General features: G+C 45.6%; 50 protein-coding genes, 1 tRNA gene and 3 pseudogenes (2 of these 54 cut by a window edge). 11 read left to right on the top strand and 43 right to left on the bottom strand.

The window, feature by feature from the left end:
- From FU659_RS08865 to FU659_RS08855, 3 genes are all read right to left on the bottom strand, one after another.
- A protein-coding gene (locus FU659_RS08865; protein ID WP_147947232.1) for an MGDG synthase family glycosyltransferase crosses the window boundary here: on the bottom strand, positions 1-845 show its 5' portion. The gene continues 337 nt to the left of window position 1, outside the view; 845 of the gene's 1,182 nt are visible here — the first part of the coding sequence; the start codon lies at positions 843-845; the stop codon falls past the left edge of the window.
- Positions 846-1,093: 248 nt separating this feature from the next.
- Positions 1,094-3,769 carry a YhgE/Pip domain-containing protein gene (locus FU659_RS08860; protein ID WP_147947231.1) on the bottom strand — a complete coding sequence of 892 codons (2,676 nt, stop codon included), beginning with the start codon at positions 3,767-3,769 and terminating at the stop codon, positions 1,094-1,096.
- A 322-nt stretch (positions 3,770-4,091) separates the two neighbouring features.
- A tRNA-Lys gene (locus FU659_RS08855) sits at positions 4,092-4,163 on the bottom strand.
- A 154-nt stretch (positions 4,164-4,317) separates the two neighbouring features.
- Between FU659_RS08855 and FU659_RS08850 the strand changes: the two genes are divergently transcribed.
- Positions 4,318-4,503, top strand: a complete 186-nt coding sequence (locus tag FU659_RS08850; RefSeq protein ID WP_147947230.1) for a hypothetical protein — start codon at positions 4,318-4,320, stop codon at positions 4,501-4,503.
- An 87-nt stretch (positions 4,504-4,590) separates the two neighbouring features.
- Here FU659_RS08850 and FU659_RS08845 read toward each other — a convergent pair whose 3' ends face one another.
- On the bottom strand, positions 4,591-5,574 hold the full coding sequence (locus FU659_RS08845; RefSeq protein WP_147947229.1) for a Gfo/Idh/MocA family protein: 984 nt from the start codon (positions 5,572-5,574) through the stop codon (positions 4,591-4,593).
- 325 nt (positions 5,575-5,899) lie between these two features.
- On the opposite strand from FU659_RS08845, the gene FU659_RS08840 reads away from it, so the two are divergent.
- Positions 5,900-6,325 (top strand): SRPBCC family protein, encoded by a 426-nt coding sequence (locus FU659_RS08840; RefSeq protein WP_147947228.1) that lies wholly within the window; start codon positions 5,900-5,902, stop codon positions 6,323-6,325.
- Position 6,326: 1 nt separating this feature from the next.
- On the top strand, positions 6,327-6,710 hold the full coding sequence (locus FU659_RS08835) for an ArsR/SmtB family transcription factor (RefSeq protein ID WP_147947227.1): 384 nt from the start codon (positions 6,327-6,329) through the stop codon (positions 6,708-6,710).
- A gap of 69 nt (positions 6,711-6,779) precedes the next feature.
- Here FU659_RS08835 and catR read toward each other — a convergent pair whose 3' ends face one another.
- Positions 6,780-7,103 carry a catDE operon transcriptional regulator CatR gene (catR, locus tag FU659_RS08830; protein WP_147947226.1) on the bottom strand — a complete coding sequence of 108 codons (324 nt, stop codon included), beginning with the start codon at positions 7,101-7,103 and terminating at the stop codon, positions 6,780-6,782.
- Positions 7,104-7,269: 166 nt separating this feature from the next.
- Between catR and FU659_RS08825 the strand changes: the two genes are divergently transcribed.
- Both FU659_RS08825 and FU659_RS08820 read left to right on the top strand, forming a co-directional pair.
- A complete protein-coding gene (locus FU659_RS08825) occupies positions 7,270-8,037 on the top strand; it encodes a DODA-type extradiol aromatic ring-opening family dioxygenase (RefSeq protein WP_147947225.1) in 768 nt (255 codons plus the stop codon).
- Between the two features lie 41 nt (positions 8,038-8,078).
- Entirely contained in the window at positions 8,079-8,435 is a 357-nt protein-coding gene (locus FU659_RS08820; protein ID WP_147947224.1) for a DoxX family protein, read from the top strand.
- 165 nt (positions 8,436-8,600) lie between these two features.
- Here FU659_RS08820 and FU659_RS08815 read toward each other — a convergent pair whose 3' ends face one another.
- The 8 genes from FU659_RS08815 to FU659_RS08780 form a co-directional block, all read right to left on the bottom strand.
- On the bottom strand, positions 8,601-9,506 hold the full coding sequence (locus FU659_RS08815; RefSeq protein ID WP_147947223.1) for an AraC family transcriptional regulator: 906 nt from the start codon (positions 9,504-9,506) through the stop codon (positions 8,601-8,603).
- 104 nt (positions 9,507-9,610) lie between these two features.
- Positions 9,611-10,333, bottom strand: coding sequence for a metallophosphoesterase family protein (locus FU659_RS08810; RefSeq protein ID WP_147947222.1), 723 nt, complete (start codon positions 10,331-10,333; stop codon positions 9,611-9,613).
- Between the two features lie 277 nt (positions 10,334-10,610).
- Positions 10,611-11,714 (bottom strand): glycoside hydrolase family 88/105 protein, encoded by a 1,104-nt coding sequence (locus FU659_RS08805; protein ID WP_147947221.1) that lies wholly within the window; start codon positions 11,712-11,714, stop codon positions 10,611-10,613.
- 49 nt (positions 11,715-11,763) lie between these two features.
- Positions 11,764-12,885: a hypothetical protein gene (locus tag FU659_RS08800; protein ID WP_147947220.1), complete on the bottom strand. Its 1,122-nt coding sequence runs from the start codon at positions 12,883-12,885 to the stop codon at positions 11,764-11,766.
- A gap of 17 nt (positions 12,886-12,902) precedes the next feature.
- Positions 12,903-13,778 carry a carbohydrate ABC transporter permease gene (locus FU659_RS08795; protein WP_147947219.1) on the bottom strand — a complete coding sequence of 292 codons (876 nt, stop codon included), beginning with the start codon at positions 13,776-13,778 and terminating at the stop codon, positions 12,903-12,905.
- Positions 13,779-13,820: 42 nt separating this feature from the next.
- Positions 13,821-14,771: an ABC transporter permease gene (locus FU659_RS08790; protein WP_147947218.1), complete on the bottom strand. Its 951-nt coding sequence runs from the start codon at positions 14,769-14,771 to the stop codon at positions 13,821-13,823.
- 93 nt (positions 14,772-14,864) lie between these two features.
- Positions 14,865-16,334 (bottom strand): extracellular solute-binding protein, encoded by a 1,470-nt coding sequence (locus tag FU659_RS08785; RefSeq protein ID WP_261807700.1) that lies wholly within the window; start codon positions 16,332-16,334, stop codon positions 14,865-14,867.
- Positions 16,335-16,580: 246 nt separating this feature from the next.
- Positions 16,581-18,101 carry an extracellular solute-binding protein gene (locus FU659_RS08780; protein WP_147947217.1) on the bottom strand — a complete coding sequence of 507 codons (1,521 nt, stop codon included), beginning with the start codon at positions 18,099-18,101 and terminating at the stop codon, positions 16,581-16,583.
- Positions 18,102-18,181: 80 nt separating this feature from the next.
- Between FU659_RS08780 and FU659_RS08775 the strand changes: the two genes are divergently transcribed.
- The gene (locus tag FU659_RS08775; protein ID WP_315971288.1) at positions 18,182-20,575 is read left to right on the top strand and encodes an AraC family transcriptional regulator; all 2,394 of its coding nucleotides are present in this window, start codon (positions 18,182-18,184) and stop codon (positions 20,573-20,575) included.
- 73 nt (positions 20,576-20,648) lie between these two features.
- Here FU659_RS08775 and FU659_RS08770 read toward each other — a convergent pair whose 3' ends face one another.
- Positions 20,649-21,485: a sugar phosphate isomerase/epimerase family protein gene (locus tag FU659_RS08770; protein ID WP_147947216.1), complete on the bottom strand. Its 837-nt coding sequence runs from the start codon at positions 21,483-21,485 to the stop codon at positions 20,649-20,651.
- A 15-nt stretch (positions 21,486-21,500) separates the two neighbouring features.
- Complete coding sequence (locus FU659_RS08765) at positions 21,501-22,577, bottom strand: Gfo/Idh/MocA family protein (protein WP_147947215.1); 1,077 nt, start codon at positions 22,575-22,577, stop codon at positions 21,501-21,503.
- 122 nt (positions 22,578-22,699) lie between these two features.
- On the opposite strand from FU659_RS08765, the gene FU659_RS08760 reads away from it, so the two are divergent.
- Positions 22,700-23,584: an AraC family transcriptional regulator gene (locus tag FU659_RS08760; protein ID WP_187274009.1), complete on the top strand. Its 885-nt coding sequence runs from the start codon at positions 22,700-22,702 to the stop codon at positions 23,582-23,584.
- 573 nt (positions 23,585-24,157) lie between these two features.
- Here FU659_RS08760 and FU659_RS08755 read toward each other — a convergent pair.
- The 5 genes from FU659_RS08755 to FU659_RS08740 all read right to left on the bottom strand — a co-directional run bounded on the left by FU659_RS08755 (position 24,158) and on the right by FU659_RS08740 (position 28,188).
- Entirely contained in the window at positions 24,158-25,147 is a 990-nt protein-coding gene (locus FU659_RS08755; protein ID WP_147947213.1) for an aldo/keto reductase, read from the bottom strand.
- 20 nt (positions 25,148-25,167) lie between these two features.
- On the bottom strand, positions 25,168-25,659 hold the full coding sequence (locus FU659_RS08750; protein ID WP_147947212.1) for a MarR family winged helix-turn-helix transcriptional regulator: 492 nt from the start codon (positions 25,657-25,659) through the stop codon (positions 25,168-25,170).
- Positions 25,660-25,760: 101 nt separating this feature from the next.
- Positions 25,761-26,114 (bottom strand): oxidoreductase, encoded by a 354-nt coding sequence (locus tag FU659_RS08745; protein WP_147947211.1) that lies wholly within the window; start codon positions 26,112-26,114, stop codon positions 25,761-25,763.
- Between the two features lie 44 nt (positions 26,115-26,158).
- Positions 26,159-26,524 carry a hypothetical protein gene (locus FU659_RS36930; RefSeq protein WP_261807699.1) on the bottom strand — a complete coding sequence of 122 codons (366 nt, stop codon included), beginning with the start codon at positions 26,522-26,524 and terminating at the stop codon, positions 26,159-26,161.
- 92 nt (positions 26,525-26,616) lie between these two features.
- Positions 26,617-28,188: a Na+/H+ antiporter gene (locus tag FU659_RS08740; RefSeq protein WP_261807704.1), complete on the bottom strand. Its 1,572-nt coding sequence runs from the start codon at positions 28,186-28,188 to the stop codon at positions 26,617-26,619.
- 267 nt (positions 28,189-28,455) lie between these two features.
- Between FU659_RS08740 and FU659_RS08735 the strand changes: the two genes are divergently transcribed.
- Positions 28,456-28,791, top strand: a complete 336-nt coding sequence (locus FU659_RS08735; RefSeq protein ID WP_147947210.1) for a DUF5658 family protein — start codon at positions 28,456-28,458, stop codon at positions 28,789-28,791.
- Here the strand turns inward: FU659_RS08735 and FU659_RS08730 are convergent.
- The 4 genes from FU659_RS08730 to FU659_RS08715 all read right to left on the bottom strand — a co-directional run bounded on the left by FU659_RS08730 (position 28,770) and on the right by FU659_RS08715 (position 33,697).
- Positions 28,770-28,973, bottom strand: a complete 204-nt coding sequence (locus FU659_RS08730; protein WP_147947209.1) for a hypothetical protein — start codon at positions 28,971-28,973, stop codon at positions 28,770-28,772. The genes FU659_RS08735 and FU659_RS08730 overlap by 22 nt on opposite strands.
- A 108-nt stretch (positions 28,974-29,081) precedes the next feature.
- Positions 29,082-32,033 carry a hybrid sensor histidine kinase/response regulator gene (locus FU659_RS08725; protein ID WP_147947208.1) on the bottom strand — a complete coding sequence of 984 codons (2,952 nt, stop codon included), beginning with the start codon at positions 32,031-32,033 and terminating at the stop codon, positions 29,082-29,084.
- A 387-nt stretch (positions 32,034-32,420) separates the two neighbouring features.
- The gene (locus FU659_RS08720) at positions 32,421-32,948 is read right to left on the bottom strand and encodes an EAL domain-containing protein (protein WP_187274008.1); all 528 of its coding nucleotides are present in this window, start codon (positions 32,946-32,948) and stop codon (positions 32,421-32,423) included.
- Positions 32,915-33,697, bottom strand: coding sequence for an EAL domain-containing protein (locus tag FU659_RS08715; RefSeq protein ID WP_147947206.1), 783 nt, complete (start codon positions 33,695-33,697; stop codon positions 32,915-32,917). The genes FU659_RS08720 and FU659_RS08715 overlap by 34 nt, the downstream gene beginning before the upstream one ends.
- A gap of 379 nt (positions 33,698-34,076) precedes the next feature.
- Between FU659_RS08715 and FU659_RS08710 the strand changes: the two genes are divergently transcribed.
- Positions 34,077-34,778: a response regulator transcription factor gene (locus FU659_RS08710; protein ID WP_147947205.1), complete on the top strand. Its 702-nt coding sequence runs from the start codon at positions 34,077-34,079 to the stop codon at positions 34,776-34,778.
- A gap of 282 nt (positions 34,779-35,060) precedes the next feature.
- Positions 35,061-35,891, top strand: coding sequence for a Ppx/GppA phosphatase family protein (locus FU659_RS08705; protein WP_147947204.1), 831 nt, complete (start codon positions 35,061-35,063; stop codon positions 35,889-35,891).
- Between the two features lie 27 nt (positions 35,892-35,918).
- On the opposite strand, the gene FU659_RS39315 is transcribed toward FU659_RS08705, so the two are convergent.
- From FU659_RS39315 to FU659_RS35265, 13 genes and pseudogenes are all read right to left on the bottom strand, one after another.
- Complete coding sequence (locus FU659_RS39315; RefSeq protein ID WP_315971287.1) at positions 35,919-36,065, bottom strand: winged helix-turn-helix domain-containing protein; 147 nt, start codon at positions 36,063-36,065, stop codon at positions 35,919-35,921.
- Positions 36,026-36,613 (bottom strand): response regulator, encoded by a 588-nt coding sequence (locus FU659_RS08700; protein ID WP_315971286.1) that lies wholly within the window; start codon positions 36,611-36,613, stop codon positions 36,026-36,028. Before FU659_RS08700 ends, FU659_RS39315 begins: the two co-directional genes overlap by 40 nt.
- A complete protein-coding gene (locus FU659_RS08695) occupies positions 36,579-38,141 on the bottom strand; it encodes a DUF4118 domain-containing protein (RefSeq protein WP_261807698.1) in 1,563 nt (520 codons plus the stop codon). The genes FU659_RS08700 and FU659_RS08695 overlap by 35 nt, the downstream gene beginning before the upstream one ends.
- A gap of 4 nt (positions 38,142-38,145) precedes the next feature.
- Positions 38,146-40,445 (bottom strand): annotated as a pseudogene (locus FU659_RS08690) (histidine kinase).
- A 78-nt stretch (positions 40,446-40,523) separates the two neighbouring features.
- Positions 40,524-41,044: pseudogene (gene kdpC, locus FU659_RS08685) on the bottom strand (potassium-transporting ATPase subunit KdpC).
- A gap of 65 nt (positions 41,045-41,109) precedes the next feature.
- Positions 41,110-43,152 (bottom strand): potassium-transporting ATPase subunit KdpB, encoded by a 2,043-nt coding sequence (kdpB, locus tag FU659_RS08680; protein WP_147947203.1) that lies wholly within the window; start codon positions 43,150-43,152, stop codon positions 41,110-41,112.
- A gap of 29 nt (positions 43,153-43,181) precedes the next feature.
- Positions 43,182-44,852, bottom strand: a complete 1,671-nt coding sequence (gene kdpA / locus FU659_RS08675; protein ID WP_147947244.1) for a potassium-transporting ATPase subunit KdpA — start codon at positions 44,850-44,852, stop codon at positions 43,182-43,184.
- A gap of 45 nt (positions 44,853-44,897) precedes the next feature.
- Positions 44,898-44,975 carry a potassium-transporting ATPase subunit F gene (locus FU659_RS38750; RefSeq protein WP_397355357.1) on the bottom strand — a complete coding sequence of 26 codons (78 nt, stop codon included), beginning with the start codon at positions 44,973-44,975 and terminating at the stop codon, positions 44,898-44,900.
- Positions 44,976-45,325: 350 nt separating this feature from the next.
- Positions 45,326-46,093: a hypothetical protein gene (locus tag FU659_RS08665; protein ID WP_147947201.1), complete on the bottom strand. Its 768-nt coding sequence runs from the start codon at positions 46,091-46,093 to the stop codon at positions 45,326-45,328.
- 145 nt (positions 46,094-46,238) lie between these two features.
- Entirely contained in the window at positions 46,239-47,057 is an 819-nt protein-coding gene (locus tag FU659_RS08660; RefSeq protein WP_147947200.1) for a LysR family transcriptional regulator, read from the bottom strand.
- Between the two features lie 263 nt (positions 47,058-47,320).
- Positions 47,321-47,491 (bottom strand): hypothetical protein, encoded by a 171-nt coding sequence (locus FU659_RS35270; RefSeq protein ID WP_187274007.1) that lies wholly within the window; start codon positions 47,489-47,491, stop codon positions 47,321-47,323.
- A 692-nt stretch (positions 47,492-48,183) separates the two neighbouring features.
- The gene (locus FU659_RS08655; RefSeq protein WP_147947199.1) at positions 48,184-48,417 is read right to left on the bottom strand and encodes a hypothetical protein; all 234 of its coding nucleotides are present in this window, start codon (positions 48,415-48,417) and stop codon (positions 48,184-48,186) included.
- 23 nt (positions 48,418-48,440) lie between these two features.
- Positions 48,441-48,713 carry a hypothetical protein gene (locus tag FU659_RS35265; protein ID WP_222708511.1) on the bottom strand — a complete coding sequence of 91 codons (273 nt, stop codon included), beginning with the start codon at positions 48,711-48,713 and terminating at the stop codon, positions 48,441-48,443.
- On the opposite strand from FU659_RS35265, the pseudogene FU659_RS08650 reads away from it, so the two are divergent.
- Positions 48,685-48,903: pseudogene (locus FU659_RS08650) on the top strand (DDE-type integrase/transposase/recombinase); the annotation flags it as partial. The gene FU659_RS35265 and the pseudogene FU659_RS08650 sit on opposite strands and share 29 nt — an antisense overlap.
- 328 nt (positions 48,904-49,231) lie before the next feature.
- Here FU659_RS08650 and FU659_RS08645 read toward each other — a convergent pair.
- The 6 genes from FU659_RS08645 to FU659_RS08620 form a co-directional block, all read right to left on the bottom strand.
- Positions 49,232-54,016 carry a PA14 domain-containing protein gene (locus FU659_RS08645; RefSeq protein WP_147947197.1) on the bottom strand — a complete coding sequence of 1,595 codons (4,785 nt, stop codon included), beginning with the start codon at positions 54,014-54,016 and terminating at the stop codon, positions 49,232-49,234.
- Positions 54,017-54,096: 80 nt separating this feature from the next.
- A complete protein-coding gene (locus tag FU659_RS08640) occupies positions 54,097-54,945 on the bottom strand; it encodes a hypothetical protein (protein WP_147947196.1) in 849 nt (282 codons plus the stop codon).
- Positions 54,942-55,598, bottom strand: coding sequence for a glycoside hydrolase family protein (locus FU659_RS08635; RefSeq protein WP_147947195.1), 657 nt, complete (start codon positions 55,596-55,598; stop codon positions 54,942-54,944). The genes FU659_RS08640 and FU659_RS08635 overlap by 4 nt, the downstream gene beginning before the upstream one ends.
- A gap of 30 nt (positions 55,599-55,628) precedes the next feature.
- Positions 55,629-56,273: a carbohydrate ABC transporter permease gene (locus tag FU659_RS08630; protein ID WP_222708510.1), complete on the bottom strand. Its 645-nt coding sequence runs from the start codon at positions 56,271-56,273 to the stop codon at positions 55,629-55,631.
- A gap of 203 nt (positions 56,274-56,476) precedes the next feature.
- A complete protein-coding gene (locus FU659_RS08625; protein ID WP_222708509.1) occupies positions 56,477-57,349 on the bottom strand; it encodes a carbohydrate ABC transporter permease in 873 nt (290 codons plus the stop codon).
- A gap of 111 nt (positions 57,350-57,460) precedes the next feature.
- A protein-coding gene (locus FU659_RS08620; protein ID WP_147947192.1) for an ABC transporter substrate-binding protein crosses the window boundary here: on the bottom strand, positions 57,461-57,671 show its end. Its footprint extends 1,211 nt past the window's final position; the window shows 211 of its 1,422 coding nt (coding positions 1,212-1,422); its start codon lies off the right edge, out of view; the stop codon is at positions 57,461-57,463.

Genomic DNA, 57,671 nt, shown 5'->3' with positions numbered 1-57,671 from the left:
TCAGACAAGGCCATCAACTCATGCACATGCTCCACAAAACCTGTAATCATGACGGAGTGGCGCGTTTTTTCACTGCCCAGTTCCTCTTCCAGCCGCTGCTTCAACTTTTCATTGCGTCCACAAACGAATACAAATTGCACCAATGTATCCAAATCATCAGATTGCAGCACCGATTTAAATTGCTTGCCAATCAGGCCATGCCCGCCGCCCATTACAAGCACCGTCGGCCTATCGCGGTCCAAGCCATATTGATCTCGCAGCTTGGCACGATCATACGTCTGTGTGAATGGCATCCGTATCGGGATACCCGTCACCACAATGCGTTGCTCGGGAATCCGATAGCGCAGGAGCGCTTGCTTCACGTGCTCGGCAGCGACCAAATATCGATCCGTCCCAGGATGAATCCAATAGCTGTGATCTGTGTAGTCCGTCATCACCGTCACGGTTGGCACATTCGTCAAACCGTTGCATTTCAAATAAGACATCGCCGCGGCAGCACCGGGAAAGGTACACACGACTTCCGTCGGCTTCTCTTCTTGAAGCAAGGACAACATTCGTTCTGTACGGAACGATTTCATTTTTTTGAAAAGATGTGAGATGGTATTATCCGCACGTGTTCTACGGTACAAGAACCCGTAAACCGAAGGCAGACTTTTCACCCACTGCATATAGCAAAATCTACCGACATTATGCAAGTATGGATGCGTCCATTCAAGGAAATCCACCACCTTCACGTCTACATCCGGCCTATGAAACCTTGCAGCTTCCAAAATAGCTTGCGCCGCTTTATTATGTCCATCCCCTAAACTGCCTGTTAAGATCAATATTTTTTTCCGACGAATCATCTTTCGAGTCCCCTCTCTAACACATTCAACAGCCCCAATCGAGCTGTTTACTCCACAAGATTCCTCGTTCTTCTTATTGTTATAACCATTATATGTGATTATCGAATCAAACTGAACGCACTTTAGTACGGTCTTTTTATAGCCAAAGGTCGTGAAAAAACCTAGACTAAAGGCTTAGTTCTTTTTCAGCGAAGATTGGAAATAGCCTGCACCCTAAGATGCAAGCCCCAAGGAGCAAAAGCGCCATTTTATGAAATCAGCTTCGTTTGTTTCGCTTTTTCGGCTACCCGCTTCGTATAGCCGCTTAGCGGCTTTTTCAAAGCAAGAGCCAACACATAACAGATGGCAATGAACACACAAAGGAAAAACACATCTTTAAGCACTACGGATAGCTGCATCCCGCCAACCGCCTCGCGCATCAAACCAACGGCATACGTGAAAGGTACGATCGGATTCAGCTTTTGGAAAAAAGGCGATGCCGTACTTACCGGGAACGTGCCCCCGGAGCTGGAAAACTGAAGCACCAGAAAAATAATGGCGATCCCTTTACCAATATTCCCAAACACGGAAACCAGCGTGTACGTTATGGTAATGAACACTTTGCTAATCAGAACGGCGAAAATAACAAACCAAAACTTATCCACAACATATGTGCCTAGTAAGAAAAAGTCACCCAATGTAACGATTAATGCTTGGAAAAAACCGACCGTCAGGAAGATAAGCATCCGTCCAAAATAGATATGGTGGGTTTTCAGCAAGCCATCCGGGTTATCGACATCAACCCGCATCAGTGAAACGAGCAGCATAGCGCCTACCCACAGGGAAAGCGTCGTATAAAAAGGGGACATCGCCGAACCATAGTTCGGGATCGGGAATTTCTTATCCTCTCTAATGAGAACCGGATTAGACAGGAAATCACTCTGCTTCTGAATATCATTCTGAAGCAGTTTGAGGACTTCCTCGATGCTGCCTCCTCCTTCTACCTTGCGGATCTGATCGGCCGCTTTACGAACAGCGGTTTCGAATTCAGGCAAGTCATTGCGAACCAGATTGGCTGCCAGATGAACAGCATTTTCCACTTCAGGTAACTTCGTTTTGTAGAGATCAGCTACTTTCCGAATCTCATCCTCAGCCGCAGGTAAATCGTTCCGCACGAAGTTTGCAGCCTCATGGAGCTTCTGCTCCACCTTCGGCAAATCATTGCGAATAAAGGGTGCAGCTTCATTAATTCCGTTCGTGAAATCATTGATTTTGCTTTGGATCGTCGTTGAAGCTTCATGCACACGAGAGCGAATGGTCGGTAAATCCTTTTGTAAAGCGTCCAGCTGATCTTGGGCGAAATGAATCCCACTCTGCGCATCAACTAAAATTTCTTTAATGTTGGGCAGCTGCGTTTGAAGCGTCTGCAGAACAGCTGCCGAGTTTATTGCAACGGACTTGATTTGAGCGAGTGCCTTCGTCACATTCGGAACAATTTCTGAATCATAACGAGATAAAATCCCACCGATCGCTGCACTTGCTTCTTTGGATAAGGTATTCAAGTTATTCACAAGATCCTTAGCTGGCTGTTCACCGCGCTCCAGTGCAGATTTCACCTTAGCTAAGGTTTGAATTTGGTTCGAAAAATTCGTCTTGAGATTATTAAGTCGATTAATATTATCCGTCAACGGAGCATTCGGTAAGTATGTATTTAACCGCGTGAAAAGATCGACAGTTTTATCGATGACCACAACGCCGGTTGTAAGACGATCTGTTAATAGGGTTATTGCGGCTATCGCCTTCTGTGGATCAGGATTAACCTCTTGCAGTAATCCAGTCAGTTGGGTAACCGCGTCGGCTGTCTGCTGAAGCAAAGTCAGATTTTGCTTAATGACTGGAATGATTGCTTGGAACGCTGCATCGTTGTTTTGCAAATATTGGTTCAATTGGTCAACAAAGGCGCTCCCTTTCGCGGCGATCTCCTCAACCTTTGGCAGCGTATTAATCGCGGCGGTCACAATTTCGTTCGCTTTCCGCGACTTATCAATGGCTGTATTGAGCGCATCTCCCACTTTGTCGAAGTTCTGGTCTATCTCCGCGATGCGGTTTGCTGCCTGCTGAATCTCCGGAAGCTTTTGCTGAATGACGAGCACTTCTTGAGCTACGGCCTCAATCTTCGGCCAGCGCTCTTCTATCTTTAGAATTGTGTCTCCCGCCCGGTCAATTTCAGGGATTTTGTTTTCAAGATCGATGATCTTTTGACCTTTTTCCTTGATGTCAGGCAGCTTCTGCTCAATCTCCAGCGCCTTATCACCCATCGCCGTTATATCCGGCAACCGTTTCTCCAATTCAAAGATTTTCGTTTCCATATTGCGTATAGTCGGCAGTTCTTTTTCAAAATCGATGCCAATCTCTTTCATGCGGGTCAAAATTGAACTGCTTACGGTTTTAATAAAATTTTCACTAATTTGCGCTGTCACATTGGAAGCGCCTTTACTCGTTATTTTCGGAGCGACAGCATTAATTTTCTCGTTTACGGTATAAATAATTTCCGGCTTTTCCATCGTGCCGTCGACTATGCTCGTAATTTTTTGAGAAAAATCTGCGGGAATGATCAAACTTGCATAATAATCCCCGCGTTCGACACCTCGCAGCGCTGTCTGTTCATCCACAAAGGTCCAACCAAGTGAATGATTATTTTTCAAATTATCCACAACTTCGTCCCCAATATTAATGGACTTGCTTTCAACCGTTGCACCTTTATCGTTGCTCGTAACCGCGATCTTGATACCTGACGTATTCGAATAGGGGTCCCACATAGCCTCCAAATTAATCCAAGCATAGACGGATGGTAAAATTGAAAGTGCAATCATAAGAAAGAGACCCGTGGGCACCTTCCACAAGTTCATAAGATCCGTTTTATAAATACTAAAAATTTTATTCATGATTCCTCCACCTATCATCACTTATATGGTAGTTAATGTTACCTTTCGTCATGTTTACCATACAGAAGAAAACACCCGTTGTCCATATGTGTATATCTTGTTGTGGATAAGTTAGCCTGTGGATATGTGTATAGGGATACCACAATCTTATGCACAGCTTAGTTGGATGGCATGTTGATACTGTGCATAACTCTGTTGATAAGTTAGAATGAGAGTTAAATGCACCATTAACCCTGTATATCTTTTACCTTACACTTTCCTAGGTGAATTTAAACAAAAAAACCTCTCCAACCGAAGTGGAAGAGGTTTTTATTGTTTCGTATAGGCCCGGTGGGGGTCGAACCCACAACCTACCGGTTAAGAGCCGGTTGCTCTGCCATTGAGCTACGGACCTGTTTTTGTGACAGTCAGGTTATTTTATCACGTATGATGTCCACGGTCAATCTTTATTGGAATTTTTGGTTACCAACTTGGATAAGGGGGAGCACACAGGATTGAAAGTGAGGTTTCCAGTGTGATTAGCAAACATATAGAACTCGAAATAGTGGATGTTCGGAGATCCCGGGGCTGGAACGCTGCAAAAGAAGCTTACAGCTTGGCGGATTGCAGAAATCGAGGCTGTAAGCACGTTTTTCAAGCTTATAGAGCTGGGAACTAGTGCACGTTCAGAGATCGTGCTGGAACACCGCAAAAGGAGCTTACAGCTCGGCGGATTGCAGAAATCGAGGCTGTAAGGCACGTTTTTGGGTGCATGTTCTTATCGACAAACAAAAAAAACGATGTACGAAAGTTCATTTCGCATCGTTTTTCTTGTTTCATACCTATTGATCAGCCGGAAAAACAAGTCCCATTTGTTTTCTGGCTTCATCCATAATCCCTACAGCAATAAGAGAATTCGCATGGGAGTTCGTTTCTGACTCCAAAGTCCCCGTCTTAATCAGTCGGATAAATTCCGCTGCCTCGTAACGCATGGTTCTCGCTCCTTGCTGCTGTGTTAACGATTCGACAGAACCATCTCGATAACGAATCTCCACATGTTCAGGCTCATTAATCTTGTCGATCACCATGGTCGCATGTTCACCCATAATTTCCGCAGGAAGATAAGAGCTCGAAATTTTGGAATGCATCAGAATAGCATCCATTTCCTTATAGCGAAGCAAAAGACTTCCTTCGCCGTCGACACCGGACTCCAGCAGTAGCCCACTGGCTTGTACACGTTCCGGAGCTCCGAATAACACGACTAAAGGATAAATGCAGTAGACTCCTAGATCCATTAGGGACCCATTAGAGAAGATCGGATTGAAAGCGTTGAGCACTTTTCCTTCTTTGTACGCATCATACCGCGACGAATATTGGCAATAGCTTGCGAAATATCTCCTAACCTTCCCTAGTTTGTGAAGGTTGTCCTGAATGACCTGAAAATTAGGCATCAGCGTGGACTTGAGTGCTTCCATAAACACGACTTTATTACTTCGAGCCGCTTCGACCATCGCTGTAACTTCAGCCGTATTGGAAGCTGCAGGCTTCTCGCACAGCACATGCTTGCCGTGATTCATACAGTGGATTGCATACTCGGCGTGAAGGGAATTCGGACTCGCAATATATACCGCATCAAAAGTATCGCTTCGCGCAAACGCGTTCAAATCCGTAAACAGATGAGGAATCTCAAACTTTCCTGCGAACTCTGCCGCTTTTTCCTCTGTCCGAGAATAGACCGCGGTTAATGCGAATTCCCCCGTCTCACGGGCAGCATGAATGAATTCCTCTGTAATCCAGTTCGTTCCGATAACAGCAAAACGTATCATAAGTTCCTCCTAAGAAAATAAATACTGAGTATGATTTGAAAAGAATTCGGTCTTCTCCATCATACATATATATTTCCAATAGTAAAATCACTTAGACATTCACAACAAATTGATAGGAGGATGCCTACCCAATATTTGCTTAAAATTTGCTGAACATAACTCAACTTGACATGAAACCAAAAGGTTTCGTATAATCCTAATACGGAACCTTTTGGTTTCCATTCAAAAGAAAAAAGGTTAGTCTTGATAGTCAAATTGATAACAATGGACAACCTACGAAAAGCTGCATGTCATGAAGTAAATAACTTATTGGAGGCTTCTTATTATGGAACAAAACAAACAAGAAACATTGCAAGCAATTAAACAGACCGTTGTATTTAACGCACCTATTCAAAAAGTATGGAACGCTGTAGCTACCTCTGAAGGTATCGCCGCTTGGTTCATGCCAAACGACTTCAAGCAGGAGATCGGATATGAGTTCCATTTGGAGGCAGGACCTTTTGGCAAGTCTCCTTGTAAAGTTACAGAACTCGAACCCCCTAGCCGTCTCGCATTCGAATGGGGCAAAGATTGGACTTTGACGTTTGAACTGACCGATCTCGAAGGTAAGACAGAATTTACCCTTATTCATTCCGGTTGGGATGCTGATAAAGTTACCGAATTCGGCCAACCTCATTCTGCGGTTCGCGAAGTGATGTCGCAGGGCTGGGAAGGTCTCAAGAAGGCGCTCGCCGCTTACGTCGAGGCCTAATATGGCGATCCCTTCGCAGAAACACGATGTCTTTCAGGCCATTGCCGATCCGACTCGTCGTCAGGTATTGAAGCTGCTGGGGGAGCAAGAGATGCCGGTTACGGTGATCTCCGGGCATTTTCCGATGAGCCGTACGGCTGTATCCAAGCACTTGCGAATTTTGGCAGATGCCGGACTCGTCAAGGAGCGGAAGGTCGGTCGAGAAACGCGATATCGGTTGGATGCGGAACCACTGATGGAATTGAAGCGGTGGCTTGCATTTTATGAACGCTACTGGGAAAACAAGCTGAATGTGCTCAAACGATTCGTGGAGGCAGATGGCGAGGATAGCAACAATCTGTTTCCATCGTTAGCCGTTATGGATGATTCCGAGAAAACAGACTAGAACACCAAAAAAGGTCCTTCTTCCAGCTACACAGGAAGAGGACCTTTTTCTATATATCCAGCAGGGGACTCATGATTCCGGAAGAGGAAGCCATTCCGATGACCATTTAGCAATTTCACCAAAAATAGGAGCCAAGGCCCTCCCCTTGTCCGAAAGTGAATATTCAATACGAACTGGGCTTTCAGGGAAGACTACCCTCTTAACAATACCTTCATGCTCAAGCTCTTTCAACCGCTCCGATAACACCTTGCCGCTGAGATTAGGAAGCGCATGATCAATATTAACAAATCGCTGCGGACCGGAAAGCAATTGAAAAACAATGAGCGACGTCCAGCGCTTGCTCAAAATTTCTACTGCTTTTTCGAAACGCGGACACAATGGCAATTGTTCCATTTTCATCACCTCATTATTATCTGTCTATTATAGCGTATGACGACATGGTTTCACAAGCTTACTAAAAGTAAATTAGTTACTTGACGAAACCTTAATTTTGTCGTAAACTCAGTTACATTAAGTAACTACATGATTTTAAGTAATATAATAAAAAGGAGTGTTCTTGATGATTTCACCTATTTTTGTAGGTCACGGCTCACCGATGATGGCGGTCCAAGATACGGCATGTACCGAATTTCTTCTTAATTATGGGAAAATGGTAACCCCAAAAGCGATTGTTATTTTTACGGCTCATTGGGAAACTGAGGTGCTTACCCTCTCATCAACAGATGATGTTTATGAAACCATATACGATTTTGGCGGGTTTCCAAAAGAGTTATATCAAATCACATATCCAGCCATAGGATCAACTAAGCTGGCCCGCACACTAGCAGACCGTTTCGAAGCGAAAGGGATTCCTGTAAAGCTGGATACAACAAGAGGACTTGACCACGGATCATGGGTTCCATTATCCCGCATGTTTCCGAAACCCGAATGTCCGGTCATTCAAATATCTGTGAACCCTTACTTGCCGCCTACGGAGCAATATCGTATTGGGGAGGCGCTGCGCGGCCTCGATCAGGAAGATATTCTGATTATCGGAAGTGGGGCAACGGTCCACAACTTGCGCGCGATTAATTGGCAGGCAACGGAGCCTGACGCTTGGGCGGTGGAATTCGATGATTGGCTCGTAGCAAACATGCAGCAGCAAAATGTTGAAGCACTGTTCCAGTATGCCACTTTAGCCCCCAATGCTCGCATGGCTGTACCCAGACCGGAGCATTTCATCCCGCTTTATATCGCAATGGGCAGTGGTGACCCTAAACGTCCTGTAGAAGTTATTCATCGCAGCTATGAAGTCGGTTCGTTAAGCTATTTATCACTCTCTTTTTAACCAAATGAACTTCCATATTGAAGATTGAGGTGCTCCTTGCAATGAAATGGACGACACTTATTTTACAAGGCTTATTGGCTCTTGCTTATCTCATGTTTGGTGGCTTAAAACTATCAGGCAACGCCATGCAAGTGCAGGCTTTCACAGAAACTTATGGCTACGGACTAGGCTTTATGTATGTTGTTGGTGCGATTGAACTGCTATCGGCCATTGGGTTGATTATTGGTTTCTGGAAGCCACGCATCGCCTTCATCTCTGCAGGAGTGATCGCCATTATCATGGCCGGCGCTATGCTGACGCATCTTAAACTGGGACAAGGCATCAGCGTGGCTGGTCTGCCGTTCATTCTTCTTGTGCTCGCGATGATTGTTCTGATCGGACGCGCCAAACGCGCCTAAATGTTCCTAATAAAAAGAGACCCACGGCAACGGGCCGCGGGTCTTAAGATATATATATTTAAAAGGGGGTCGAATTTCATTATAGGCTTTCAACCTTAAAACAAGATGAAAAGCAGATTTCATTTCGATTACAAATCATTCAACTCTCTTTACAGGCATTTCAAATTATTTCTTTTTTATCGGCACATAGATGTCCATTTGAAGCTGTTCATGCTTGTCCGCATGACAGCGTTCGTCGTACAATTCGAACTCGGCGCCTCCCGCATGTTCATAGCCGGAATGAGGAAACCACTCTTCGAATATCCCCTTCCAAGTGCTCTGAATCGAAGAAGAAAACTGCTCTTTGGCAACTAGAGGCGTTGTAAAAACCGCATACGTTTCCTCAGGGAACTCTCGACATCCGAGATCGGCAGGGACATCATCGAAATGTGCTGCTTCCACACCAATCATGTAGACAAACTCCCCTGTTTCCATATTAAAATCTGTGCAAATCCCCAATTCTGTCATAGAACCGGCAGGGACGCGGTTAGGAATGCGCGCCCCTTTATTTTCTTGTAAATAAGTGCTCCAGAAAGCGGGAATTTCTTGTAGATTTGCGCCATCTCTACTACTCGTTTTCAATTCGTACCCAATCAATTTAAAAGCTGGTTTCGTCGTAATGCGATAATCCATCTTCATTCCTCCTAGATAAGGATTAAATTTTCTTTGCAGCACGTTGGCTTTGCGATACCTCGGTGTCCTAATGCCTTGTTGGCGGTAGGCCCGCGGCGTAAGACCAAATAATTTTTTGAAGGCGCGTGTAAAATTTTCGTGGGATTGAAAACCATTGTCGAGGGCAATATGAATGATCTTGTTATCGGTGTGAGCGATTTGATGGGCGGCATTAGCCAGTCTTCTCTTCCGTACATATTCCATGACAGCGTCTCCCACCATGGTTTGAAAAACCCGATGGAAATGGTACTCAGAAAAGTTGGCGATACGTGCCAAACGTTCCAAAGTTAATGTCTCCGATATATGATCTTCGATGAAGTCTATCGTCCTTTGGATTTGTACGTAATAATCCGTTCCCATCGTTTGCCCCCTCACGCCTTCTATATCTATTCTAGGATAGACGGATCACGAGTTCTTGATATTTCTTGCTAAGGATGAAGTCCGAAGGCAGCAGTTGATGATCCTTATCGTACTGACTTTTGCCAGGTATTCGTAGAAGGAACTGCATAAGTACGGTATTCATTGCCTTCCTTGATTTCAAGGCAATTCAGCTGTAGACCATACGGGCAGCCTCCGTCAATGCCAATTTTATCGCCACCGAACCAGACGTCTGCATGTCCTTGAATATCCATCGTCCTTGTATGTCCGAAAACGACGGTCTTAGTCACGACGGTTGGGTGTTGAACAAAGGGTTCCCTGATCCACAAAAAATCTCTTTTCGGCTGGCTTTTCCAATCCCGGTATGTCGGATTCAGTCCAGCATGGGTATAAATATGGTTTTCATCTTCATAATATAAGGGCAGGTTGTCCAGAAATTCGATGTGATATTTATATTCGCGCCTTAGCAGCTCTTTCGCTTTCTTCAGATCCAACTGATCGGACTCCACATAGCTACGCATGGTTTGAATGCCCCCATGCTCCAAAAACTTCATTTCCATATGTGGATCTGCATCTCCGAGAATATCAATAAATCGTTGGTCATGATTGCCTTTCAGAGCAATGGCTCCCTTTTCCTTTACTAAATACATGACCATTTCCACAGTCTCCCGACTGGCTGGTCCCCGATCCACATAATCGCCTAGCAAGAGGAGGGTATCTTGATCGTTGTTATATGCTATGACATCTAATAAGTGATTAAGCTGCTCCACACATCCATGAATATCGCTTATGGCTAGCGTTCTTTTCATTGTCTTTCCTCCTGATAGTCAATTTGATGAGAGCATGGGCTTTGCATACCTTATAGGTATAAACGTTCTATTACAAAGATAAACGACTTCGTCGTCCTTCAGGGACGAGCAAGCTTGTCAGTGTATCACCTTTATTTTCATCATTTTATCATATTTTGGGCCTTACGGGTCTTGAGATTCAATAACATTGGAATCTCTAGCGCTTCATGGTCTGCGACAAAAAACGGCCCCTCGCAAACATGCGAATGGAGCCGTTTATGTGAAGATGGGCTATTCCTTACGTTTCGTTCCCAACAAATGCCTGTATCTCCACACAAGCCATTACGAAAGCACCTACGCCATGGAGATCGTTCTGACTCGTCGGGCGAGTGACATAGTTCTCATAATCACCTGCCGAGGTTCCGATGCAGATGCCTGGTAAAACAACCCGCCCCTGTTCGTCGAACTGGAGCGTATCAATTAAGCCGCGGTAGCCCTTCACCGCGGCATCTATGCATTCGCGGCCGACGACGCCGTGCTTGACGGCTTTGGCTATCGTGTACACGAATAAACTTGTACACGAGGTTTCCAACCAGTTGTCGGGCAGATGCCCCTTGTCGACAACTTGATACCACAGGCCGCTATCCGCGTCCTGATAGCGAATTAACGCGTGGACGAAGTCGCGCAGCGCGTTCACGAGTTCATCACGGCCCGGCGCATCTACGGCCAGTTCGTCAAGGAACTGAGCAACGGCTAAGCCGTACCAGCCGAGCGAGCGGCCCCAGAATTCCGGTGAACAACCGGTTTCGGGATTGGCCCACGGCATCTGACGACTCTCGTCCCATGCATGGTAGAGCAGTCCAGTGCGCTCATCCTTCATATACTTACGCATGAGCCGCTCCTGATGCAGCACATTTTCACGCAAGGCAAGGTCGCCATATGCGTTCGTGTATTTTAGCGAGAAGACACCTGCCATATACAAACCATCCAGCCACATTTGGTAAGCGTATTTATCTTTATGCCAGTAACCGCCCTCGGAAGTCAGATTCAGCGTGTTCAGCAAGCTTCTCAGCTTCTCGGCAGCGACTCGGTATTTACTTTGACCCGTTCGTTTCTCCAATCCGAACAGAAGAAGCCCAGCTTGAACCGCATCCAGTTCATCACGAGCGAAGAGCAAGTTACCATGCGAGTCGATTAATAGATCCACATAAGCTTGGATGTAAGCATCATAGCTTGTTTCTCGTTCTGCTTCCGAAAGCATTTCCATCCCGCAAAGGAACACGCCCTGATGATAATGCCATCTTCCGGCAGGCGGCAGGTTCTCGGGTGTATACTGGCTAATGATGGCGTCACAAGCAGCTCTCGCCCATGCCATCGGTGATTGTTCAATGCGATAAGTCATGATTATTACCCCTCTTTAGCTTTTCTTCTTATACATGTAGCGATGGATTTCATCGACTTGGATACACATAAGTGTCGCTAGCAGCCAGCTTAGGCGCTACTTCCCCCGCCAACTGATAGCAAACTGAACGGATTAACAACGCTTGCGTCCCTGCGTTCATATCCCCTTCCATTTTGCCTCCGCCAATATGAACTGCCGCAGGCATCCCTGGATACCATTCGCCATGCTTCACTTGCGCAACATTAGGAGCAGTAGGCGAATGCGCGAGTTCACGAGAGAAGCCTCCATCTGCACGGAGCAGTCGCTTCATATTAGCCAATGTGATCTGTATGATTTCACGCAGTTCCTGAGGATGAATTTGAAGCTTCATATAGGACAATAAATGAATCGGATTACGGATATAGCACATGTCCGCCGCTTCTTCATGCCGTAAAGCAAACAGGATACTTTGGTATATTTGATCCTCCCTGGGCAAAGGAACATGGAAATGATCATAAAACATATGCAGTTTAAACGTACCTGATATTTGCACATAACAGGAGCCCTCGCCCCATAATCCGGAACGGGGATCTTGCCTGTCCGCAAAGAAGTCAAATGCCGTCTGAACAAATGCATCCCTGCGAGCTGCAGGTTCAACTTGCCTCACATAGACACTTGAGGTAGATAGTCGATCGCAGCCGCGCCAGCTGTTCGACAGCTCCACGGCTTGCAGCCAAGCTAAGTATTGATCAGGTGAGCTCATATAAGCTGGAGCTTGCTTCGCTTCGTAAGGCAGCGCATACAGCGGCTGCCCGCCGAGTTTTCGCAGAGCATTTAGGCTATAGCTGATCGCACGCGCCACCATCACTTCATCCCTACGCATCAACGGATTTGCATCGTAAAAGTAACCTGACGAAGCATCCTGTTTATTCTGAAAAAAACGGATCAACCCTTGCTTCATCGCATCTGGTATCTTTTCCATGAGTCCGCAGCGCTCCAGAATATTCAAAGCCTGCGCCGTCGATTCGATATCGGGTCCATGATGGGGCAGCTCTTTTGAGCTCGCAGCATAATAAAAGCCGCCGCTTTTCGTATCATACTGCCCGCCAAGCCAACGAAAGAAGTTATCGAACAAACCGTCCATATCCGAAAGAAGCTGACGAATCTCATGAGAGTGTGTATTGAGCGGCATGATGCATTCCCTTCCTTTTACCCCTTAATCGAACCAATCATCGCACCTTTAGCAAAATGCTTTTGCAAGAAAGGATAGACACATAGGATCGGTATCGTGGATACAACGATAACAGCCATCTTAATCGATTGCGCCGGAGGCGGAGCGACACTATCCAAATCGGAACTATGATCCATTCCGCTGGCAAGAACAACGATTTGTCTGAGGAGGACCTGAATGGGCCATTTTGCACTCTCATTTAAATAAAGAATCGCACTCAGATACGTATTCCAATAAGTTACTGCGTAAAATAAGGAGATAGTGGCAATCGCCGGCATTGATAAAGGCAGCACGATGCGGAACAAGATGCCAAAATCGCTGCAACCGTCGATCTTAGCGGATTCTTCGAGACCTTCCGGGATGTTCTGGAAGAAATTTTTCAAAATAATTAAATTGAATGCACTAATCGCTGTAGGAAGAATTAATGAAGCATAGGTATCGATCATCCCCAGCTCCTTCACAACAAGGAACGTCGGAATCAATCCGCCGTGGAACAGCATCGTAAACACAACAAGGAACATAATCACTTTTCTTCCATCTACATCTCTGCGGGATAACCCATAAGCCATTAAAGCCGTTATAAACATACTAATAATGGTTCCGGCAAGCGTTGTGCCAATGGATACGGCCATCGCTTTAAAAATCGTATTCGTTGAGAAAATAAATCGATAGGCCTCAATGCTCCATTCCGTTGGAATGATAACGAACTTTTTGGCCGCCATTTCTGCGCTTGTTGTAAATGAACCCGCTACGACGTGTACAAAAGGTATAATCGTAATTAAACCAATGATGGTCAATAACGCATAATTGATGATGCCAAACATCCTGCCAGCTAGTGTTTTATCCTCTACCACGGTTTATCCCTCCTAAACGTTTTCGATGAACCTCATGCTTCATTAATAGACGCCTTCTTCACCCATCTTCTTGGCAATCTTGTTAACAAGCATAACCAGAACAAGGCCGATAAACGATTTGAATAATCCGATGGCAGCGCTGTAGCTGAACTGTCCTTGCTTTAACCCAGCTGTATATACATAAGTATCGATGATCTCAGCAACATTCCGGTTCATGGAGTTAAGCAGCAGGTAGACATGTTCAAAACCGAGTTCGAGAACCGCACCAATTTTCAAAATTAACAATACAATGATGACACTGCGAATTGCCGGCAGCGTAATATGCCAGATTTGTCTAAGTCGTCCCGCGCCATCCATACGGGCAGCTTCATACAGCTGAGGGTCGATGGAAGCAATCGCCGCCAAATAAATAATCGTGCCCCAACCTGCTTCTCGCCAAATGACTTGAAGAATATAAATAGGTCTAAACCATTCAGAACTTAACAAAAAGTTGATTTTCTCAAATCCAAAATACACAAGGATATCGTTGATAATCCCACCGTCCATGGTCAGCATCACGAAACTTATCGACACGATAATAACCCAGGACATAAAGTGCGGTAGATAGACGAGTGTTTGAAACGTTTTCTTGAAGAGATCGCCTTTAACCTCATTAAGCATCAGAGCCAAGATAATGGGAATTGGAAAATAAAATACAAGATTCATGACAAACAAAATCAATGTATTGCTTAAAATAATGAAGAAGTCAGGCTCCGTAAATAGACGGTGAAAATGTTCGAGACCGACCCATTCACTTCCTCTAACGCCTTTAAACGGTTTATAATTTTGAAAGGAAATAATCAAACCATACATCGGAATATATTTGAAAATGATAAAATATAACACACCGGGCAGTAGCATGACATAGATCCATTTGTTTTTCCATAAGCGTCTACTAAGCTCACTGCTCCTTTTCGCAGCAACGGCTCTTTGCCCAATATTCACTTCCTGCATAATACCTCTTCCTTTCCGGGTGTTTCATAACAGTTGAAAAGACTGCTGCGTGAACAGCAGCCTTTTTTGCTTTGCATAAGCGTTACTAGCCTATTATTTTTTATTCGCAGCGTTGTACTCTTCAATAATTTTGTTACCGCCACGATTTTTCCAGTCCTCAATCGCCTTTTCAAAGCCAGCTTTATCAATGCTGCCGTAGATATATTTATTCGTTGCGTCCTTAATCACCTCTTGAAGCTGAGCACCCTTCTCTAGGTAAGTTTTGGAATCCAGAGCTGCGACCGGATCCTGTATAGCAAACTTCAGATTGGCAATCTTCAGTTCATCCGCTTTGCCTGACGCAGGGATGGTTGGTATACCCAAATATCTGCCTGAAGTATCTTCATCACCGATAGCCAAATCCGTGAAAGCCTTCACTTCGCGTGTCCATTTGTCTTCGTCCAATTTCTTCGCTTTATTGTCGATTACACTGTAGTTGGCATCTTTAATTCCCCAGTTTACCAAGTTAGCAACTTCAGGCGTCATCATTTTGTCAAAGAATGCCAATACTTTCTTTAATTCCGCTTCTGTTTTAATCGCAGATTTCGGGAATACGGCCACGTTTGCAAAGCCTGGAAGCGCCCATGCCGCGAATTTACCGTTTGGTCCTGCCACCATACTATGAACATCCACGACAGCAGTAGGCACATTTTTAATTAAATCTTTGTTCAGTGTCGAGACATCTGTCATTGCACCGATATACATACCTGCTGTCCCATTGGTGAATAACTTTTGTTGATCTGTTTTACTTGTGGCAGCGAAATCCTTATTGATTACGCCGTTGTCACGCATTTTCTTGAAATAATCCATCGTCGCTATATATTCAGGGAAGGTAAACTCCGGCTGCAGCTTGCCGTCTTTAACCCCCCAATTGTTCGGAACCCCTGACCAAGCAGCAACGGTTTTGAAGGCGCCGTAGACCAAATCGTTACGATCTGTTAAGCCAATCGTATCTTTTTTGCCATTACCGTCAGGATCATTCTCCGTGAAAGCTTTCATCATGGCATACAGCTCATCCAAATTCGTTGGAGCCTTCAGTCCCAGCTTATCCGCCCAATCCTTTCGATAGATAAGACCTTGACGCGCGATATCTACACCGCGATAAAGCGTGTATAGCTTGCCATCCACTTTTGTATTATCGTTTGTTGTCGATTTCAACTTGCTCAGGTTCGGGAATTCCTTCAAATAAGGTCCGATTTCCCAAAATTGTCCGTCGCGAATCGCCGATTTCATTTGAATAAAGGTCGCTTGATTTTTCAGGTAAGTAACCTGAGGCAGAGCGCCCGTAGCAAAAGTTGTGTTCAGCTTTTCTTCATACGTATCCGCCGGGAAAAATTGATACGTCAGCTTCGTATTCGTTAATTTTTCCAGTTCTTTAATTATCGTATCTGGCGGTGTATCCGCTGTATTCAGTGGAGCCATGATTGTGATGGCTGTAGGTGTGTTGTCGGCCGTTGCCTTAGGTGCGGTAGCATTGGTCGCTGCAGGAGCAGCCGTTTTGCCTCCGTCTGAGCAAGCTGCCAACGCGAAACTGGATACAAGCAGAATGCTAAGGGGGATCGAGACTAACTTCTCTTCATAATTTATAGACCTCCACTAATTGTTTTGTGCTGCTACATCCCCTACACTACACACTTTCCATTAGGTACCGAAACAATCATTTGCTCATTTTGGCCATGGCAGACAATAGATATGAGATGATGATTATCGAGCCAGACATGATTATCCACAAATAAAAAACCGCCTCGCATTAGCGCAGGCGGTTTCCCCTCAACTTCGTTTTCCATAAGCTTCGTTATACTCTTTAATAATCTGACTGCCTCCGTTTCGCTTCCAACGCTCAATCTCCAACTCGAACGCAGCTTTGTCCAATTTACCTAAGATGTAATTGTACGTAGCGTCGGATACAATTTTGTACAATTCTACGCCTCGCTCATCGTAAGTCTTCGATTCTAAGCCAAGCGTTGGGTCCTTGATCACGTATTTCTCATTCTCTGCACTAAGGTTATCGGCCAGTTTGGCTAAGGTCTCGTTCTCTGATAACGGCAGCACATTCGGATTGTTAAGATCAGCAATCATCAGCGAGTACAACGCATTAACTTCATTTACACGAATTTTAGAAGTCTCCTCCGATAACTGAACCATATCACCACTCGTCATGTAATGCCTTCCCTTCAACCCATACTTCATTAAGTTGGCTACATCTTTATCCATCGACCGATCAAAAAACTGAAGCACCTGCTTCAATTCCTCCTCCGTACGAATCGCTTTCTTGGAAAATAAATAGAGCGCGCTATAGCTGGGAATCGACCAGGTATGGATCCCCCTCGGGCCTTCGATACGATTGACAAGCGTAAATCTGGCCTGAGGATTAGCAAGCTGCGCTTCATCCGAAAGCCGTTGTACATCCTGCATACTGCCGATATACACTCCCGCAATACCACGAATAAGCTTGTCTCGCTGCACCTCTTTGCTAGTCACGGCAAAGTCAGAATTGATTAGTTTCTCATCATACAGCTTTTTCATATAATTCATGGTGTCTATATAGGCTGGCGTTTCAAATTCAGGAACTAGCTGCCCATCTGCCAAACCCCAGTTATTCGGTACTCCAAAATAAGAACCTATCGTCTTGAATGCACCAAAAACCAAATCATTTCGATCCGTCAAGCCAACCGTATCATCCTTGCCATTGCCATCCGGATCACCGGTCGTAAATGCCTTCAACACTTGATAAAACTCATCCAGGTTCGTTGGCTTAGCTAGCTTCAACTTGTCTAGCCAGTCCTCACGAATAATAATACCTTGACGTGCAGACGGCCTTTCTGTGTACAGGCCATATAGTTTACCATCCACAGTTGTCTGACCTAAAATTTCCTTGTTCAGCTGCTTGAGATTCGGATAGGCGGATAGGTAAGGTCCAATATCCCAGAAGGCACCGGAACGAATCGAATTTTTCATCAGCATAAAGTCGGTATATCTCACATAGGTTGCCTTTTTCAAAGAGTTCGTTGTCAGAGCGGTATTCATTTTATCTGTATAAATACCATCCGGAACCCAATTGATATCCAGCTTAGTTTTCGTTCGGTTCTCGATCTCCTGAACCAGTTCAGGAATAGGCGGGTGCGGAAAATGAAGCGGTACCATGATTGAAATCGTAGGACGATTATCATTCACTGGAGCCGCCATTTTCACGCTATTGTTCTCACAAGCACTAAGCCATACGACTAGTAACAATCCGATCATCAGATGACGTAGACCTTTCAATGTTGGTCTAGATCCCTTGTTTTTCATATGCTGTCCCCCTTGCAGTAATAACGTTTTATAGACATAATCTAATAAAATGATTATCCGTCACACAGATGATTATTGCTATGAACCGAAGTCTTGACTACAATACAAAGATAGTCAGAATCACCATCCTAGAGACAGATAAGGTGTTGGATGCGATGCGTTCTTTAAGTTTTCTTAGCAAAATGACAATATTCGGGTTCTTGCTTAGCACGCTTCCGGTTATTTTTATCGGTGCTTTTGCTTTTGTAACCTCTTCCAACGAAATACAAAAAAATGTGAACGAAGGCAAAATGAAGCTGATCACTCAAATCAACTCCAATGTAGAGCAGAAATTAACAACTGTCAACCACACGCTCAACCAGGTCATCAACTCGACCGTGCTCAAAAAAGCGATGGATATGCCTTTAACTGTAACCGATTTCATGATGTATGATGACCTGCGCAGCGAAATTCGCTATATGCAATCTTTCGATACCAAGCTTGAAGACGTCATCCTGATTAACGCCCGAGAAAATTGGTTGATCAAAAATTCCGGTCTTTATCGCTATAACAGCTATCCGTTTTACGACAAGCTGACTGAGCTGATGAATACACAAGATAATAGTACATGGACCCTGACTCCCTCCAAGTGGTTCTACACGGAAGAGAATTCGCGAGGTATAGCCTGTGAATACAGCATCTCGCTGGTCAAAAAGCTTCCGACCACCGGTCTGGAAAAATACGGCATGGCTTTAGCTAATATTCCTACCTGCAGCTTGCAGGATTTGATTCAAAGCGAGACTAAGAATCTAGACGATATATTAATCATCGATGAACAGCAGCGGATTCTCATGCACCCCAATTCAAGCCTAATCGGACAACCGCTCACCGATGCTGGCTTACAGGATCTCAAGCAGTTGGCAGCACCGATGGGGCAATTCTCTGCGGACATCTATGATAAACCCTATTCAGTTAGTTTCCTGCGCTCGAATTTAAATGGCTGGACCTACTTATCTTTGACTTCGATCGAAAGCTTAACGAAAGAATCGAGCAAAATCGGTACATTCACAATCTATATATGTGTATTTATGCTGCTCTTGTCTATGCTCCTTGCTTGGCTCATTTCACGCAAAATGTATTCGCCGATCCAACTCCTGTTGAACCAAATCGGAGGGCTTGTAACGGTGAATCAGAAGCGGAAAGCCAACGAGTTTCAACTCATCGGCGAACATGTCCATACGTTGTTCGAATCCAAATCTCAGTTGGAGAAAGAAGTCAGGCAGCATATCGGACAAGTGCGCACCTTCTTCTTGATCAAGGCTTATCAAGGGCATGTTAAGCAAAGCGAACTTGTAGAGAAATTGACGCAATTCGGCTATGGTACACAAATCGAAGAGTGGAAAATGATGTCCGTCATTACCCTGCAAATCGACTCCATCGACAATACCCGTTACGAACGACGAGATATAGAGCTGCTGCTTTTTGCTGTGCATAACATGATCGAGGAGCTGATTTCTTCGCATCAGAGACTCTCACCCATCATCATTGATCAAACGGTTGTCACGCTGATTGGAAGTCCTGACTGCGAGCCTGCCGCATTCCGCAATACGGTATATGCGTTGACGGAGCAGATGCAGCAGCATATTCTCAGCTATTTGAACCTGCAAGTCAGTATTGGGATGAGCCTTCCCATTCAAGCGTTCACCCAGATGTCCATTGCCTATCGAGAAGGACTGGAGGCTTTGAAGCATCGCATTAAATTAGGCGAAGGCATCATTATTCAATATGAAAACATTAACTCCGGCAAACATTATTTGAACTTAAACTATCCGAAGCCGATAGAGCATGAACTTATTGATGCCGTTAAACTAGCCGAAAAGGATAAATCCAAAGAACTGCTCAAGCAGTTGCTGCAAGCTGTCTTCAACGCGCAGCTCACGCCACAGGAGTATCAGATTCCGCTTGCGCGACTATTAAACAACCTGCTTATTGTTATGCAGGAGTCCGGCATTAGTTTGAATCAGATTCATCCAAACAAAGGGTCTCTATTTGAGGAACTCCTGAATCTGCATGTCACAGCTGAAATCGAGGACTGGTTCTGGACGGAAGTCATCCATCCTTTGATCCGTATTTACCGTGATCGTCAAGATGCCCAGTATCATAACATTTCGGAGAAAATCATCGATCTCGTACAGCGATATTACGACACGGACCTTACATTGGAAGAATGCGCCTCCCAACTGCATTATAACGCCAATTATTTAAGCAGTATTTTCCGCAAAGAAACGAATTGCTCGTTTAGTGAATACTTATCGACCTATCGGTTCAATATGGCCAAAAAATGGCTCTCCGAATCCGATATGCCGATCAAGGACATCTCATCCAAGCTGCGGTACAATAACTCGCAGAACTTCATTCGTTCCTTCCGCAAGCAGGAAGGACTGACTCCGGGCCAGTACCGGGATAAGCAGAAAGAAGGTTCTTCGGGATCTTAAGACAAGTGATTCATGGTGATGTAGGCAAAAAAGGCCCGAGAACAATAATGTCCTCGGGCCCTGCTTATGTAGCCTAAATACCCGCTGCTGCGTATACTTTGTCAAAACCCACTTTTGATCGCTGCGCTAAGCGTTCCGGTGATTCTGTCGGTGGCTCAGCCGTCAAAATTTCCTGGGATACAGCACCGCTATAGCCGATCCGCTGCAAGCCTTGCAAGAATCCTGCCAAGTCGATTACGCCTTCGCCTGGATAAAGGCGCCCGTTATCCAACACATCTTCTAGCGGCACATCCGGTGCGTCATTGATATGAACATGAACGATCTGATCAACGCGCAGCTTGTCGATATCTGCTACTGTTAAACCATTCGTGTACCAGTGATACGAATCGAACAGCAAGCCAACGTTGCTCTCACCTATGGCATCGATCCAATCCAGCGTTTCCTCCAGGGTCCAGATAAAAGGATGCTTCCAATGTGTGCGCAAATGATGTGGACCTACGAACTCCAGCCCGAGTCGGATGCCGTATGCGCCTAGAATTTGAGCACATATACGAAGTCTTCGTGTTGCTAAAGCCATGAAATGCGCTGCATTCAAGTCTGTTGAAGGAAGCACGTACGTACAGCAGCTCGTGACTCCAAGAGCGGCGGCAGCCTCCGCGGACTGCGCCAGTTTCACTAACCCATCACGGTAAGCCTCCTCCGTAGTGCGCCATTCCACTGGCAGACTGATAGAACCAATTATGATATTATGCTGGGCAAGCAGTTGACGCGCTCCTTCGATACCATGAGTTTCCACAAGGGAAAGTGCATCTATATCCACAGCTTGGAAGCCGTATTGGGCGGCTAACTCAATCAATTGCTCTTGACTCTCCAGCTTGCCAAGTCCTGCTCCCGATAATCCTCTAAGCATCGTTACTCCTCCAATTTATAGGTCCCAGTTCAATTTCACTTCATTACCCGTACGTGATGATTCATAAATAGCATCCAGTATTAAATTGTTGGTGAATCCGGATAAAGCGGACGTAATCGGCTGTTTGCCTTCGCGAATACAATCCAGGAAGTGAAGACTTAAGCGCAGCCGCTCCCCTTCATCATGCTCAGGCTTTGCAAGATCAGTCTCAATCGCGCGATTGAATTTCTCTGTCAGCAGCTTACCTTTAGCGCCTTTGTAACTTGCGCCGCCCTCAGAGCCCATAAGATGGATGAATGGCGTATTATCCGTGTCCATGTGAACGGCCCAGCTCACTTCCAACGTCAATGTGCTGCCGTCTTCCATACGGATTAGTGCAGTAGCTAAATCTTCAACATCATAAGTACCGTTCCAATTCGGCGTCCCCCAGGTTCCGATTCCTTTCTTGCGCGGGCCGAATTCTGCATAAGTCGCTCCAAAAACGGAGACAGGCTTCGGATTGCCCATTAAATAGAGCGCGAGATCAAGCATATGCACACCAATATCAATTAACGGACCCCCGCCGGATTCATTCATCTTCGTAAACCAAGTTCCCCAACCTGGAATCCCTTTACGGCGGAACCACCCGGCTTTGGCTGTATAAATCTTACCTAACTCGCCGGCTTCGACCTGCTCTTTGATCAGCTGTGGAATAGCTTCCCAACGCATTTGGTGACCGATCATCACCACTTTATCTGATGCTTCGCTGGCCTTCAGAATTTGTTTGGCAGCATCCGCGTTAATGCCCATTGGCTTCTCAATCAGCACATGCTTGCCCGCTTCAATTGCTTGCACGGCAAGCGAAGCATGATATTGATTCGGTACACCGATAATGACAGCATCCACATTCGCGCTTTGAATCAGTTCTTCTGGATTAGCAGCTACGTGGCCAATCCCATGTTCTTGCGCTCGCGCTTCAGCAAGCGGCAGGTAAGCATCGGTAATCGTCGTAATCTCACATAAATTTGCCAATTTTGAAAATTCACCAATATGAACGCCACCAATATTACCTGCTCCAATGATTCCTATTTTAATTTTATTAGTGCTTCCCACGGTTGGGTTCCTCCTCAAGTGTACATCCTGTTCGACCTGCTTTTATGGTAAAATAAATGCCACAAGAAGTCGTACCGTATATTTCGGAAAACGTCCCATTTTTTCGAAGGAGCCTAGCCATTATGACATACTTTCCCGATTATCTGAAAACGTATCCAAATATGCACTCCTCTTTTCCTTTCCATCTCAGCAGGAATAATCTGGAGCATGGTTTTCGCGCACATCGTCACGATTTCTTAGAGTTTTCCTATGTCATTGAAGGACATGGGTCGGAAAACATTAATGATGTTAAACATCCAATGGCGACCGGTACCTTCACCTTCGTTCTTCCCTATCAGGTACATGAGATTTTTACCGATCCCGGACAAACGCTTGTCTTATATAACTGTATGTTTAGTATGGATCTACTGATGGAAACAGGAAACGGTCAGGGACTATCAGAGCTTTTTAACGATATGAACGCTATGCCGGCTTTTGTCCAATTGAAGGGGCAGGAGCAGGAGCAAATGAATGCTCTCATAGAAGATATGTACAAAGAATATTACGGCGACGAACGCTTTAGACAGACACTGCTAAAGTCCAAATTAAAGGAGGTCCTCATTCGTTTCGACCGTAATCGTTGGAAGAATGCTGAACATCATACGGATATGTCCCCGCTTTCTTTAACCAAAGCAAGCTCCTCCGTATGGCCCATCATTCACTATATTCACCGCAATTATCAGGAGGATCTTGCCTTATCTGATCTTGCTTCGCGGTTCAAAATGAGCATGTCCCGCATTAGTGAAGTTATTAAACAAACGACTGGACAAACGTTCGTCCATTTCCTTCATGACCTGCGATTGCGCCATGCTTGCAGCTTGCTGGTTTCCACAGAAATGAGTGTAACGGAGATAGCCCTCGAAGTCGGTTATGGCTCTTACAAGACATTTTCCCGTATTTTCCGTGAAAGCAAAGGGATCGTGCCGAAGGATTACCGAAAAACGGAACATGGCCGCCAAGTTACCTAACAAGAAAAACCTACGCACAACAGGAGCCATTCGAACAATGAAGCAACTCCTTCCTTGTGTTGTCTACGTTAACGAACCGTATGGTGCTTATTAAGGGGAAATTAGCTTCTCCAATCATCTAACGAACTGGAGCGACGTTATGGAGTGAATGATGAGTGAATTAATGCACTTTTACTTGCAATAGCGCGTCTGGAGTTCGTTAAAACGATAACTGTTTGTTTTTTGATCAAATAAGGCTCGCTGAGTTCGTAAGGCGTGCCCGTCAAAAAAGGAGGCTCTCAAACGACGCCCAAACCACTTTTGGCGTTGGATAAAACGCTCAAAGCTGACCCTCTCCCTGCATCATAAACAGGAAAATCTCAGACAGCCGAGATTTTTTCGACACCCGGAGATTCTCCATGAAAAAAGTAACGAGCCATGACCACGTACATCGAAAAAATGTCATCTTAAAAAGGCTAATCCAACATATAAACGCTTACCTAAGCACAAAACCCATAAAAGCCTACAAGCCCACTTATAAAGTGAGCTGTAGCTTTTATGAGTTTTCCTTTGGGTTTTCCCTTGAATCGACGTCTATGTATTCAAATTCAAAACGCGATTAGAAACGTCGCTGAGACTTTGGATCTCGTCTTCGGTCAGCGTAAACTGCATCGCCTTGACGTTTTCCTCAGCATGATGAACTTTGGATGCGCCCGGAATCGCGAATACGGTTTCTCCATGAGCATGAATGAGGTAATTCAGCGCAATTTGAGTCGGCGATGAATCGTAGGTGTACGCCAGCGCTTCAAGCTGGTCGATCAGCGGCTTCGACTTCTGTAGTCCGGAAGCACGGAAGGCTGACGCCCATTTGCGAGGTCCGGTAATCGCTTTGATCAAGTCAGGATTCTTATGAAACTTACCGCTCAATATTCCTTGCTCCAATGGGGAGTAGGCAATAATCGCAATACCAAGCTCTTTGGCAGTTTCCAGAATACCATTGTGCTCGATGCGGCGATCCAACAAGCTATATTTTACTTGGTTGGAAATGAGTCGAAGACCATGTTCCCGCAGGACGCGGTCTGCTTCACGCATTTTTGCAGCTGAAAAATTGCTAACGCCTACGTTCTGGATTTTCCCTTGCTTCACAAGCTGGGCCATCGCCGTCATTTGGCTAGCAACGGAGGAGAAGGAGTAGGGTTGATGAACCTGATGCAAATGAATCGTCCGATTCTCGAGCAAGCGAATTCGTTCTTCAATCGTGCCTGCAATGCTGCTTGCTGTGCGGAAAACCGGCCACCACTTCGTTGCAATATGTGATCCATCCGCCAATGAACCCGATTCGCGAAGCGCAGCCGCAAGCATTTGCTCCGATTGGCCTTTGCCATAGACCTCAGCCGTATCGAACCAGTTGATTCCGCCCTTCAAGCTGGTTTGAACGATGCGCAGCACATCATCCTTTCCCAAAACAGGCCAAAACTTCCCAACCATTCCTTGTCCGTTACTGAATTGCCAGCAACCAAGTCCAAGTGGCGTAAGCTGCAAATTAGAGCTGCCCAGCTTGCGTAGAACAGGTTTACCATCCATGAATATCCATCATTCTCCCTCTACTTTGAGTTCGCGCTAGTCGTGTTGGTTACACTCGAAGTGCTTGTAGACTCCGAACATTGCTGAACCTTGTGCAGCAGCTCCATGACTTGTTCACGGAGTTTGACAGCCTCTTCAGGATCCATATCTACCTGATTGGACAATTGATTCGGGATATCTTGCGCCGTCTCGCGCAAAGCTCTACCCTTATCGGTTAATGTAATGACCACACTGCGTTCATCGCTTCGATCTCGCGTACGTGTTAATAACGCCATGCTCTCCAGCTTTTTTAGCAGCGGTGTTAAGGTGCCTGAATCCAAGTAAAGCCGATTTCCGATCTCGGTCACCGTCACGCTATCCTTTTCCCACAGCGCAAGCATGGTCACATACTGCGTATAGGTGAGGCCGATTTGTTCAAGAATAGGCCGATACAATTTGGTCATCTCACGTGAGCAAGCATAGACGGCGAAGCAGATTTGATTTTCTAATTTAAGCGCATCCTTCGGTTCCATGCTTACCTCGCTTTGTATTTTACATTTGTTTCTATTATATTCTTAAGCCTATAAGAGTACAACGCAAATGAATAAGAACTGCGTAATGAAACAAAGTCGACTTATTGCTTCTCAGCAGCTTCCTCTGCAAACGGAAACCAGCCTGGTGTATGCAAAATGATGTTCCACAGACCATCTGGAACAACCAAAGCCTGCTGAGACTGTTTGGTAAGTACGGTTTGAATGTCGGATAGACGATTATCCGTTACTTTTTGTACCCAGTCCGGTTCCATAATCAATTCACGACCGATCGCAATAAGAGGTACTCCTGGTTGCAGAGCCTTGAGCGCGTCATCAGGAGTTCGGATCGAACCTACATTCATTAGCGGCACCCTGCCGTTAATTTTCTCAACAATCCACTCTACACGTGTACGTGATTCATCGGCACCGCGGCGAGGGCGAGACGCGAAGTCCATTGCTTTCAGCACAAGTCAACTGGGAGGACGTGAGTCCCCCCTAATTAACCAATTTCATCCTGCTCATACAAGGTTGCTTCCCTGTTGCGGATATTGGCTCGGAAGCGAGAGGCGGCTTCCCGTGAGATTTCGCCCTGCTCATACAAGCCTTGAACAGCTTCTCTTTCTGCTTGCACCGCTACCCAATGAAGCTCTCTTCGGCTTTCGTCGAAGTTAGGATCCCGACGCTTTGTGACTAATTTAAATTTCCTCAGCCTGTCCAGCATTTGATCATAATAGGAAATGACACCCTCTGTAGCGGCATCACCTTTAGGGGAGCATCGCTTCGTAAGCTCTTCTACAACGGCATGACTGCATTGTATTTTCAAATTTCGTAATTCCGTAATATCCTGTTCCGAGAATCGTGCCATGGTATTCGTCCCATTGGAAAACAGATGCATCTTTAGTCGGCGCCAGAGGGTTTTTACCACAACTTTTCCGAGATCAAGTTTATTAGCCAAAATCAGTTCAACCTGCTCCAGCATTTGAAATAATAATCAGCAGTTTGATTATTGATTTGCCCTGATTCCAAACGATCTCGGACATATTTGCGTTCGATCCCCAGCGCCAGAATGCGCATCCCCGCCTCTTCCTCGCGTGAACGCGGCAAACGTCTCACGTTGTTGTCTTTCAGCTCCAATTGCTGCATTAACCTTCTGTAATCACCAATAACCGAATCAACCGCTGCTTCATTCTCCTCATTGCTCTTCTGATGAAGCGCTCGAATCGCCGAACTCATAATTCGGACTTGCCATTCACGCTCCATACGCTCTATTTCATCCTTATCATCTGTATTTTTCTTTTTTGCCAAAAGCGGCAGAACGATGCTTGCCGTAAGCAAGGATAATAGAATAACGAGAGCAGCCAAGAAGATGATCAAATCTCTTTGCGGAAAAAGATCCCCGCTTTGCAAAAACAGCGGAATCGAGAAAGCACCGGCCAGCGTGACCGCACCGCGAACACCTGATACGGAGGTGAGAACGAGAATTTTGATACTTGGCACATCTTGGCTCTTTTTGCCGAGCCATTGCCCACTTCTGGCAAACATCAGTGTCCATAAAAAGCGAAGGACGAGCAGCAGGACAAAAATGATAAGGGCGTAGCCAATAACCCTATAATTGTTAAATAAGGGGTCATCCAGAATAACTTGCGATACTTTCGGAATCTGCAGTCCCAGAATGACAAAAACCAATCCATTTAAAATAAACAGGATGACCGACCAAGTATTATTCGATACAGTTTTCAGATTAGGCATCGCATAGTCCATCCGCTCGTTTTCAAAAGCGTGCACAAGTCCTCCAGCTACAGCGGCTAAGATTCCCGACACCCCCAACTTCTCCGCAATGATATACAACAGAAAAGGTGTCAAAATTTGCAGGAGCATATGCATCGTCTCATCTTCGAGACCCGCTCGGCGCAGAAGGTGACGAATCCCGGCAATGATAAAGGCCAGCATCGCTCCGACCAGAAGCCCTCCGACTGCTATGACGATGAAGCTGAAGCTTGCCTTAGGCAGCGAGAACACACCCGTGACCGCGGCAGCCATGGCGAACTTAAAAGCAACCAGCCCCGATGCGTCATTCATCAGAGCTTCTCCTTCCAGCAGTCGCATTAAGCTTTTTGGCAAATGAATTCTGCCTGCTAACGCGCTTACGGCCACTGCATCGGTTGGAGACAAGATAGCTGCAAGCCCAAAGGCGGCAGGAAGCGAAATAGACGGAATCATCCAATGAATCGTGTAGCCAACGACACATACTGTCACGAATACAAGACCAACCGCCAATAATAAAATAGGCGCTCTTAGCCTCCATAGCTCGTTGCGGGATGTATGTTTACCATCGTTATACAGCAGTGGAGCGATGAATAAGATGAAAAATAACTCTGGCTCTAGCTCCAGATGAATGCCTAATGGAACGAGGGCAAGGCAAGCCCCTAATGCAATCTGAATGAGTGGCACCGGAATGAAGGGGACAAATCTGTTAACAACGTTCGAGACACCGATTAAGACAAGTGAAATAAGCACAATAATAAACACTTCCAAGTACATACACCCCTCATGTCAATGACAATCTTTTCTTTATTATAATTCAAACGTTCCCCAAAATAAAAAAGCCCCCTGGACACAGATTAAGTCCTGAGAACAGCGTGGCTTTAATCTTATAGTACCCATTTATACCATTTTCTTGCCTAATTTGATGTTTTCAACAGGTAAACAGTTGCTTTAATTTGATACATTATGTATCATTTAATTAAAAGCAACTATCCCCTCTCTCGTTGGAATTGAAAGTGAGGAATATCATGAATGAAAGCCATCAGCCCTTTATTTCTGAGCAAAGCTCTTATTAGTCTGCTGATTCTATGTCTTGGGGATGCGATATTCACAGACGTTGGTCTGCATTTGCATCTTATTGAAGAAATGAACCCTCTTATTCGGCACATCTACGAGTGGAATACCGGAGGGTATTACGCTGTGAAGCTGGCACTTCCCTTGTTGCTTATGATCCTATATCCGAGAATCCGCACCCGTCTATGGGTCAAGCCGTGTCTCGCTCTGACTGTTTTGCTCTATGGCGCCGTGAATGTGTATCATCTCATTTGGCTATCGTATGGATGGACCTACATCGCCAAAATCCTCTGAGGATTCTGATACCACTTTGGATATTGACTGTTCCGCTTAGCGGTTTGAAACCCTTGCACAATATCCCCATGACGTATCACATCATTAAAAGCAGTTCTGTCAGCTGCCATATCCGGCTCGGTTCGTCTTTCAGTCGTATGCAAGGTTTTGTCCTCAAACGGATTATACGATGAATTTGCCATGCGATAACCTCCTTATTTTTCATACAACTTGCAATTAAACGTTGTGTAATGGAATAAGTTGCGCGCGGAGCAATCCAACCTCCTGCCAATAGCTCTTCTCTGTGCAGCTTAGAACGACATCGAGCGTAAAATCCTATCAATTTCACTTTGAATACGGATAAGTTGCTCATTATGCAAGTCATGCTGCGTATCGCTTCCTAACTCCTCTTCTAAGACACGGACAGCCGCGAGCAATGATTGTGCGTAAAAATTCGCCGCGATTCCTTTCAGCGTATGAACCATGCGGCGGACAATAACCATATCCTGCTTTTCGATGAGTGATGCCGCTAACTTAGCAAACTCCCCATAATCCAGCTTAAATTTCACCATCATATATTGGAAAATGTGAATTTTACCATCGATATTTTGCAATACCTTTCGTGTGTCTAGACCCTCTATTTCATAGAACAGGTTTAAATCCTTCCACTTCGCTATCATATCGGAAAGCTGTTTCTCGTCAACGGGTTTAATTAGAATATCATTTAGACCAAGCTTGAGTGCCTCGGCTTGATCTTGCATCAGGACATTGGCCGTAAGCGCTATGATCGGGATGCTGTTCATGGATTTATGCTGCCTTAACTTCTTTGTCGTTTCATAGCCATCCATTACCGGCATATGAAGATCCATGAAGATAAGCTCCCAAGGATGCTGGTTATAAACTTCCAGAACTTCACACCCATTTTGGGCGATAATCGGTTGGTAACCCAGACGTTCAAGAAGACTAGTAATGACAAGCTGATTAATGTCATTATCCTCAGCCACCAGTACGTACCCCAAGCTCCCAGATGGAACAGTTGGCTTCATCGACGATGTGATCTCCATCTCTACCGCTTCCGTTAGCCCTTGAGCATCCTGCTGCAGGGCTTGAATAGCATGCTGTAAAGTCAATCTACTGATCGGTTTCGTCAGCACGACGTCCGCTCTTAGTTCCTTTGGAAACTGGAGAGCTTCTTCCCTGCATGCAAGGGTTGTAAACGCAATCACTTTAGTAAATGTGCGGTCTAACGAACTCATTAAACGATTCCATGAGGGAAGCTCATTTATTTGTTCCATTTGCATATCCAGAAACACGTAATTAGGTCCCGCTATGTTCTCTGACTCAGACTGGCTTTCAATCCTGCTAAATAATTGCGATAAGGAGGAAACCATATCTACTTGCAGCCCAAAGGAGCTAAGCAGTTCCATTAAATGCTGACCTACAACTGGATGGTCTTCCACTAAGAGAGCACGATTGTTCCCTTGCAGCAGTCTTAAAACATCAGGCGATGGATGTGTTTCTTGCCCTACTAGCCCAACACGCCCAAACATTAAACTGAAATAAAAGCGGGTTCCTTGGCCAAGCGTACTATCCACTTGCAGATCACCACCCATAGCATGCACCAGGTTCTGACAAATCACTAGCCCTAAACCTGTTCCTCCGTATTTCCGGCTTGTTGATGTATCTGCTTGGGTAAAAGGACGGAACAGATGGGACATCTGCTCCTCGGAAATACCGATGCCCGTATCCTCCAGACGAAAGGAAACAACAACCCCCTCATCCACATACTCCTCAAGCTGAACCTTGATTAGAAAGTATCCTTGTTCAGTAAACTTAATCGCATTATTTGCCAAATTAATGAGCACTTGCTCTAAGCGGAATGGATCCCCATTCACCAAAGTCGGTAAATCCTCTGATGTATCTAACATGATATCCAATTGCTTCCTACCCACACTCACACTAGCCAGATCGGCCACTCTTTGGAGTGATGATGCCAGAGAAAAATCCACGTTCTCCATGACAATTTTATCCGCTTCAATTTTCGAAAAATCCAGAATATCGTTAATGGTCGCCAGTAGGATCGTGGAGGAGGAGCCAATTTTGTTCAAATATTCCTTCTGGGTTTCTGTCACATCTGTTCTTTGCAGCAGCGAGGTTAACCCGATGATTCCGTTTAAAGGTGTCCGTATTTCATGGCTCATTCGGGCAAGAAACTGGCTTTTGGCCCTGTTGGCTTCATCGGCTTCCTTTCGTTTTTTGATATCTGTGATATCGTGTATCGTCCCAGTTACACCTGTAATATCCGTCTTCTCTTCATTAAAAAGCGGGGAAAGCGTGACATTATACACATGATCGCTACCCTCGGGCGACTGCAAATTCAGCTCAAACTTCTGCGTCTTCTGCCTGTTGATCGTTAGACCGAAAGCCTCCTGCCAGCTCTCGGGCTCCTCCAGCCAGACCACATCCGTGAAGCGGCGTCCCCTTACCTGCTCAAACGTCAGCTGATACGTCCGACAAAATTTCTGATTCGCTGAGGAAATGCTGCCGTCCAACCGAAATCTGAAGATGAAGTCTTCCGAGTTTTCCACAAGCGTCCGATATTGTTCGTCCCGTACTCTTGCTTTGGATTGAGCTGCTATATGCTCCGTCATGTCCAAAACAGAGCCGATAACTTCATTAACAGAACCATATTTATAAATAGGCTGAAGAGTCACATGCAAACTGCGTCCGGTAAAATCGGATTCATAAGTGACACGTTCCCCCTCCCAAGCCTTATCATAATGCTGCTGAAGAAGCTCCGCATGCTGCTTACTGATTACCGTGATTTCGTTCATAGATTTGCCTATGAATTGACTAGGTCTAAGTCCCAGCTCATGCAACAATTGTCCTTCAATTAAGATGTACGTATACTGATCGCGATATTTATGGAGTTTAAAAGTAAACCCCGGCTGCAAACGCAGCATATCGATCATTTCTCGCTCTACCTGATGAATCTTCTGCTTGTACTCGCGATTTCGAACCAAGTAACGAAGAAAACACGCTATAAAAAAGACACAAATCGATTGATAACCGATATACTTCCATATAACAGACAAGGATGTGCCGTAAATAAGCCAAATCATCGAATAATAAAATATAAAGAAAAACGCTTCCCCATAGAGCCATTTCAGCCAATATGAGCGCGTTTTTGAAAATATGATACCGGTTCCCGATATCGCCACCAGTCCAATCAAGAGTTGTGGAATCTGAACGGAACCTTCCATGATGAATCGTCCGACCCATAAGAATATGAACGTTATGGATAACGAAATAAAGCCTCCCAGATAGGCAGAAAGCAGCAAGGCTACTCCACGAAGTTTAGGCTTACATGTTCCTCAATCTGGACGCTAAATTGCAATAAAAGAATGACAAGAGCGCCATGTGAAAGACCGACATAGATTCTGTATAACCAAGTGGGCTTCTGGTCTAATCGAGTTATAATGAAAAATTGCTCAACAAATAACACAAATACCGTAATGATTGTAAAATTCGTTATTAAATCACGCAGCAGATGAACCACCAGCCTACATTCGACTTTTTGTGCAGGGTTACAACTGTATCTTACGATGTACATATAGAAAAGTCACTACTCGATTTGGTTCTTAGGTTTGTTATTTCACTGCAACTAAATGCAGCATCTCCTCGACGCGCTTAGCCTCAACCGGAGGACTGAAGAAATAGCCTTGGACGAATCGGCAGCCACACTCACGGAGCACTTGAAGCTCTTCCTCCGTTTCTACACCTTCCGCTACAACAAGTAAATTTAAATTGTTAGCCATCGCAATCATCGTATTCACTATAGCGGCATTCACCTGACGATGCTTCAAGCCTTTGATAAAAGATTGATCGATTTTCATCTTATCAATAGGGAAATCTTTTAGGTAGCCTAATGAGCTGTACCCCGTTCCGAAATCGTCCATCGCTACGCGTACCCCTAGCTTCTTCAGTTGATTCAGTGCGTCGGATGCAATTTGAACGTCCATACTCATACTTTCGGTAATTTCCAGCTCCAAATATTGCGGATGCAGTCCTACGTCTTCCAATATCTGCTGAATCATCCGGCTAAGCCCTCGATCATTAAACTGCCGTCTGGATAAATTGACAGCTACAAACAATCTCGCAGTCCAGCCTCTTGCCACTTCATATTCTGCCTGCATGCTTCGTTCAATACCCACTCACCAATGTTATGTATGAGTCCTGATTCTTCGGCAATGGGAATGAACTCCGAAGGCGCTACATGACCAAGATAAGGGCTTTTCCAACGTATTAGGCTCTCCAGACCTACAATTTGATTCGTATAAACATCAACCACTGGCTGATAAACAAGATGAAATTCACCATTCTTAATGCCTTTGCGTAAATGAAACTCGATTTCCATCCGCTTTTGAAACAATTCAGGTCTATCCTGATAAGATGTATCAAGCAACCTATCATTTCTGTACAGAGCATGAAGTGTCACTTCATGTTTGCCTTGAAGCCCTGTCTGAACAGCAAGCTGACAGCGCTCCAAAAAATAAGACACCATTGCCTCACGATTAGACCCTTGAAAAAGAACTTCCTTATGAAAATAATCGGCAGCACCTATGCGCATAGCTTGAATCGTCTGCATCGATCCTTCGGGAGTGTGCGTACCAAGCACGATGACAGGAACAGGATTATGATTCATGATCTTTTGAAGTGCGATAAGTCCCTTTGAATCCGGCATTTCTAAATCAATAATGACCAAATCCGGCTTACATGCCAACATACAGTCCAACAGGGCACATCCATTCTTCACCACGCCTGTTGTAATAAACGCACGATCCTGCTCAAATATAGTTTCTATCCCTTCATCTACTGAACTTGCTCCGTTCACAACCATGACCCCGTACCTGTCTAATAGACCCATTCCATCATAACCACCTTTACCCCTGCATCAAAAAATCAATCACACCAAAAAGTTCCGCATTGATTTATCGATTCCATGGATGCACGGGTTTCGATAAAATTCGAATCCTATTCTGTTTATTCCTCACGTCGTTGTTTACCTGTTCTCCCATTATACTTTCCAGTTATTAGGTTACTTAGTGAAAATCTATTAATACGCCTAGCCCGATTCACTAATATTTTACTAACATTTTAAAAGAAAATATTAGAAAATATATCAATTAAAGCGATTTACTCTTAAATTTCGACACCGTATAATAGAATTATGAGCAAATTGTTAGCATCTCCTCGGTTTGTTGTGCGAGAACCTGATTGGCTATTATGATTTGGGGGAGATAAGCATGGACAAAATTCTATTAATTGAAGACGATGATATCATCGGTGGAATGATCTGTATGTACTTAAAAGAGGAAGGATTCTTCGTTCTAAGAACCCTGAATGGACAGGATGGCCTCGCAGCTTTGCGCGATTTCAACCCGGAGCTTATTCTTCTGGATCTCATTCTTCCTGACTACGATGGCACTGAACTTTGTAATTCGCTGCGTAGAGTGACACAGGTTCCTATTATTATCATTTCTTCCAACTCCGAGGTTAGCGAGAAAATTGAAGCCTTCACCGTAGGCGCGGATGATTATTTAACCAAGCCGTTTAGCATGCATGAAATGAAAGCCCGCATCCAAGCGCTCCTTCGTCGTTTCAAGCAAACCTATTCCACGGAAGGTCTTCCGTCCCCGCTTTTTACGGAAGCTGCGCAGTCGGTTGATTTTGACATTAATCTCGAGAAAAGAATACTTTATGTACGGGGTGAGCCCATTGAGATGACCTTCTCCGAGTTTGAACTTATTCGTTTGTTATATGAACACCCGGAAAGAGTCTACCGCCGTGAAGATCTCATCAATGCCTTGCGTGGCTTCGATTCCTTCATTAACGATCGTGCTATTGATGTCCATATTACAAATCTAAGAAGAAAGATCGAGGTCAATCCAAAAGAACCCAAATATATTCGAACTGTGTGGGGTGTGGGTTATAAATTCGTCTTATAAAACGGACCGTCAGAGGACCAGACTCTGATGGTTTTTTTTGTTTTTATACGAAATACGCCGGTTGCTCCAATGTCGGAAAACGGCGTATTTTGATGAACGATATCGAATGCATGTCATGAACATCTTAATTAGTAAATATTGGTTGACATAGCAAACATTTATACTTTAACATTGATTTTCTGATACCTTCCGAAGACACAAATATTATTATTTTATGCATCATATGGAAATTAAACTTCAAGATAAGAATTCCAAAAATAAACCACAAAAGAGGGATCATTAATGTACAGCAATAAATTAATTTTGGACTTGGGCAGCCATAGCGCCAAAGTATTTCGAAGATGTGACAACCAGATCGAGCAAGTCGATGTAGCCACGTGGGAGCTTCTCGAAAGTGAAGTAAATCTCCCCGATATCGAAGGTAAATTAAAGTACTTACTGTCCACTCAGAGTCCTTTCATCGAGGAGCTAGAGCAGGGGGCCATTGAAGCCATCGGTACAGAAGCAATGCGAAGATCCCCGCTCTTATCTGAACATATGAATGAAGTATGTAATAATTTGCGGATCGCATACAGAACCATCAGCCAAAAAGAAGAGGCGGAACTGCTGATGCGAACGATTGCCGACTCCGATATCCCGGTTGAACTGGATGTGATGAATATTGGCGGCGGAAGCATTCAAATCATCACAAGAACAAGTGAGGTTCCTTATTTTCTTCCTTTCGGAATATCCGATCTGAATCAACAGTTCGGTTTGCTTAAAGCTCCGAACAAAAGACAGGTATCCCTATGTGTCAAATGGGTCACCTCACGCATGCCACCTTCATTGAATACGTTCGCCTATACAGGCGGTGAGAAAACGTTTCTCCGCCACTTCAATATCGAGCTCGAAGAAGATCTTTACTGCCAACGTGGAGACCTCATTGCACTTACTGAACGATTGGCTGGGATGGAGATGACCGCATTAGAGGCGCAATCTCCCTTTGACCCCCATTGGATGCACGGTGCGTTAGCCTCTAATTGTATCGTTCTGGCCGGACTAATTCGATCAGGCGCCAGCCGATTTATGCCTTCCGATCTTAATATCGCGCATGGTTTTCTGAAACAAATTTGAAGAACGTAGTTCCCTTTAATCCGATGCCTATTCTTGATAGGCAAAGCGGTACCCGATCCCCGGCTCTGTCAGAATATAACGAGGGCGGGTTAGATCCTCTTCGATCTTTTTTCTCAGGTGGCCAACATACACCCTCAGATATTGACTATCTGATTCATACTGTTGGCGCCCCATACTTGCTTCAGCAGTTGGCGATGCGTCATCACACGACCGGCATTGAGCGCTAACACCTTTAACAACTCATATTCAGTCGGCGTCAATTTAAGCTTCTCGCCCTGAAGTTCAACCTGACGCCCGGCTAAGTCAATCACTAAATCGCCAAGCTTTAGCACCGGTTCATCTTGTGTCTTCGCCACATGCCGCAAGGCAACCCGCATACGAGCCATAAACTCCCCCATACCGAAGGGTTTGGTCACATAATCATCGGCACCTTGGTCCAAAGCGGCAACCTTGTCTTTCTCTTGATCTTGAGCCGTTAAAATAATGATGGGGACCTGCGACCATTCACGAAGCTTCTGAAGAACCTCCATCCCCGTTAGATCCGGCAGTCCCAAATCCAACACAACAAGATCGGGCCGTATCATCGCAGCCTGCAATAATCCGTCTTGTCCTGTTGATGCTTCAATGGCTTCAAATCCGTGGGCGTTCAACGTAACGCGTAATAATTTGCGTATTTGCGGTTCGTCATCAATAATTAAAATTTTCGCTCCTGAAGCTGTCATTGCCATTACCGTCCTTCTCAGCGAATTGTAAAGGAAAACTCAAAATCATGATCGTTCCCTTACCTTCATTAGGGATTGCCGTAATACGACCGCCATGAGCTTCTACAATACTTTTGCAAATAGCCAAACCGAGTCCTGTTCCCGGTATATGCTTCGTAGCTTCTCCCCGATAAAACTTCTCGAAAACGCGCGCTCTATCGGCTGACGCGATGCCTGTTCCTTCATCTTTAATCCATAGTTCCAGTCTGTCGCCGTCATGCCGCGCTTCAATCGCGATTTCACTTCCCACAGGGGAATACTTAATCGCATTGCTAATAATATTGATCAGCACTTGTTCGATCAGAACGTCGTCCAGTGAAACAGAGGGCAGTTCAGGCGGTATATGTATGGTTACTTTCCGCTGTTGTAAAGCATCCCTCAATTGAACAAGCGCTACACCCACAACATCCTCTATCCCGCACCACTGCCTGTTAAGACGCATCATCCCGCTTTCGATACGAACCATACCTAGCAAATTACCTACCAATCTGTTCATCCGCGTGGCTCCCTCACGAATCGTTAGCAGCAGTTCACGACGGTCTTCAGGGCTAAAAATAGCCTCGCTTTCCAGAAGTCCCGTCACAGAACCAATAATAGCCGCAAGCGGCGTTCGCAACTCATGTGAAAGGGAGTCCAACAGCGCTGTTCGCAGCTTTTCGGATTCTGCCGTCAATTGCGCTACCTTGGCTTCATCCGCAAGCTTTACGCGAGATATGGCAACGGCCACAAGATCCGAGAGCGCTTCGATGATCCGAATCAGCTCGGGCATATCCGCCATACTTCTTTGCCCGACATCAACAACGAATACACCATGCACTTGATGGTCAGTGTCCAATGGAATGTACAAATTGGAAGATTCACGTAATGACTGCGTGCCGCGCCCTGCACTCGTATTATGTTTATAAACCCAAGAGGAGATAGAGAGGTGGGCTTCATCCTTGGCCCAATCAGAATCCTCCTTGGGATATACCTCGATGCGCTGTTCCCCCATAAGATTGGGCAGAACGATAGCGGTTTTGGCATCCAACATTTCTGAAATATGCTGCAACACCTGCTGAAGCAAAGCATCTACATCCGAAATCGCCGTTATCTTGCGGCTTAACGCATATAAGGCTGCTGTGCTTGCTTCTTTTTGCTCGGCTTGGCGAATTTGTCTTCGTAATTTAGAAGCCAAGCTTGCTGTCAGTCCCGCAACGGATAAAAAGACAATAAAGGAGATCAGGTATCGCAAATCCGAAACGGTGAGGCTAAAAACAGGAGGCACAAAAAAGAAATCGAAAATAATCATCCCTAAACCGGCAGCTAGAAAAGAGGGCCCTTTTCCCCATCGAACCGCACTGAAAAGAACCGGAAATAAATAGAGTAAGACAATATTCACCAAATCGAATGCGGAACCAACGACTTTTAGGCAGGCGGTCAATACGACGACAAAAATAATGGTAATCAAATAAGGCATTATGCTTACGAGTTCACTTTTTTTAGTTTCCATATCCTCATTTTACCTGATTTCCTGCCATTTGCCACGAGTCAACATGCGCGACAACAAGCACATCCATTTGTTGGGTAAGCGGCAGCAGCTTCGATGTGACAGCATCTTTCCCGATGATGATTTGGCTGGCTCCTGCTTCTTGAGCCTTTGAAGCAAATACGTGAGCAATCTGATGACGACCTGCTACCTCCTGATAGGAGAACTCACCGCCTAGTCGTATCGTTAGTTTCTCCAAGTTTTCCAATCGCTTCTTCCACTCGTCCGTATCCCCAAGAGCTACACATGTCACGAACCAAGCTGCCTTAAGTCGGTGTGCAATGCGAAATCCGCGTCGGATAAGGCTATCTGCTTGATCACTTTCCGTTACACACACATAAATGACCTCTTTTCTGCGCCAGGGACCGCGAAGTGAGCTCGTTCGTTCCATGGATTCCAATCGTTCATCCACATCATCTGCGATCTCCCGTAAAGCAAGCTCTCGTAAGGCAATGAGATTCCCTGTCTTAAAAAAATGATTCAAGGCCTGATCTACCTTCGTCATGGCATAAATCTTACCTTCGCGCATCCGATGCTGCAAGGCTTGAGGAGAAACATCAATGAGCTGCACTTCGTCTGCTGCGCGCAGAATGCTGTCTGGCACGGTTTCTCTGACCCGAATGCCTGTGATATGCTCTACAGCGTCATTCAAGCTTTCCAAATGCTGCACATTGACTGTGGTAATGACCGATATCCCAGCCTCAAGAATGTCCAGCACATCTTCATAGCGCTTTTTGTGCTTACTTCCAGGCACATTCGAATGCGCAAGCTCATCTACCAAAATGACTTCAGGTCGCTGAAGGATAATCGCTTCTGTGTTCATTTCCTCCAACCTCACGCCTTGGTACACAATCTCTGCGCGCGGTATCACCGTAAGATCACCGATTTGCTCCATCGTTTCTTTTCTCCCATGCGTTTCCAGCAAACCAATCTGTACATCGATTCCCTTTTTCAGCAAATCGTTGCCTTCACGCAGCATCGTGTATGTTTTACCTACGCCTGGCGCAGCCCCAATGTAGACTTTAAACTTGCCGCGTTTAATCTTATCGATTTCCGCTTCCATCTGTTGTTTACTTAATCGTTTATAAGAGTACTGTTCTTTCACCGACTGCATATGGGCAGGCAGAATGCGCTCCCCTTCCTGCGCAGCACGTCTGCGACCAAAAAAACATCTATGTTCTTGGACCTTTTTAGCAGCTCATTCACGATAGAGCCCTGCCAAATAGCCTGCCACTTGGTCTGTTTCGAATGACCGATCACAATTCGTGTGACATGATGAGCGATCGCATAATCAACTAAGGCTGCCGCGATGCAGCGGCGATTCTTGAAAGGCAGCTCCTCGAACTTTCCATTCACTTTATCCACCAGCTTGATGATAGATCTCCGAAAAGCAGACGCTTCTTTCGATAGTTCATTTTTGAATTTGCGCAGCACCACAACAAGAAGATCTCCATTCAATCGCTTGGCAATCTGTTGTCCCCTGCGCACATAAATGGAGCCGTTCCAATGATATTGCGTAGAAACGAGAATGCGTTCCGTCGCCCCGGATGGACCTATAAATCCCATTTTTTCGCGATGAGCTTCCAGTGAGCCGTTCACATCTTCTGCAACCAGTCGAAGAGCCAACTCTCTAAGAACGCCTAAATTCCCTCTTTTAAATAAAGCGGAATCTTTATTGCCTTTCAAATGCCCTTCTTCCAGTCGATTTAAAAGCGTTTCCGGCGTCACATCGATCAGCCTTACCTCATCAGCTAGTTCCAACGTATCCGACGGTACAAATGAGCTTACCTCAATTCCCGTCAGCTTATGCGCCATCGTCATGGCTTCTTCCAATTCATAAACATTCACTGTGGTGATCACACTAATATTATGAGCTAGTAAATATTTAATATCATCCAGCCTGGAGCGGAAGCGCGCATCCGAGCGATTGAGGTGCGCTAAACCATCTACAAGGACGACTTCAGGGTTTCTCGCCAATAAAGCATCTACATTCAAATCTTTCTGCTCGATGCCGTCTTTCATCCAATGGAGACTTGGCACTCTTTCCAAATCCCCCAATTGTTCCACCGTTTCCGGTCGTTGTAGAGTCGAGACTGCACAAATGACCACGTCGATGCCTTGCTGCTTCAACGTATGTCCTTCACGCAGCATATGATACGTTTTGCCTGACCCGCTCACGGCACCGATATATATTTTCAAGCTGCCTCTATGCAGTTTGGAGATAGACAATAAAATTTCTTCCGGCGTTTTTCTGTGAAATCCCTCCATGAGCATCTTACTCCTTTCCCTAATGCAGTGACGCAGAAACCACCCTCGTTAACAACGAGAGTGGGCATCAGCTTGCCTCTACAATTTCACTTGCTTAAGCAATTCTCTATTTAATTCGATCACATTCACTCTTGGCTCACCGAAAATACTTAGCTGTCTGTTTTGTGTATGAGCGTCAATAAGGGCATTCAGATCTTTCTCTGTGATTCCTGTCTCCTTGCTGATTCTAGGCACCTGCGCCTTAACCCCGGCCGGTGATAAATCCGGATCGAAGCCTGAACCCGATCCCGTTACCAAATCAGCAGGAATATCGGTTAATGTCGGGTTTTCCTGCTTCAACGCGTCAATCTGAGCCGCCATGTCTTGGGCATATTCGGGAGAAGCCACCGCTTTATTAGACCCCGAGGATGCCGTCGGATCATAGTTCGCTGCGGATGCTCTTGGGTGAAACAGCTTCGGTGACTCAAATTTTGGGCTAACAATTCGGATCCGATCACGACCCCGCCTGATTGTATGAGACTGCCGTTAGCTTGCTTAGGAAATAGCATTTGAGCAACACCTGTCGTTGCTAACGGATAGATGAGCCCGCAAATGAGCATCAGCAATAAAGATACGCGAACAGCAACCAAAATCGATTTCATTCTATATCGCCTCGTTTCTCGCATTACACGATATTTAATCCATGGAGTACCATGTCGATGAGTTTAATGCCGATGAAAGGTACTACGACACCACCTACTCCGTATACAACGATATTGCGAAGCAGCAGCCGATCTGCCGACATCGCCCGGTACTTCACACCTTTCATAGCGATCGGTATTAATAACGGAATAATAATCGCGTTGAAAATCAATGCGGATAAAATCGCTGATTGTGGCGAAGCCAGGTTCATAATATTCAACGCCTGGAGCTGCGGCATAGCTGCTATAAACATCGCCGGAATAATGGCGAAATATTTGGCAATGTCATTGGCGATGGAGAAAGTGGTTAACGCTCCCCGCGTAATCAGCAGCTGCTTGCCAATGGAAATCACTGAAAGCAGCTTCGTCGGATCGGAATCGAGATCGATCATATTCGCGGCTTCTTTGGCCGCCATCGTGCCCGAATTCATCGCGAGCCCGACATCCGCCTGAGCAAGGGCAGGTGCGTCATTCGTGCCATCGCCTGTCATGGCCACAAGCTTACCTTCTTGCTGCTCTTTTTTAATCGCGGCAATTTTATCTTCAGGCTTCGCTTCTGCGATGAACTCATCGACACCCGCTTCAAGGGCGATCGTAGCAGCAGTCAGTGGATTATCGCCGGTGCACATGACCGTCTTAATTCCCATGGCCCGCAGTTCAGCAAATCGTTCTTTCAGTCCCGGTTTTACCGTATCTTTGAGATAAATCACCCCGTAGATGCGTTCATTCGATGCTACCGCTAGTGGGGTTCCTCCGGCTTTGGCGATGCGATTCGTTATTGCTTCCAGCTCGTTTGGAATTTTACCGCCTAGAGCGGTCACATACTTCTTAATGGCGTCTACCGCGCCTTTACGCAGCATCGTGCCATCGGGCAAGTTGAGCCCGGACATCCGCGTTTCCGCCGTAAACTCAACGATTTCCGCATCTTCATAAGCCTTTGCCTCCCAAGTCTGACCCAGCTTATGGGCCAGCTCAACAATGGAACGCCCCTCAGGTGTTTCATCTTTCACTGATGCTTGCAAGGCTGTGAAGGTAACCTCATTCGCCGTAACGCCGGCAACTGGCATGAACTCAGCAGCCATCCGGTTCCCGAATGTGATCGTCCCTGTTTTATCCAGTATCATCGTATCAATATCACCTGCGGCTTCGACCGCTTTCCCCGACATAGCGAGCACATTGAACTGGGTCACCCGGTCCATGCCGGCAATGCCGATGGCTGATAAAAGACCACCAATTGTGGTAGGAATCAAACAAACTAATAGGGCTATCAATGTGGAAATTTCTAATTTCACATTCAAATACTCCGCCATGGGCACCATCGTCATCAAGACGATCAGGAAGATGAGTGTCAACACAGCCAACAGCGTCGTTAAGGCAATCTCGTTAGGCGTTTTCTGTCTTTTTGCGCCTTCGACGAGCGATATCATTCTATCTAGGAAGGACTCGCCGGGATCAGCGGTCACTCTGATTACAATATAGTCGGAAGCCACTCGGGTTCCTCCCGTAACCGATGAGAAGTCACCTCCTGCTTCCTTAATGACAGGTGCGGATTCCCCTGTAATCGCCGACTCATCAATGGAGGCCAGCCCTTCGATGATTTCGCCGTCTGCAGGAATGATCTCGCCTATTTCGATACGAACGATGTCTCCTTTACGCAGTTCCGTGGAGGATACTTCTTTAAAGGACCCGTCCTTCTGAACCCGTCTGGCCTTCGTATCCGATTTGGTCTTCCGCAGGGAATCAGCCTGCGCCTTGCCTCTTCCTTCCGCCAATGCTTCAGCGAAGTTAGCGAACAGTATAGTAAAAAGCAGAATCAAGCATACCGTCACGTTATACCCTCGCCCTACATTTGTAGAGCCAAACAACTGAGGTGCAATTGCCAGCAAAAATGTGATGATCGTGCCTATTTCAACGACGAACATGACCGGATTTTTCATCATGATTCGCGGATTTAATTTTTTGAAAGCATCGACGAGTGCATGATTAATAATTTCTTTCGTCATAATATGTTTACGTTCTACCGCCATGCCTAATCATCCCTCTTTCTCGACTTTCCTTAATGCGCCGCCAAATGTTCAGCAATCGGTCCCAGTGCAAGCGCAGGGAAGAACGTAAGCGCACCGATGACGATAATGATCATCATTAAAATACCGGCAAACAAAGGCGTATTCGTTCGCAATGTGCCTGTAGTTACAGGAACTATGCGCTTCGTAGCCAGTGAACCTGCAATAGCCAACATCACAATAATAGAACTATAACGCCCAACCAGCATGACGAGACCGATACCCAGGTTATAAAAGTTCGTATTCGCACTCAAACCGGCAAATGCCGAACCGTTGTTAGCCGCCCCTGAAGTAAAGGCATATAATACTTCCGAAAGCCCATGCATCCCTTGGTTAGCAATCGAAGTGATGGATTCAGGGCGTGTCAGCGCCAACGCTGTAGGTGCAAGAATGATCAGCGGATGAATCAGAATCGCGATTGCGGCGAGCTTTACCTCTTTGCCTTCAATCTTTTTACCCAGAAATTCCGGTGTACGGCCCACCATCAGGCCACATATGAATACCGCTAAGATCAGGTACAGCAGCCCGTTTAATAAACCGACTCCTTTGCCTCCGAACACATTGTTCATCATCATTTCGGCAAATGGAGCAATACTGCCAAGTGGTGTTAGCGATTCATGCATCGAATTCACGCTGCCTGTAGTTGCAGCCGTCGTTACTGCTGTGAAAAGGGCTGTTTCCGACAGTCCGAATCGGACCTCTTTGCCCTCCATATTCCCATGAACGCCCATCGCATCCACCGCAGGAACACCACGATACTCAGCGTAGAACACAGTGGCAACCATGACCAGGAAGATGATCCCCATGGTCGCAAATAGCGTCCAGCCCTGCTTCTTATTTTTTATCATGAGACCAAACGCATAGACCAATGAGGTCGGCAGCAGCATCATGCAAACGATATGAATAAGGTTTGACAGCGGCGTTGGATTCTCGAAGGGATGCGCAGCATTCGTACCGAACCATCCTCCACCGTTCGTTCCTATATGTTTAATCGATTCAAAGGAAGCTACCAAGCCACGAGTAATTGTCTGTTTGGCTCCTTCCAGGGTCGAAGCGTCCACTGCTCCCTGCAGTGTTTGCGGAACTCCTTGAAATACGAGAAACAAAGCAACGATGAAACTCAGAGGGAGAAATACCCGCGTGATCCCTCTTGTTAGATCAACGTAGAAATTACCTAGATTATCCTGACGACCGACGAGGCCCCGGATGAAAGCCACTGCCACCGCGAACCCCGTTGCAGCCGAAGTAAACATCGGAAACGTAATGGCTACCATTTGAGAGAAATACGATAATGTATTTTCCCCGCTATAAGCTTGCCAGTTCGTATTCGTCATGAATGAAATGGCTGTATTGAAAGCTAGTGCAGAAGGCACATTGCCGAGCCCATCCGGATTGAGTGGTAAATAGCTCTGAATTCGAAATACCGTGTAGACGAAAATCAACATAACAAAGTTGACTAAAAGAACGGCTCCTACATACTTCTTCCACCCCATCTCCTCCTTCTCGTGAACACCCATGATCCGGTAGGAAACGCGTTCGATTGGAGCAAAAACACGATCAAGCCCATTCTTTTCATAACTAAAAACATGTACCAAATAACTCCCCACCGGCTTCACTAACAGCATGATCAGGCCCAGTGTGATGACGACTTGTAACAATCCCATCCCCATATTGGTTCTCTCCTTGCTTACATGAGTTCAAAAAGGCAATTAAAATTTCTCTGGCTTCACTAGCACAAAACCGAGGTACACGATCGTGATACAACCAATGATTCCGATAACAAGCATAGGTCTACCTCCATACATTTTTCTTCCAAACATTTACCCTGCTAAGTCACTATTCCTCATGCCTTTCCACAATATTTAAGAAACCCCCAAAACCCGATAAAGGTTACGGCGAACAACAGAACCATCGTAAAATCGTTGTACATGCAAGCACCTCCTTCTAAAACAAACAAACCCTCTCGCTCTTCGAAGACGTCTGACCGCTCTCTTACTTGACCAATTGTAACGCCGAACCCTATAAAAATGGGGTAAAGAATGCTTGGTATGCATATAAAAAAAACATAAAAATGAGTCCGTTAAATAGAAAAAAGTCTAATCAGACAGCCATCAGCTGAACAGATTAGACTTTTCACTTATCCTTTTTGTATTTTCGCAGGATTGTTTATTTTATAAGCCACAGGGTGCTTAGTGAGCTTCTTTGCAACTATTTTACATTCAAACGTGATGGTATCTCCAACTTCTAACTCGAGTTTTTTGAGCGTCGCACTGTGGCTCGACCAAGCTTCACCGATAACCGTTTCAGGATCTAGGATCGAGACCTCTTCATAGATCACCACTTCATCGTCATTATCCGAGAAATTGTTCGGCACTGTTGTAAATTCCTTTACAGTGGCCTTCATTTTGATCTTTTCTTCCGGAAGTTCAAGCTTCGGTGCCTTACCCTTTTTCGCTTTGCTTTTCGGAGTCTCTTCGACAATAGGCTTATCAGTATTATTCTGCTGAGCGCTGACTTCTTCTATAGGCGCTTCTGTAGGCACTTCAATGGACGCAGCTTCCTGTGGCACGATTTCTAGCTCTACCTCTTCCGACTCTACCGCATCAACGGCTTCGTCAATGGCAGCCACAACCTTCTGCCCGTAGTTTGCGGCCTGCATCTCCTTCAAATAAGAGGGATGAATGCAGTGCTTTTTGTTATGCTCAAATTCAATAACCGCTGTCATTTTATCGACAAAACCAATGATTTGACAGGGCAAATTCATACCATTCCCTTTATAGAAAAACGCTTTCGTTTTCGTGGCTTTATCGGACAGCAAACTCCACTCTTTACACTTCTCCAGCTGCGCGGCTTCGTCCTCGAAGGCCGTATAGGACTTGGGCTCGATGATAAAAGCATGTACCATAGCGTCTCCGCCTTTCTTTTCATATAGAAACATTTTATCATTTTTTTGCAGCAAACGTCTTCTAAGTTAAGCTGTCTAATTTCGTTTGAATAATTAGGCAATAAAGTATAACCAATTTGCTTTATGATCTTCCCGTTTAATGCGATTACACCGGTCGTTCAACTAGCTCCTGTTTAAGGAATTGATATAGTTTTGATCTTGCCAGCTTCAAGGGATAGGCCGATGTTTTGCATAGGAGTCCGAAAGTCATGTCGATGAGACTGCCGCTGATCAACCTTACCGTAGTGCCGACTGGGATTGGTTTTAAAACAATCTTTGGCACAAGCGCAATGCCTAATCCACTTTCGACATAATGTTTCAACGCCGTCATACTCCCAATCTCCATCGTATCTAGTGAGATAGTCCCTTTCTCCTGTAAGACCATCTCAAGCTTTCTGCGATATGGACAAATGGCTGACGTTATGAGCAGGCGATGCCCGCGAATATCCTCCGGCGCAATAACGGTACGTTCAGCAAGCGGATGGTTCTCAGGCAGCAAGACCACAAACTCTTCCCTAAATAAGGGTTCAAAATATAGCTCAGTTCCCAGGTCCGGTGCCGAGCATAGAGCAAAATCAATGTCATCTTTAAGAAGTCGTTCGCTGAGAATCGGCGTATTGGCAAACTCCACAGAGACACGAATTCTCGGAAATTGAGACATAAACTGCTGTAGGATCGGAGGCAATCGATAACTCGCGGTTGGCTCTGTCACCCCTATCCGGATATGGCCAACTTCCCCTGCCTGTAGATCTGACAAATTTGTTTGTAATTGCTCCAAGTTCTGTACAATTTGTAAACTTTGTTCGTGGAATAGTCGCCCGGCTTCCGTTAACCGAATTTGTTTCCCGCGTTCGATTAGCTGAATGCCCAAATCGGATTCGAGCTTTTGGATTTGCATGGTGACAGTGGATTGCACATAATTCATCTCTTGGGCTGCGCGGACAAAGTGCCGTACTTTACGACCATTTGTGTCACTTAACCCATAAGTTTGCCGTTTATGTAGGCTTATGCTTCCAAAATTACTATGGCAAACTTATGCTTCCAAATTCAAAAAGCCCATGAAAATCAAGGACTTCTCTAGCCCCTTGCGATTAAGATTGTTTTAACGCTCAAGAAACTGTTCCGGTGATACAAACGGCTGGCCCTCTCTTTTCAAGAACCGATTGAATATGCATGACAGCCCTCATTTTATTTATCCAGCGTATAATGATGAACGAAATCTCGAACCGGAGCCTCGGCCTGCTTTGCAGTATCATCTCGCGGAACCATTGATACTGGTTTAGCTTCGCTTGCCGCTGTCTTAGGAGTAACAGTTATTTTTTGGCCTGTATGCAGACTGCATCCCCCTGCCCATCCCATTTCTATTCTCAAAAACTGGTTCAGTTCTGGAAACTAAGAAATAACCACCATTCCTTATTTCTTCTATCAGATCATCAAGATCAATGAAGATATCAGCCACTAATGCCTGATTTATTAACTTCAGTCTAAACGAAAATCAAGGGTCTCAATATCGATTTGGTGTTCGAGGTTGCTTAAGATTTTTCCAACTTGACCCTTTTTGCTTGAGTATGGTCTGAGTTGTTTAAAACTGCAACATGAAATGCATTAAACCCGGCCTGAGTTTCGGGCCGGGTTAGAAATAAAGTTGTTTAAAATGGAACCCGTCGTTCAGCTTCGTATCCGTCGGCGTGTAAAGCTTAATCCCATTGTTTCTTCTGTATTCCGTTTAATACCCTTTCAACAGGAGCCTATCCATTAAAATTGGGTTGGGTCCACCCTGGTGCTGGTTGAAGACCTTCAATTTCTAAAGTGATCTATTCTTACTTTATCCCAGGCAGGTATGGCATCTCCATTACCCAAAGATAAAGCTACGTGTTCCCAACCTTTAGGTTCACCTTCGACCACACCAGAACAGGCATAGAAAACAAAAGCTCCTATTGGCAGAGAACCAATATTTTTATGGACTTCGTAAATTTCAGCCGAGTAAGTCGACTTTTTCTAAGGCATAATTAGCTTTTGTTGGAGCCTTCCCGAAGAGGCGCGACCGCTACTCATTCTTCCCGAACGCTTATTTTTTGCTGTTTTTTCTGCGACAGCCTGAAGCTGGTCGAGCGCATCTTTGGGCGATAGTTGCCCAAGCAGCACCGCTTGCCCCATTTTCTTGGACGCATCGTCGCTTCTTTATTGGTATGATCGGTTTTAAACGATATCAGGAAGTCCTGCACACCGAGGGTAACCGGCGGTTTGCCGTCTTTGACCGGAATCGGAGCCACGCCCCATTTCAACCCGGAAACTCCTTCGGAACGACCTAAGAGAAGAAGTTTCCGGTAATCATCATCCCCAGCTTGCCGTTGCCTAAAATACGCTGCTTCTCGTCGCGGGTGGTGATAGCCGGCTCAGGATCCGTTAGTCCGCTGGCAACCATATCTTTCATAAAAGTCAGTGCTGCGATATTTTCCGACGAATTGAGCGACCATTTCCCGTCCTTTTGCCAACCGCCGCCGGCATTACAACAATTAATGAATGAAAAAACCTTATCGAAAGAAACCTTAATCAGACAGACAAAGTACCTCAACAACATTGTGGAGCAAGACCACCGATTCATAAAGAAAATTACAAATCCAATGATGGGATTTATATCTTTCCGTACAGCTGAGCAAACCATAATAGGAATTGAAGCTTTTCATATGCTAAGGAAACAACAGGTTGACATATCACCTGTTGTTTCCGATGTTGAATGGATCCATAAGTTATTCGGTTTGGTGGCATAGTTTTCTGATAATCCAGGGTCTGGACTTTCGTTTTTAAATTTTGCACCACACAACCTTATGAATGTTCATCGACATTTTCATATCTACATTTAAAAAGCAGCTTCTTTCTTTATCTTCGCTCGAACAGTCAAAACTCCATTTAATATAAAGGTTAGCAATGATATTGCAAAACATACTGTTGTATGCTGAGTTGGCAACGACAATGACAAGCTCGTTTCCTCCATCCTGTACATAGTCGGTGATCGTACCTGACTAGCATTGACACCGCCTTCTTCCGTCAGCAGCGGCAGGTTATCCAATAAGCTATATAATATTCTTTTCCGTATAGTTAATAGACAACAATATCATCATAGTTTGCTTCTGCTGATGCTCTTAAACCTATTTTTCCGGCGATCAACGAAGTGTCAGTTGCACTGATCAACGCTGTACCATCGACAGCACCGGTAATCACAGATCCGGAGAAACTAAGCTGCACGTTGTACCATTGGCCCGAAGCAACAGTCAAAGTTGCCGATTGCAATAGTGTAACAGTTCCTGCCACTTTTTTGTACAACTTGAGCCGATTTCCGACACCGTCGAGTTGCAAGAAGTAAAAGTTATTGCCGTCGGTATAGCGTCCGAGCACATCTGCAGTTGCTGTTGGAGCGCCGGTCATCTTTATACTAGCTCGTACAGTGTAGTCAGTCCAAGAGGTGCTGCCCGCCACGGATGAACCGCCTGTGAGCGAACGGTACACATTAGATCCGTCAACGGTTACGTTCCAAGTTCCGTTAGTTGTCTCCCAACCGTTCGAATCGCCATCTTCGAAGTTGTCGCTGAACAACGGCGGCGCAGTCGTTATTGTAAACGTTTTGGTACCCTCGCTTTGCACGATGGCTGCATGAAAGGTAACTTTATTTCCCGAAAGCGTGTGAGACACCGTGCTATCATTCACTTTCACTGCAATGCCTGAGGTACTGAAAGCAGCCGGCAAGGTAATGGTCATCGTCCCTCCGCTGCTACCAGCGATACGTCCTTTCACGGTCGACGCATCGATCACCTCAGCACTGGCGCCGAAATCGCCATTCGACTTTTCCAGCACAAGGTCGTTATATCCGATCTTTGTTCCTTCGAACAGGGCGACCTGCTGTGCTTTCGCATAACCGACTTTGCCCTGAAATACGACCGAACCGCTATCTACGTTCTGTGTAGTATCGCTCGCAAACAAATACTCGTTCCCGTTTATTATGGCTCCATAGACAGCGTTCGTAACCGAGAGCACACCAGGCGACACAATGTGCAGTTCATCCCCCGGGCCTTCCTTGACTGTGTATATGTTCGGCGTTTGATCCAACTCATGGAACAAGTAAAATGTTCCCTCCACTGTAGCGTTCGGCTGGGAAGCACTGCTCCAGTTCCACTTCAGAGACGCACTTCCGGTGTTGTGGGCATACTCGATACGAATATCGTAGAACTGGCTAGCCGTCAGCGTTACTGGTGAAGTCGTTCCTGCACTTGTATCGACGACAAGCACATTATTGACATATATTTTCGCTTTATCCCCGGCTGCCACGGAAACAGAAAATGTGTACGCTTGCGAATATTTAGGCAATATTTCCCCTGTCCACACGACGGAATACGTGTCGGGATCGAGCGATGGATTCGGAACCGCCGTCCCCCAGCTTCCTGAGCCGGGGAAACGGGTACTGTCGATTTCAGTTGCGCGCAAATCTGTAAAATCGCTATTGTTGTAATATTGCGCTTTCAGCCCCATCTCCCGATTTACCCATTGGAACGTGCCGTCCGAGGTTGTATTTGATAAATCGTCATAAATGCCAATATAGTCATTGCGAATCATCAACACGCCACGTGACAAATAAGGTGCGTTTCCGGCATTAGCCAAGGCTTTGTAATACTGGCCGAATCCGAAGTTATAGAGTACGCCGTCCACCGGATGAGCGCCGAGCGCCTTGCCGTTCACCTGGTAGAGAGGAAGCTTGTTCAAGTCAAAAGCGTCGCCGCTCTCCTCCCCGCCGTTCCAACTAAACCGCTTACCTTTGGCAGCATAGTAGATAGCGCCATTAGCGTTCGGAGACCAGCGGTATCCGTTTCCATTCAGTTGCTGAAGATAAAGGAATGCCTCGTTGTCACCCCCGAAATCGTAACGCATGACGGGTCCGAAGTCGGTATACAACGTCGATTCATACGCCGGTTTCGTACCTTCCGCCCCATTCGTAGCCGACCAAAGAAGTTGGCTGCCAAGCGCGCTGTCGCTTAGCGACACTTCATTAGCCAATGTTTTATAAATACCGTCAAACTCGTTTCGCGGAGCAATGTTATTCGAATGAGCGCCGATCGGAACGGGCATCCGAAAGGACAATCTTTCGTTCGGGACCAAAGCGTTCATCATCCATTGAACGAGAGACTTGAAATTACCGTTGGTAAAAATATCGGTGTTGTCATACTTCAACAAAGAAGCATGCGCTGCCATCATCGCGTCTACCGATGCACTGGCGTACGTCGGCAAATTCTCATACCATCTGCCGCCTTTGGCGTTCAGTACCTTATCATCCTGACGGGTGAAGTAGTTTAATAATTCATTATAATCCTTTATGAATTCTGTCTTCCAAGATTCTGCGTGAGGATGATTCGGAAACGCACCCGCTGCCAGTGCCAATATCTGCTTAATATCCAGGTTAAAATTGGCATGTCCGCCCAACATGCTCGTATGAGGCAAGCTATTATCCTCTGCCGCCGTATAAGCCGTAAATATCAATAACGATCGTGTCCGTTTCCGGTCATTAATATCCCAACTGCCGCGATTAAATGCATAATCGGAAATCAGCGCCCGTTGGTTTCTGCCTAGCCAGCCCGGTCCTCCAAGCTCGCTGCTCACATCCCAGTATTTGTCCGACAGCCAATAATACACATTGAAGCAAGACCCGCAATAAACAGGCGTCCAATACAGGTTCGGGTTGGCCAACACGGTATTGGTTTGTCCTGGCAGCGTCAAGGTTTGTCTCGTATCCTCAGGAAAGTCGAACACCATCTCCTTGTAGCCGTTCAGACTGAAATCAGTCAGTTTTTGCCAAAGCTTTACATCCGGAGCGGTACCGGGCTGCAGATTGGCGGCAGTCGGAATAGCAGTCCAAGCTGAATCGATCGTCACAGCGGGCGGAACCGTGTAATCACTCATCCGTTTCCCCGACATGACCATTTCACTTCTTGGAATGACGGAGAGCGCCCAATGTCGCTCTGTCCCCTCGATTCCAGCCTCCATATACTTGTCGATCGATGTTTGATAGAATCGCAGATTTTGCTTTACAAATGCACTGTAATACTGCCGTGTTTCCGTTTTCCAATCTTTAAGGCGGTAAGCTGCAAACAGAATCGCATCGGAGCCGGAGTCGTTCCAGAACGAAGTCGAGCGCATGATACCAATGGAATTAGGCGTATAGATTCCTAATTCGTAGGGAAGCTTTCCACTCGAGTTGATATTATCGCTGTAATTGCCGCTGTACCCCCCGCTGGATGATCGGATATATCCGCCATTTTGCATGACTATGCGTCCATTCGGATCAATGCCGTTCTTATAACTGAACCGTAAAAACACATTATCGCTCGATAAAAAGCCGCTGTTGCTTTCATCTACGGTTACGTACTTTTCATTATGTCTTACCGTCAGTTCGACATCGTACTGGCGGTTATTATTTACCGTATAAGTCACTTTATATTTGATAAATAAAGGCCCCTGCTCCACGATTCGACCGTAAACCTTACTAACCGTGACGGTCGATGGCGCAGTAAAAGAGCCATTGCCGAGCCAACTGCCCGCTTCCCTGGAAATACCAATGAGAGGTGCCTCAACGGAGGTTAATGAGACATTATTTTTAAGCAAACTACCATACGGCACTTTAAGCCGCTGCTCATTTCCGGCAATCGTTGCCGTACCGTCACCGTTGTCCGTCAACGTCACTTCATCTGCAAAATCCGGCGTATACGCGCTATCCGTATCGATCACATACCGATTGCTATCGCCTATTTGCAAATTTGCCCGAAAATGAATGGTAGCGCCCGTCAAATAACCCGAGCCGTCAAGCTTGACATCGGACAGCTGGTACGCGAGCGGAGTCGAACGGCCGTACTGGCGAAGCCGGATATGATCAGGCGTTGCCTGCTGACCGGTGAAATCGAGCTTATAACCAATCAGTTCTTCAGAAAACGAATAAATGCCCAGCTCCTCTTTGACATTGAAGTTGTTTTGCCATCCGCTACCTTTCACAATTAATTGCTTTGTGAAATCATCATTATTAAGCCCGTTGGATTCTCCCACGGTTCCTGAGGCATTGGCTATCGCTTGTATGTCAAATTGATAACGTTCAGCCGTCCACGTACTGTTGGCAGTCAGTGTAGCGGTGGCCCCCGCCGCAAGGGCGGTTTGGTAGGGAAGAGTGGTTGCTACCGTAGTCCCGTCGATTTTGAAATCGACGATATGGCCAACACCCGAAGGGATTGTCGTATTGCCGATATTTTTGACGGTGGCGCTGAAGGTCACCTGATCTCCTTCCTGCGGATTTGCGGGCGTCCACGAAAGATCCGCGACGGTTAAATCGGGTGCATTGCTGTCAGTATAAACCTCCAGTTCACCCAGCTGTGCCGCTGTCCGGGCTGTATTGGCCGTGTAAAGCAAACGAATATATCTAGCTCCTGTCGTAGTGAAATTGACTTCAACCGTATTTCCCGTCGATAAACGAAAAGAATATGCCGTCGAAGCTACGATATCGGAGAACGTCACATTGTCCGTACTACCTTGAACGGCAATTGTCATTGTACGGTCCGTCCAGTTCGAAGTTGTCGGCAGCTTCATCACCACTTTATTCACTGCATACGTATAACCCAAATCGACTGTGAGCGATTGAGGCAATGTGTATGCGCTTTCGAAATACGTGTCCTGATTTCCGTCATTCGCAATTTTGGCTGAATGACCTGTTGTAATTTCACTTGTCGCTACAATAGGCCGATTATAGGCAAGATTCGTATTGGCGGCATTGGAAACCTTCGGCAGCACGAGTAAGGCTGCCGCACACAGGAACAAAGCCGCTGCGGCAAAGCCCGCCATCTTCTTTAGTTTCATAGACAATCCTCCTTTTTCATCTCGCGTTTATTAAAGCTCCGCGCAGCGTATGCACCTGCGCGGAGCGCTGCAGCAAACAGCTAAATGACTAGTTCCCTTGCCTGAATTTCTTTAAAGATGCCATGACCCCGATCCACAATAAGTCCGAAAAAACCTTTATTTTCTGCGTAGCTTACAAATTGCAGGATGAGCTGCTCATCAATATAAACCTCCATAAACTCCCCCTTTGCGACAATCTTCAACCTGTATTCTTTGCCATGCACCAGCTTGAAGCTGCGTCCATCCAGAATTCGAAACTGGGGGATATCGCCGAATGTCACCTGCTGCTTTTCAAAATCGCAAAGCACAACGCTTCCGGCTCCTTTTTCATTTTGCCGGAACGTTAGCCCAATCGCTATTCCGTTCATGAGCTGAACGTCAGCTTCATAAATGAAACTCGTACCGACGCAGTCGAATGCATAACGTGCCCAGCTTGTCTTTACTTGTCCCTGAAGCTCATTTCCTTCCTGCGTCCAGTTTCCATGTGTTTCATACAAAATGCGTGAATGAACAGCTTTAGGCAGCTTGTTGGATTCGATTAAGGAGGCAGCCACATGATTCCCTTCCAAACCCGAGTCGTAAACGCCTAATTTGCCGTCAATCACCTCCAAGCGCTTCGGCGTCGTGATCGTCCCCATCGTTACTCGGCCTCCGTCATGCCGGGGCTCCCTTTCGGTCTGCGTATAAAATAAATATCGTGTCCCTCCAAACACCACGCTTCTGCAGCTCAGCCCGTTAAAGCCCCGGGAAGCGATTAATATAGCATCTTCCGGTTCGGTATAGGGTCCTGTAATATGATCGGCTACCGCGTAAATCGTCCCCATCGTCAGCTCCGGCTGTCCGGGAAATAAATTCCGGTTGCCACACACATTGTTGATTAAACATGTCATGTACCATTTCCGTCCAAATAAAATACATCGGGAACCTCGATTATGGTGTATTTACCGGGTATAAACACTGGCGGAAGATGCTCCCAGCTAATCAGATCTGTGGAATATACGCAGGCAATTACAGCCCCTCCCGGCATTTCATCGGATTGAATGCGTGCTGCATAAAATCCATAAAATCCGACTCCAATCGGAGAAGGGACGATAACCAAGTCCCTGCAATCGACAATCCCTCCCTGAGCCGGATTCGCAATGGAATGATACCAGCGTTCGTCCGGGACGATGACAGGATTGCTTTCAAATTTGGTCCAATGGAATAAATCCGTACTTGTTGCAAGCCCGATGCGCTGAGTCAAGCCATTATCTACGGATGATCGCATCGTATAATAAAGATAAAACTTGCCTTCGAATTCAAATGTACTTCCCGTAAACAAGTTCATATCGTCCAATGATCCCGGCTCTCCGGGTTCCAAGACGTTAGGCAGCTCCTCCCAGTCCACGAGATTCGTAGAGATTGCATGTCCAATGCCATCCTCCTCGCGGTCCGTGCGCGTAGAATCGGGTCGTTTTCGCTGCAAATAAAACGCATGCACAGTTTCTTCGTGCGTTAAATACCAGACATCCCAGGTGTACATGCCTTTCGGGTGATAATTCATGGTTTCTCCTCGATTCTATCTCTATTTGATTTAGCCTTTCACAGCGCCGGACATCACGCCTTGAACAAAATAACGGGTTCCGAACATAAACAAAATCAGAATCGGAATGGAGCAAATCACATTTGCAGCCATCAAATAGCCGGTTTTCACTTCATATTGAGTCGTGAAGAATTGCAAGCCGATCGTAACGGTACGCAGCTGGTCATTCGTTATTGTCGTCATGGGCCAAACATAATCATTCCAGACAGAAACGCTCGTCAGAATCGCAATCGTCATCATCATGGGCTTGGTAAGAGGAATAATAATGCTTCCAAAAGTTTGAAACTCCGAAGCGCCATCCATTCTTACGGCTTCGAAAATTTCTTTGGGAAGGTTCTCGATATAGTTTCGCATAATAAAAATGCCTATTATTTGTCCACCGGCGACATATGGAAATATAAGCGCCCCCCAGCTGTCCAGCAGCTGCAATTTTTTAACGAGTATAAACGTAGGGGCAAGCAGCAAAATATCCGGGATCAGCATTAAAATAAACAACGAAGCATACAGCAGCTCCTTGCCGTAAAAATATAACCGTACAAACCCGTATCCGGTAAGCGTCGATAAAAAAACAACGCCGATTACTGAAATCGCCGTAATGGCAACCGAATTGATAAATACTTGGATACTACCTCCCATGCATGATAATAATTGTTCCATGCGAATTTCTCGGGGATGATGGCCCACCAATTCGAGTAGATTTCTACATCCGGCTTATAGGAAGAAATCAATAAAAAAAACAACGGAAATACGCTAATTAGCGATAAAACGAAAAGCGATAAATGAATAAACAGTCTTGACGAATAACTTTCCAGTTTTGCCATGAACCCATCCCCTAGTCTCTAAATATCCGTTCTTCGGGTTGCCCGAATCATAACCCAGGATAACAGGGCCGTCACAATTAACATCACAACGCCGATTGCCGAAGCATAACCGAATCGGGAGAACAAGAAGGCATTGTGATAAATCCAGACACCTGGCGTCAAGGTCGAATAAGCCGGCCCGCCGTTAGTCAGAAAAATCAAGAAAGCATATCCCTTCAAAGAATCAATGGTCGTCAGTACCAGCAAAATTCTTAATTGAGATCGTATAAGCGGAAATTCCACTCTGAAAAACCGGTTCCAAGTGTTCGTCCCATCCATTTTCGCTGATTCCAGGACGGATTGATCAATTCCCTGGAATCCTGCCAAATAGATTAGAAAGGCAATCCCGCCCGCCCAGGGGAAGCCGATAAAGAGGAAGGAGCCCAACGCAATATCCGGATCCCCTAACCAAACTTGTATAAATTGTTCCAAACCGAGCAAGGTCGCGATCGAATTGATTATGCCGTTCGTGTCATACATGCTTCTCCATGTGAAAGCGATAACGATCCATGGAATAATCATGGGAAGCAACAAGAGCAATTTATAACCGTTTACTAATCTGCCAATATTCAAAGTAAAAATAAAGCGCGCAACGATCAAAGGAATCGTGATCACTTTCACGATAGATACCAGTATGATGATCAACTGGTTCCATAAAGCTTTTTTCAGTTCCGGGTCAAAAATCATTCGTTTGTAGTTGTCAAACCCGATAAAATGTGCCTGCGCCCCGTTCCAGTCATAAAACGATTTATGGATCGCTTGAAGGAAGGGGTAGTATATGAATAACGCCACCAAGATAAATGTAGGCAAAATGACGAAGTACCCGTTTCTGCTTTTTATTATCTTCTTCATAAAACTGCCCTGAACATTGTCCGTTGGAACCATCTGCTTCCCCCTCTTTAAGACCATGGGTATAGGTTCCCGTTCCCCCCTATGCCTGCATGAGATTTTATGCAAATATAACTACCATTTCGAAATGTCCCATTTCTTTTCAGTAATTAAACGATTGGTTGCATCAATAAATATTTTTTCGTAGTTGCTTACAAACTCATCAAGAGTTTCCTTGCCGGTCAAATAAGATTGGGACTCGTTTAAGAACTTCGTTGAATATTCATTGTCCAGTACCATCGGCTGAATCGCGGAAACATTAAATCTGGCTTCGGAAGCCCATTCT

Source organism: Paenibacillus sp. N3.4 (genome assembly GCF_008017805.1).
GTDB lineage: Bacteria > Bacillota > Bacilli > Paenibacillales > NBRC-103111 > Paenibacillus_E.
The sequence above is the reverse complement of the archived record's forward strand: the minus strand, read 5'-3'. Positions and strand labels throughout refer to the sequence as shown.

Bases quoted from the DNA above. Each gene is read 5' to 3' on its own strand.
- FU659_RS08635 (WP_147947195.1), bottom strand. From the start codon at position 55,598: ATGAATTATCACCCGAAAGGCATGTACACCTGGGATGTCTGGTATTTA.
- FU659_RS08805 (WP_147947221.1), bottom strand. From the start codon at position 11,714: ATGACTTATCGCATTGAACAATCACCGATGGCATGGGCGAGAGCTGCT.
- kdpB (WP_147947203.1), bottom strand. From the start codon at position 43,152: ATGGCGGTAGAACGTAAACATATTATGACGAAAGAAATTATTAATCAT.
- FU659_RS36930 (WP_261807699.1), bottom strand. From the start codon at position 26,524: ATGGCACGATTCTCGGAACAGGATATTACGGAATTACGAAATTTGAAA.
- kdpA (WP_147947244.1), bottom strand. From the start codon at position 44,852: ATGGGATTGTTACAAGTCGTCATCACACTGGGCCTGATCATGCTGTTA.
- FU659_RS08630 (WP_222708510.1), bottom strand. From the start codon at position 56,273: ATGGGAGGTAGTATCCAAGTATTTATCAATTCGGTTGCCATTACGGCG.
- FU659_RS08800 (WP_147947220.1), bottom strand. From the start codon at position 12,885: ATGCCGCTCAATACACACTCTCATGAGATTCGTCAGCTTCTTTCGGAT.
- FU659_RS08820 (WP_147947224.1), top strand. From the start codon at position 8,079: ATGAAATGGACGACACTTATTTTACAAGGCTTATTGGCTCTTGCTTAT.
- FU659_RS08790 (WP_147947218.1), bottom strand. From the start codon at position 14,771: ATGCAGGAAGTGAATATTGGGCAAAGAGCCGTTGCTGCGAAAAGGAGC.
- FU659_RS08755 (WP_147947213.1), bottom strand. From the start codon at position 25,147: ATGGATGGTAAACCTGTTCTACGCAAGCTGGGCAGCTCTAATTTGCAG.
- FU659_RS08640 (WP_147947196.1), bottom strand. From the start codon at position 54,945: ATGACATGTTTAATCAACAATGTGTGTGGCAACCGGAATTTATTTCCC.
- catR (WP_147947226.1), bottom strand. From the start codon at position 7,103: ATGGAACAATTGCCATTGTGTCCGCGTTTCGAAAAAGCAGTAGAAATT.
- FU659_RS08735 (WP_147947210.1), top strand. From the start codon at position 28,456: ATGAAAGCCATCAGCCCTTTATTTCTGAGCAAAGCTCTTATTAGTCTG.
- FU659_RS08835 (WP_147947227.1), top strand. From the start codon at position 6,327: ATGGCGATCCCTTCGCAGAAACACGATGTCTTTCAGGCCATTGCCGAT.
- FU659_RS08705 (WP_147947204.1), top strand. From the start codon at position 35,061: ATGTACAGCAATAAATTAATTTTGGACTTGGGCAGCCATAGCGCCAAA.
- FU659_RS39315 (WP_315971287.1), bottom strand. From the start codon at position 36,065: ATGGGGCGCCAACAGTATGAATCAGATAGTCAATATCTGAGGGTGTAT.
- FU659_RS08695 (WP_261807698.1), bottom strand. From the start codon at position 38,141: ATGGAAACTAAAAAAAGTGAACTCGTAAGCATAATGCCTTATTTGATT.
- FU659_RS08825 (WP_147947225.1), top strand. From the start codon at position 7,270: ATGATTTCACCTATTTTTGTAGGTCACGGCTCACCGATGATGGCGGTC.
- FU659_RS08850 (WP_147947230.1), top strand. From the start codon at position 4,318: ATGTTCGGAGATCCCGGGGCTGGAACGCTGCAAAAGAAGCTTACAGCT.
- FU659_RS08845 (WP_147947229.1), bottom strand. From the start codon at position 5,574: ATGATACGTTTTGCTGTTATCGGAACGAACTGGATTACAGAGGAATTC.
- FU659_RS08710 (WP_147947205.1), top strand. From the start codon at position 34,077: ATGGACAAAATTCTATTAATTGAAGACGATGATATCATCGGTGGAATG.
- FU659_RS08700 (WP_315971286.1), bottom strand. From the start codon at position 36,613: ATGACAGCTTCAGGAGCGAAAATTTTAATTATTGATGACGAACCGCAA.
- FU659_RS08770 (WP_147947216.1), bottom strand. From the start codon at position 21,485: ATGCTTAGAGGATTATCGGGAGCAGGACTTGGCAAGCTGGAGAGTCAA.
- FU659_RS08750 (WP_147947212.1), bottom strand. From the start codon at position 25,659: ATGGAACCGAAGGATGCGCTTAAATTAGAAAATCAAATCTGCTTCGCC.
- FU659_RS08775 (WP_315971288.1), top strand. From the start codon at position 18,182: ATGAACCGAAGTCTTGACTACAATACAAAGATAGTCAGAATCACCATC.
- FU659_RS08745 (WP_147947211.1), bottom strand. From the start codon at position 26,114: ATGGACTTCGCGTCTCGCCCTCGCCGCGGTGCCGATGAATCACGTACA.
- FU659_RS08625 (WP_222708509.1), bottom strand. From the start codon at position 57,349: ATGAAGAAGATAATAAAAAGCAGAAACGGGTACTTCGTCATTTTGCCT.
- FU659_RS08760 (WP_187274009.1), top strand. From the start codon at position 22,700: ATGACATACTTTCCCGATTATCTGAAAACGTATCCAAATATGCACTCC.
- FU659_RS08810 (WP_147947222.1), bottom strand. From the start codon at position 10,333: ATGAAAAGAACGCTAGCCATAAGCGATATTCATGGATGTGTGGAGCAG.
- FU659_RS08645 (WP_147947197.1), bottom strand. From the start codon at position 54,016: ATGAAACTAAAGAAGATGGCGGGCTTTGCCGCAGCGGCTTTGTTCCTG.
- FU659_RS08780 (WP_147947217.1), bottom strand. From the start codon at position 18,101: ATGAAAAACAAGGGATCTAGACCAACATTGAAAGGTCTACGTCATCTG.
- FU659_RS35270 (WP_187274007.1), bottom strand. From the start codon at position 47,491: ATGGGATGGGCAGGGGGATGCAGTCTGCATACAGGCCAAAAAATAACT.
- FU659_RS08725 (WP_147947208.1), bottom strand. From the start codon at position 32,033: ATGGAAGGTTCCGTTCAGATTCCACAACTCTTGATTGGACTGGTGGCG.
- FU659_RS38750 (WP_397355357.1), bottom strand. From the start codon at position 44,975: ATGCTTGTTATCGGAATCATTGGTTGTATCACGATCGTGTACCTCGGT.
- FU659_RS08660 (WP_147947200.1), bottom strand. From the start codon at position 47,057: ATGAATTATGTGCAATCCACTGTCACCATGCAAATCCAAAAGCTCGAA.
- FU659_RS08730 (WP_147947209.1), bottom strand. From the start codon at position 28,973: ATGGCAAATTCATCGTATAATCCGTTTGAGGACAAAACCTTGCATACG.
- FU659_RS08715 (WP_147947206.1), bottom strand. From the start codon at position 33,697: ATGGGTCTATTAGACAGGTACGGGGTCATGGTTGTGAACGGAGCAAGT.
- FU659_RS08860 (WP_147947231.1), bottom strand. From the start codon at position 3,769: ATGAATAAAATTTTTAGTATTTATAAAACGGATCTTATGAACTTGTGG.
- FU659_RS08815 (WP_147947223.1), bottom strand. From the start codon at position 9,506: ATGGGAACGGATTATTACGTACAAATCCAAAGGACGATAGACTTCATC.
- FU659_RS35265 (WP_222708511.1), bottom strand. From the start codon at position 48,713: ATGTTGTTGAGGTACTTTGTCTGTCTGATTAAGGTTTCTTTCGATAAG.
- FU659_RS08840 (WP_147947228.1), top strand. From the start codon at position 5,900: ATGGAACAAAACAAACAAGAAACATTGCAAGCAATTAAACAGACCGTT.
- FU659_RS08665 (WP_147947201.1), bottom strand. From the start codon at position 46,093: ATGGTACATGCTTTTATCATCGAGCCCAAGTCCTATACGGCCTTCGAG.